At 32.9% G+C, this 57671-nt stretch carries 61 protein-coding genes (2 of these 61 running past the window's edge); 29 read left to right on the top strand and 32 right to left on the bottom strand.

Going from position 1 to position 57671, the window contains the following annotated elements; all coding sequences use genetic code 11:
* The 3 genes from AC3ITQ_RS13500 to AC3ITQ_RS13490 all read left to right on the top strand — a co-directional run.
* Positions 1–704, top strand: partial view of a S41 family peptidase gene (locus AC3ITQ_RS13500; protein WP_489234725.1) — the end only. It extends 1327 nt beyond the left edge of the window; the window shows 704 of its 2031 coding nt (coding positions 1328–2031); its start codon lies beyond the left edge, outside the window; it ends in the stop codon at positions 702–704.
* Positions 691–918, top strand: coding sequence for a hypothetical protein (locus tag AC3ITQ_RS13495; RefSeq protein ID WP_489234724.1), 228 nt, complete (start codon positions 691–693; stop codon positions 916–918). Before AC3ITQ_RS13500 ends, AC3ITQ_RS13495 begins: the two co-directional genes overlap by 14 nt.
* Before the next feature lie 148 nt (positions 919–1066).
* Entirely contained in the window at positions 1067–1780 is a 714-nt protein-coding gene (locus tag AC3ITQ_RS13490; protein ID WP_007811539.1) for a YebC/PmpR family DNA-binding transcriptional regulator, read from the top strand.
* Positions 1781–1855: 75 nt separating this feature from the next.
* On the opposite strand, the gene AC3ITQ_RS13485 is transcribed toward AC3ITQ_RS13490, so the two are convergent.
* A complete protein-coding gene (locus AC3ITQ_RS13485; RefSeq protein ID WP_489234723.1) occupies positions 1856–2746 on the bottom strand; it encodes a LamG domain-containing protein in 891 nt (296 codons plus the stop codon).
* Positions 2747–3214: 468 nt separating this feature from the next.
* On the opposite strand from AC3ITQ_RS13485, the gene AC3ITQ_RS13480 reads away from it, so the two are divergent.
* Entirely contained in the window at positions 3215–3406 is a 192-nt protein-coding gene (locus tag AC3ITQ_RS13480) for a hypothetical protein (RefSeq protein WP_489234722.1), read from the top strand.
* A gap of 111 nt (positions 3407–3517) precedes the next feature.
* Here the strand turns inward: AC3ITQ_RS13480 and AC3ITQ_RS13475 are convergent, their stop codons facing one another.
* Positions 3518–4432: a LamG domain-containing protein gene (locus AC3ITQ_RS13475; protein WP_489234721.1), complete on the bottom strand. Its 915-nt coding sequence runs from the start codon at positions 4430–4432 to the stop codon at positions 3518–3520.
* A gap of 348 nt (positions 4433–4780) precedes the next feature.
* Here AC3ITQ_RS13475 and AC3ITQ_RS13470 point away from each other — a divergent pair, with 348 nt between their 5' ends.
* Together AC3ITQ_RS13470 and AC3ITQ_RS13465 are read left to right on the top strand one after the other, a co-directional pair.
* Complete coding sequence (locus tag AC3ITQ_RS13470; RefSeq protein WP_489234720.1) at positions 4781–5128, top strand: ISAon1 family transposase N-terminal region protein; 348 nt, start codon at positions 4781–4783, stop codon at positions 5126–5128.
* Positions 5121–6104, top strand: coding sequence for an ISAon1 family transposase (locus AC3ITQ_RS13465; protein WP_489238941.1), 984 nt, complete (start codon positions 5121–5123; stop codon positions 6102–6104). The genes AC3ITQ_RS13470 and AC3ITQ_RS13465 overlap by 8 nt, the downstream gene beginning before the upstream one ends.
* A 111-nt stretch (positions 6105–6215) precedes the next feature.
* Here the strand turns inward: AC3ITQ_RS13465 and capA are convergent, their stop codons facing one another.
* Positions 6216–7256: a cysteate synthase gene (capA, locus tag AC3ITQ_RS13460; RefSeq protein ID WP_026982168.1), complete on the bottom strand. Its 1041-nt coding sequence runs from the start codon at positions 7254–7256 to the stop codon at positions 6216–6218.
* A 70-nt stretch (positions 7257–7326) separates the two neighbouring features.
* Positions 7327–9462 (bottom strand): S9 family peptidase, encoded by a 2136-nt coding sequence (locus tag AC3ITQ_RS13455; protein WP_489234719.1) that lies wholly within the window; start codon positions 9460–9462, stop codon positions 7327–7329.
* Positions 9463–9529: 67 nt separating this feature from the next.
* On the opposite strand from AC3ITQ_RS13455, the gene AC3ITQ_RS13450 reads away from it, so the two are divergent.
* Positions 9530–9850: a YbaB/EbfC family nucleoid-associated protein gene (locus AC3ITQ_RS13450; RefSeq protein WP_026982166.1), complete on the top strand. Its 321-nt coding sequence runs from the start codon at positions 9530–9532 to the stop codon at positions 9848–9850.
* 97 nt (positions 9851–9947) lie between these two features.
* Here AC3ITQ_RS13450 and AC3ITQ_RS13445 read toward each other — a convergent pair whose 3' ends face one another.
* Complete coding sequence (locus AC3ITQ_RS13445; RefSeq protein WP_489234718.1) at positions 9948–10967, bottom strand: threonine aldolase family protein; 1020 nt, start codon at positions 10965–10967, stop codon at positions 9948–9950.
* A 151-nt stretch (positions 10968–11118) separates the two neighbouring features.
* Here AC3ITQ_RS13445 and prfB point away from each other — a divergent pair.
* From prfB to hemN, 8 genes are all read left to right on the top strand, one after another.
* A protein-coding gene (gene prfB / locus AC3ITQ_RS13440) for a peptide chain release factor 2 (RefSeq protein ID WP_139256999.1) occupies positions 11119–12217 on the top strand; the annotation gives its coding sequence in 2 pieces (ribosomal slippage) (positions 11119–11181 and positions 11183–12217; 1098 coding nt in all).
* A 70-nt stretch (positions 12218–12287) separates the two neighbouring features.
* The gene (msrB, locus tag AC3ITQ_RS13435; protein ID WP_489234717.1) at positions 12288–12734 is read left to right on the top strand and encodes a peptide-methionine (R)-S-oxide reductase MsrB; all 447 of its coding nucleotides are present in this window, start codon (positions 12288–12290) and stop codon (positions 12732–12734) included.
* Between the two features lie 340 nt (positions 12735–13074).
* Positions 13075–14073 (top strand): UDP-3-O-(3-hydroxymyristoyl)glucosamine N-acyltransferase, encoded by a 999-nt coding sequence (lpxD, locus tag AC3ITQ_RS13430; RefSeq protein ID WP_489234716.1) that lies wholly within the window; start codon positions 13075–13077, stop codon positions 14071–14073.
* Between the two features lie 168 nt (positions 14074–14241).
* Positions 14242–15870 carry an acyl-CoA carboxylase subunit beta gene (locus AC3ITQ_RS13425; RefSeq protein ID WP_489234715.1) on the top strand — a complete coding sequence of 543 codons (1629 nt, stop codon included), beginning with the start codon at positions 14242–14244 and terminating at the stop codon, positions 15868–15870.
* 123 nt (positions 15871–15993) lie between these two features.
* Positions 15994–16416 (top strand): DoxX family protein, encoded by a 423-nt coding sequence (locus tag AC3ITQ_RS13420; RefSeq protein WP_489234714.1) that lies wholly within the window; start codon positions 15994–15996, stop codon positions 16414–16416.
* A gap of 121 nt (positions 16417–16537) precedes the next feature.
* Positions 16538–16885: a hypothetical protein gene (locus AC3ITQ_RS13415; RefSeq protein ID WP_489234713.1), complete on the top strand. Its 348-nt coding sequence runs from the start codon at positions 16538–16540 to the stop codon at positions 16883–16885.
* Positions 16886–16994: 109 nt separating this feature from the next.
* Complete coding sequence (locus AC3ITQ_RS13410; protein WP_489234712.1) at positions 16995–17465, top strand: hypothetical protein; 471 nt, start codon at positions 16995–16997, stop codon at positions 17463–17465.
* Between the two features lie 126 nt (positions 17466–17591).
* Entirely contained in the window at positions 17592–18956 is a 1365-nt protein-coding gene (gene hemN / locus AC3ITQ_RS13405) for an oxygen-independent coproporphyrinogen III oxidase (protein ID WP_489234711.1), read from the top strand.
* Here the strand turns inward: hemN and AC3ITQ_RS13400 are convergent.
* The 8 genes from AC3ITQ_RS13400 to AC3ITQ_RS13365 all read right to left on the bottom strand — a co-directional run bounded on the left by AC3ITQ_RS13400 (position 18953) and on the right by AC3ITQ_RS13365 (position 27573).
* On the bottom strand, positions 18953–19654 hold the full coding sequence (locus AC3ITQ_RS13400; protein ID WP_489234710.1) for a sulfite exporter TauE/SafE family protein: 702 nt from the start codon (positions 19652–19654) through the stop codon (positions 18953–18955). The genes hemN and AC3ITQ_RS13400 overlap by 4 nt on opposite strands.
* Before the next feature lie 6 nt (positions 19655–19660).
* Positions 19661–20110 carry a FixH family protein gene (locus AC3ITQ_RS13395; RefSeq protein WP_489234709.1) on the bottom strand — a complete coding sequence of 150 codons (450 nt, stop codon included), beginning with the start codon at positions 20108–20110 and terminating at the stop codon, positions 19661–19663.
* A 13-nt stretch (positions 20111–20123) separates the two neighbouring features.
* A complete protein-coding gene (gene ccoG / locus AC3ITQ_RS13390; protein WP_489234708.1) occupies positions 20124–21542 on the bottom strand; it encodes a cytochrome c oxidase accessory protein CcoG in 1419 nt (472 codons plus the stop codon).
* Between the two features lie 5 nt (positions 21543–21547).
* A complete protein-coding gene (locus AC3ITQ_RS13385; protein ID WP_489234707.1) occupies positions 21548–22486 on the bottom strand; it encodes a cbb3-type cytochrome c oxidase N-terminal domain-containing protein in 939 nt (312 codons plus the stop codon).
* 1 nt (position 22487) lies between these two features.
* Positions 22488–22682 (bottom strand): CcoQ/FixQ family Cbb3-type cytochrome c oxidase assembly chaperone, encoded by a 195-nt coding sequence (locus AC3ITQ_RS13380; RefSeq protein ID WP_489234706.1) that lies wholly within the window; start codon positions 22680–22682, stop codon positions 22488–22490.
* A gap of 4 nt (positions 22683–22686) precedes the next feature.
* Positions 22687–24876, bottom strand: coding sequence for a cytochrome-c oxidase, cbb3-type subunit I (gene ccoN, locus AC3ITQ_RS13375; RefSeq protein WP_489234705.1), 2190 nt, complete (start codon positions 24874–24876; stop codon positions 22687–22689).
* Positions 24877–24878: 2 nt separating this feature from the next.
* On the bottom strand, positions 24879–25070 hold the full coding sequence (ccoS, locus tag AC3ITQ_RS13370) for a cbb3-type cytochrome oxidase assembly protein CcoS (protein WP_072971260.1): 192 nt from the start codon (positions 25068–25070) through the stop codon (positions 24879–24881).
* Between the two features lie 109 nt (positions 25071–25179).
* On the bottom strand, positions 25180–27573 hold the full coding sequence (locus AC3ITQ_RS13365) for a heavy metal translocating P-type ATPase (RefSeq protein WP_489234704.1): 2394 nt from the start codon (positions 27571–27573) through the stop codon (positions 25180–25182).
* A gap of 201 nt (positions 27574–27774) precedes the next feature.
* On the opposite strand from AC3ITQ_RS13365, the gene AC3ITQ_RS13360 reads away from it, so the two are divergent.
* Positions 27775–28455: a Crp/Fnr family transcriptional regulator gene (locus tag AC3ITQ_RS13360; RefSeq protein ID WP_489234703.1), complete on the top strand. Its 681-nt coding sequence runs from the start codon at positions 27775–27777 to the stop codon at positions 28453–28455.
* Here the strand turns inward: AC3ITQ_RS13360 and mazG are convergent, their stop codons facing one another.
* The 3 genes from mazG to def all read right to left on the bottom strand — a co-directional run bounded on the left by mazG (position 28456) and on the right by def (position 30469).
* Positions 28456–29226, bottom strand: a complete 771-nt coding sequence (mazG, locus tag AC3ITQ_RS13355; protein ID WP_489234702.1) for a nucleoside triphosphate pyrophosphohydrolase — start codon at positions 29224–29226, stop codon at positions 28456–28458.
* 99 nt (positions 29227–29325) lie between these two features.
* Positions 29326–29811: a DUF5606 family protein gene (locus AC3ITQ_RS13350; protein WP_489234701.1), complete on the bottom strand. Its 486-nt coding sequence runs from the start codon at positions 29809–29811 to the stop codon at positions 29326–29328.
* 67 nt (positions 29812–29878) lie between these two features.
* Positions 29879–30469, bottom strand: a complete 591-nt coding sequence (gene def, locus AC3ITQ_RS13345) for a peptide deformylase (RefSeq protein ID WP_489234700.1) — start codon at positions 30467–30469, stop codon at positions 29879–29881.
* A gap of 200 nt (positions 30470–30669) precedes the next feature.
* Between def and AC3ITQ_RS13340 the strand changes: the two genes are divergently transcribed.
* Positions 30670–32892, top strand: coding sequence for an FUSC family protein (locus tag AC3ITQ_RS13340; RefSeq protein ID WP_489234699.1), 2223 nt, complete (start codon positions 30670–30672; stop codon positions 32890–32892).
* A 36-nt stretch (positions 32893–32928) separates the two neighbouring features.
* On the opposite strand, the gene AC3ITQ_RS13335 is transcribed toward AC3ITQ_RS13340, so the two are convergent.
* The 3 genes from AC3ITQ_RS13335 to AC3ITQ_RS13325 form a co-directional block, all read right to left on the bottom strand.
* Positions 32929–34428, bottom strand: coding sequence for a malate:quinone oxidoreductase (locus AC3ITQ_RS13335; protein ID WP_489234698.1), 1500 nt, complete (start codon positions 34426–34428; stop codon positions 32929–32931).
* A 122-nt stretch (positions 34429–34550) separates the two neighbouring features.
* A complete protein-coding gene (ruvX, locus tag AC3ITQ_RS13330; protein ID WP_489234697.1) occupies positions 34551–34967 on the bottom strand; it encodes a Holliday junction resolvase RuvX in 417 nt (138 codons plus the stop codon).
* A gap of 120 nt (positions 34968–35087) precedes the next feature.
* Positions 35088–35711 (bottom strand): PAS domain-containing protein, encoded by a 624-nt coding sequence (locus tag AC3ITQ_RS13325; RefSeq protein WP_489234696.1) that lies wholly within the window; start codon positions 35709–35711, stop codon positions 35088–35090.
* A gap of 282 nt (positions 35712–35993) precedes the next feature.
* Between AC3ITQ_RS13325 and AC3ITQ_RS13320 the strand changes: the two genes are divergently transcribed.
* The 3 genes from AC3ITQ_RS13320 (at position 35994) to AC3ITQ_RS13310 (ending at position 38758) form a co-directional block, all read left to right on the top strand.
* Positions 35994–36809, top strand: a complete 816-nt coding sequence (locus tag AC3ITQ_RS13320) for a 2,3,4,5-tetrahydropyridine-2,6-dicarboxylate N-succinyltransferase (RefSeq protein WP_026982140.1) — start codon at positions 35994–35996, stop codon at positions 36807–36809.
* Between the two features lie 105 nt (positions 36810–36914).
* Positions 36915–37991: a glycosyltransferase family 9 protein gene (locus tag AC3ITQ_RS13315; protein ID WP_489234695.1), complete on the top strand. Its 1077-nt coding sequence runs from the start codon at positions 36915–36917 to the stop codon at positions 37989–37991.
* A complete protein-coding gene (locus AC3ITQ_RS13310) occupies positions 37988–38758 on the top strand; it encodes a glycosyltransferase family 2 protein (protein ID WP_489234694.1) in 771 nt (256 codons plus the stop codon). Before AC3ITQ_RS13315 ends, AC3ITQ_RS13310 begins: the two co-directional genes overlap by 4 nt.
* Here AC3ITQ_RS13310 and AC3ITQ_RS13305 read toward each other — a convergent pair.
* Positions 38755–39522, bottom strand: a complete 768-nt coding sequence (locus tag AC3ITQ_RS13305; RefSeq protein WP_489234693.1) for a Kdo domain containing protein — start codon at positions 39520–39522, stop codon at positions 38755–38757. The two genes, AC3ITQ_RS13310 and AC3ITQ_RS13305, sit on opposite strands and share 4 nt — an antisense overlap.
* Before the next feature lie 78 nt (positions 39523–39600).
* On the opposite strand from AC3ITQ_RS13305, the gene AC3ITQ_RS13300 reads away from it, so the two are divergent.
* The gene (locus AC3ITQ_RS13300) at positions 39601–40677 is read left to right on the top strand and encodes a glycosyltransferase family 4 protein (RefSeq protein ID WP_489234692.1); all 1077 of its coding nucleotides are present in this window, start codon (positions 39601–39603) and stop codon (positions 40675–40677) included.
* A gap of 2 nt (positions 40678–40679) precedes the next feature.
* Here the strand turns inward: AC3ITQ_RS13300 and AC3ITQ_RS13295 are convergent, their stop codons facing one another.
* Positions 40680–41546, bottom strand: coding sequence for a hypothetical protein (locus AC3ITQ_RS13295; RefSeq protein WP_489234691.1), 867 nt, complete (start codon positions 41544–41546; stop codon positions 40680–40682).
* A 125-nt stretch (positions 41547–41671) separates the two neighbouring features.
* Between AC3ITQ_RS13295 and AC3ITQ_RS13290 the strand changes: the two genes are divergently transcribed.
* Complete coding sequence (locus AC3ITQ_RS13290) at positions 41672–42682, top strand: glycosyltransferase family 2 protein (RefSeq protein WP_489234690.1); 1011 nt, start codon at positions 41672–41674, stop codon at positions 42680–42682.
* On the opposite strand, the gene AC3ITQ_RS13285 is transcribed toward AC3ITQ_RS13290, so the two are convergent.
* The 7 genes from AC3ITQ_RS13285 to AC3ITQ_RS13255 are packed head-to-tail and all read right to left on the bottom strand — an operon-like array spanning position 42683 to position 48468.
* On the bottom strand, positions 42683–43648 hold the full coding sequence (locus AC3ITQ_RS13285; protein ID WP_489234689.1) for a glycosyltransferase: 966 nt from the start codon (positions 43646–43648) through the stop codon (positions 42683–42685).
* A 48-nt stretch (positions 43649–43696) separates the two neighbouring features.
* Positions 43697–44332 (bottom strand): acetyltransferase, encoded by a 636-nt coding sequence (locus AC3ITQ_RS13280; RefSeq protein WP_489234688.1) that lies wholly within the window; start codon positions 44330–44332, stop codon positions 43697–43699.
* Positions 44329–45375 (bottom strand): 3-oxoacyl-ACP synthase III family protein, encoded by a 1047-nt coding sequence (locus AC3ITQ_RS13275; protein WP_489234687.1) that lies wholly within the window; start codon positions 45373–45375, stop codon positions 44329–44331. The genes AC3ITQ_RS13280 and AC3ITQ_RS13275 overlap by 4 nt, the downstream gene beginning before the upstream one ends.
* Positions 45350–46093, bottom strand: coding sequence for an SDR family NAD(P)-dependent oxidoreductase (locus tag AC3ITQ_RS13270; protein WP_489234686.1), 744 nt, complete (start codon positions 46091–46093; stop codon positions 45350–45352). The genes AC3ITQ_RS13275 and AC3ITQ_RS13270 overlap by 26 nt, the downstream gene beginning before the upstream one ends.
* Positions 46093–47181, bottom strand: a complete 1089-nt coding sequence (locus AC3ITQ_RS13265; RefSeq protein WP_489234685.1) for an aromatic ring-hydroxylating oxygenase subunit alpha — start codon at positions 47179–47181, stop codon at positions 46093–46095. The genes AC3ITQ_RS13270 and AC3ITQ_RS13265 overlap by 1 nt, the downstream gene beginning before the upstream one ends.
* Positions 47178–48233, bottom strand: coding sequence for a 3-oxoacyl-ACP synthase III family protein (locus AC3ITQ_RS13260; protein ID WP_489234684.1), 1056 nt, complete (start codon positions 48231–48233; stop codon positions 47178–47180). The genes AC3ITQ_RS13265 and AC3ITQ_RS13260 overlap by 4 nt, the downstream gene beginning before the upstream one ends.
* A 4-nt stretch (positions 48234–48237) precedes the next feature.
* A complete protein-coding gene (locus tag AC3ITQ_RS13255; protein WP_089352348.1) occupies positions 48238–48468 on the bottom strand; it encodes a phosphopantetheine-binding protein in 231 nt (76 codons plus the stop codon).
* Positions 48469–48729: 261 nt separating this feature from the next.
* Here AC3ITQ_RS13255 and AC3ITQ_RS13250 point away from each other — a divergent pair, with 261 nt between their 5' ends.
* Complete coding sequence (locus tag AC3ITQ_RS13250; RefSeq protein ID WP_489234683.1) at positions 48730–49806, top strand: DegT/DnrJ/EryC1/StrS family aminotransferase; 1077 nt, start codon at positions 48730–48732, stop codon at positions 49804–49806.
* Between the two features lie 35 nt (positions 49807–49841).
* Positions 49842–50414: an L-threonylcarbamoyladenylate synthase gene (locus AC3ITQ_RS13245; protein ID WP_375031950.1), complete on the top strand. Its 573-nt coding sequence runs from the start codon at positions 49842–49844 to the stop codon at positions 50412–50414.
* Positions 50415–50486: 72 nt separating this feature from the next.
* Here AC3ITQ_RS13245 and AC3ITQ_RS13240 read toward each other — a convergent pair whose 3' ends face one another.
* A complete protein-coding gene (locus tag AC3ITQ_RS13240; RefSeq protein ID WP_489234682.1) occupies positions 50487–51611 on the bottom strand; it encodes a cysteine desulfurase family protein in 1125 nt (374 codons plus the stop codon).
* A gap of 87 nt (positions 51612–51698) precedes the next feature.
* On the opposite strand from AC3ITQ_RS13240, the gene AC3ITQ_RS13235 reads away from it, so the two are divergent.
* Positions 51699–52709 (top strand): hypothetical protein, encoded by a 1011-nt coding sequence (locus AC3ITQ_RS13235; RefSeq protein ID WP_489234681.1) that lies wholly within the window; start codon positions 51699–51701, stop codon positions 52707–52709.
* 149 nt (positions 52710–52858) lie between these two features.
* On the opposite strand, the gene AC3ITQ_RS13230 is transcribed toward AC3ITQ_RS13235, so the two are convergent.
* Both AC3ITQ_RS13230 and AC3ITQ_RS13225 read right to left on the bottom strand, forming a co-directional pair.
* On the bottom strand, positions 52859–53410 hold the full coding sequence (locus AC3ITQ_RS13230) for a DUF8465 domain-containing protein (protein WP_489234680.1): 552 nt from the start codon (positions 53408–53410) through the stop codon (positions 52859–52861).
* Complete coding sequence (locus tag AC3ITQ_RS13225) at positions 53400–53585, bottom strand: hypothetical protein (RefSeq protein WP_194655530.1); 186 nt, start codon at positions 53583–53585, stop codon at positions 53400–53402. Before AC3ITQ_RS13225 ends, AC3ITQ_RS13230 begins: the two co-directional genes overlap by 11 nt.
* 123 nt (positions 53586–53708) lie before the next feature.
* Here AC3ITQ_RS13225 and AC3ITQ_RS13220 point away from each other — a divergent pair, with 123 nt between their 5' ends.
* Positions 53709–53975: a DUF2752 domain-containing protein gene (locus AC3ITQ_RS13220; protein WP_489238939.1), complete on the top strand. Its 267-nt coding sequence runs from the start codon at positions 53709–53711 to the stop codon at positions 53973–53975.
* Between the two features lie 12 nt (positions 53976–53987).
* Here AC3ITQ_RS13220 and AC3ITQ_RS13215 read toward each other — a convergent pair whose 3' ends face one another.
* Entirely contained in the window at positions 53988–54689 is a 702-nt protein-coding gene (locus tag AC3ITQ_RS13215; RefSeq protein WP_375031955.1) for a DUF1003 domain-containing protein, read from the bottom strand.
* Positions 54690–54881: 192 nt separating this feature from the next.
* Here AC3ITQ_RS13215 and AC3ITQ_RS13210 point away from each other — a divergent pair, with 192 nt between their 5' ends.
* The 3 genes from AC3ITQ_RS13210 to AC3ITQ_RS13200 form a co-directional block, all read left to right on the top strand.
* Positions 54882–55673 (top strand): serine O-acetyltransferase, encoded by a 792-nt coding sequence (locus AC3ITQ_RS13210; protein WP_375031956.1) that lies wholly within the window; start codon positions 54882–54884, stop codon positions 55671–55673.
* Position 55674: 1 nt separating this feature from the next.
* Positions 55675–56562, top strand: coding sequence for a cysteine synthase CysM (gene cysM, locus AC3ITQ_RS13205; protein ID WP_489234679.1), 888 nt, complete (start codon positions 55675–55677; stop codon positions 56560–56562).
* Between the two features lie 153 nt (positions 56563–56715).
* A protein-coding gene (locus tag AC3ITQ_RS13200) for an aldo/keto reductase (protein WP_489234678.1) crosses the window boundary here: on the top strand, positions 56716–57671 show its 5' portion. 31 nt of this gene lie beyond the right edge of the window; only the first 956 of its 987 coding nucleotides appear in the window; it begins with the start codon at positions 56716–56718; its stop codon lies off the right edge, out of view.

Here is a 57671-nt window from a genome sequence, read left to right as displayed (position 1 = left end):
TGCTGGTGAATAGCAATACAGCCTCTGCAAGCGAATTTTTTTCCTCTATATTGCAAGATTACAATCGCGCTTTAATACTTGGCAGCACTACACTTGGCAAAGCTACAATGCAGACTATTCTTTCGCTTGATGAAGAAAAAAACACTGATTTTTTGAAAATCACTATTAATAAATTCTACAGAGTAACTGGAAAAAGTCATCAATATATTGGAGTTAAGCCGGATGTTATAGTGCCTGAATTTTATGAAGGTGTTTACCAAAAGGAAAGCGATTTTCCGACTGCTATTAAAAATGATAGTATCCAGCCGTTTTTAAAATACAAACCTTTTGTAAAACGTCCTTTAATTGATAAACTTGCCCAAAATAGCACAACGCGTTTGGCGGATAACTATTTTTTTAACGACGTAAAAAAAATCAATTTAAAAATTGATCAATTGGTTAACACTCCAAAATCAGAAATTCCGATGACAATCGATGCTGTTTTTAATCAGAAAAAATTAGTGAATTCACTTTGGAAAGAGATTAACACCTTTAACGACGAAAACAATCCTTTAGACGTTTATAATTCAACTGTAAATCAATTTTTACTAGGTGTTTATCCCACAGAAAAAACAATAAACCAATACCAGATCGATAATCTAAAAACAAATCCTTATCTGAATGAAGCGGTGAATATTATTACGGAGTTTAATGCTTCTAAATAGGTTTCAGGTTTCAGGTTTCAGGTTTCAGGTTTCAGGTTTCAGGTTTCAGGTTTCAGGTTTCAGGTTTCAGGTTTCAGGTTTCAGGTTTCAGGTTTCAGGTTTCAGGTTTCAGGTTTCAGGTTTCAGGTTTCAGGTTTCAGGTTTCAGGTTTCAGGTTTCAGGTTTCTCACATAAAAAATTCCGTTCGTTTTACGAACGGAATTTTCATTTATAGATTCCAACAACGTGAAACTTGAAACCTGAAACCTGAAACAAAAAAACATTTAACACCTAACTTCTAACTATCTCCAAAAAAGAATACGATTGATTTTGGAAAAATAAGGAATAACCGTATTTTTGCATCACAAAACTAAAAATTAGAAATGGGAAGAGCGTTCGAATTTAGAAAAGGAAGAAAAATGAAACGTTGGTCAGCAATGGCCAAAACATTTACCAGAATTGGTAAAGACATCGTTATGGCTGTTAAAGAAGGCGGACCTAACCCTGATGCCAATTCTAGATTAAGAGCTGTTATACAAAATGCGAAAGCGGCCAACATGCCTAAGGACAATGTGGAGCGCGCGATAAAAAATGCAAGTAATAAAGATACTGCCAACTATAAAGAAATTTTGTTTGAAGGATATGCTCCTCACGGAATCGCGATTTTGATTGAAACAGCATCTGACAACAATAACAGAACGGTAGCTAACATTCGTAGTTATTTCAACAAGTGCAACGGAACTATGGGAACTCAGGGTTCTGTAGAGTTTATGTTCGACCATACTTGTAACTTCAGAATTGCAAAAGGTAATCTTGATCCGGAAGAATTAGAATTGGAACTTATTGATTTTGGTGCTGAAGAAGTTTTTGAAGACGAAGACGGAATCTTGATCTATGCTCCTTTTGGAAGCTTTGGAGCTTTACAAAAAGAATTAGAAAACAGAGGCCTTGAAATTTTATCTTCTGGTTTTGAGCGTATTCCACAAATCACTAAAGAATTGACAGAAGCTCAAATTGCTGATGTTGAAAAACTAATTGAGAAAATTGAAGAAGATGATGATGTGATGAACGTTTATCATACGATGAAAGAAGAGTAATATTTTCTTTTTATAAATAGCAAAAAGCCCTGGAATCTTATTTCAGGGCTTTATTGTTTTGGTGCCGTTACAAGTTTATTTCTTTGCCGGATTATTCGTCACCTTAATCAAATAAGTTCCTTCTGGTAAATCACCAATATTAGACGCATTGGTCCCTGTTATTTTTCTTCCTTGCGAGAAAACCTCAACAGTTTTTAAACCTGTATTTATCTCAGCTGATGTTTTTGCTGATGTTGTTGTTTTTGAGGTGGCAATAGCAGTAACTTTTTTTACTGTATTTGAAGCTGAAATAGCTTCAGGTTGTGTAGCTGGTTTCGAACTGTTGTAAGATTCCATAACCTGCTCGCCTGTCATGGCAACATTATATATTTTAAGATCATCTATATCGGCATTGATACTAACTGCAGCATTTAATTGCCCCAATTTAAGGATATAACCTTTAGTTAAGCGTTGAATTCCGTCTGCTGATTGTAACAATTCGCCATTACGGTATATTTTAGAAGTGGTACCATCGTAAGTGATGCTATATTGGTACCAAATTTCTTTTTGAAGCGGAACTGAAACTACAATATTACTTGTATCACCCCAACCCACCAAACTTAGATCTGAATTGCCGGCAACAGGAGCTTGTTGCAATAAACCAAAGTACTGTGTATTCACTGTACTGCCATACCCCAAAATATAATTGACCGACGCAATATTATTAAACTTTACCCAAACAGATATTGATCTTGGTTTGTTTTCTTGCGGAAGATCCCCTACTACACCTTGTAAAGCCTTATTAGTAAGTCGCTGTGCTCCTTTAGCAACTCCCATTCTGTCATTTACAAAATTCGGTATTCCTAAAAGCGAAATCGTATTATCTTTGCTACTTAATGTCCCGTTGAAGTTGAACTCCTGAACCGGATTTTGGGCGTTACTATTAAAAAAGCTTACAAACATTACAGTGAGTAATAGTTTCTTCATATTTATGGATTTTAGGCATTTAGAAAAGTGTATCTCAACAACATACTTCTATATAATAATATAGCTAGTAAAAATTTAATAAATTAAATCAAAACCCTTTTAAATAATCAAAATTGATACTTAAAAGCTGCTCATTACATTTACTTATACTTTTATAAATTTTGTTAAAACTATAAATTTAATTCAATTTTACAAACTTATATCACGTATAAATACGGTATTCTCACTAAAATAAAGAAAATAATATTTTTCAGAATAACAAAACCCAATATTTGTAAAAACATTTTTACAAAACAATCTCTTTCTTTAAAACTAGTTTACCATTTCAAAAAAAACAATACACTTCCGAACAATTTTAAGTTTGAAATTATACATTGTTTATAATGATTTTAAACTAAAATACAGAATTATGAAAGTTCATATTAACTATTATATTTGTGGCTCCTCAAAATAATAATAAAAGAAAATATGAAAACATCAAAATACACAAAAGTTGCCGTAATCATTATGGTTATTCTGTTTGTAGTTATTAGCGTAATAAGCTGTAGTGTTAATACACACAGCCATAGTTCAGGTAAAGTTCCACCGGGACAAGCTAAAAAAATGTCTGGAAGTAAAAGCGCAAAAGCTTACGCACCTGGACAACAGAAAAAACACTAACAAAACAAAAAAGCCTTTTAAAATCCAACTTTAAAAGGCTTCTTCCACTATTCAAAAAATTTAATTCTACTAACACAAAAAAACTAACTAACTATCTTTATAAACCAAATTTTATTTTGAAGTTATCTTGTTCGCAGGCTTATTTGTAATTTTTAATAAATAAGTCCCTTCCGGCAAATCGTTAATACTCACTGCACTGTCGCCAACTATTTTTTGTCCCTGAGAGTACACCTCAATATTTTTCGTCACACCATTTACATCACTGGTTGCAATAATTGCATTTGATGTCTTTGCCTTTGTAACAACTTTTGCTTTTTCTATAGTTTTTCCAGCTTTTGAAGCTACTATCGGTTCTTCAGCAACAATCAATGGCTTAGAGCTATTATACTGATCTAAAATCTGCTCATCTGTCATTACAACATTATATATCTTTAAATCGTCAATATCAGCATTTATACCAACTGTTGTGTTAATCTCACCCAATCTGAAAATATTTCCTTTGGTCGATCGGGATATTCCACTCACCGATTTTAATAATTGTCCGTCGCGATATATTTTAGAAACTGTTCCGTCAAAAGTGATGCTGTAATGATACCAGGTATTTTTTACTAAGGGGATTGAAACAATAACATCATTTGAAGCTCCCCAACCAGCTAAACTTAGATCAGAATTAGAAGAAGCTGTACCTTGCTGTAACAAACCACAATATTGGGCATTGTAAGCAGTTCCATAACCCCAAATATAATTTGCCGATGCAATATCATTAAGTTTTACCCAAATTGTAACTGTACGCGCTTTATTATCTTGAGGAAGATCGGCTATAATAGCCTCCATACCTTTATTAACTAAACGCTGAGCACTATTTGCAACTCCATTTCTATCGACAACAAAGTTGTTTGTTCCCATAAATGAAGTTGTATTTTTAGTATTAACCAAAGTTCCATTAAAATCGAACTCTTGTATTGGATTTTGAGCATTTACACTCAAAAAACTTACAAACATTAATGTTAGCAGTATTTTTTTCATTGTAGTAGATTTAGGGTGTAAAATAACATTGTGTCATTTTAACACCTCTAATCTATATTTTTAAGTTTTTAGTCGGAAATTTTCCCGACAAAGAACCTAAATAATCGTTTAAATAACCAAAATTGATTATTTTAAACAGTTAATTACCTTTACTTATACTTTTAGAGATAATATTAAAATAATAAATTTAACTCATGAAAAATTAAAATTTCTTACGTATAAATACGGTATTCATAAGTTTTTAAGAAACATTTACTAATACAACAAACCTGTTTTTTTGGATCAAGAACAAAGCTTGGGGATGAAATGTCAAAATAAAATGAGAAATTTGCAATCTAAGAATTTAAGATGACCCCGATAGAGCTTTTAAAATTTATGCTTCCTGATTTTTTAGTACATCATTTTGAAGTAGTTTCTTCTACTAATACAGAAGAGATATTACACTTGTATTTTGAAGAGAAAATTAATCCTCCACAAGAATTTAGTTTATTTGAACTGGTATCAAAGGGTTTTCAAGATGAGATTACTATTCAGGACTTTCCCCTGAGAGGTAAGTATGTGTATCTGCATATTAAAAGACGTCGTTGGACAAATAAAAAAACAGGAGAAATTATTAAAAGAGATTGGAATTTAGTAGCCAAGGGAACCCGCATGACTCAAGAGTTTGCGGCTTTTTTAAAAGAAATTAATAGATAACAGTGCTACTGATTGTCACACCATTGGAGGCTTCTTCGGCGTTAACGGTAAAAAACTTCAAAGACAATATAAAAAGCATCTGAGTTCCTTCACTGCTTGGGCTCCACGTGAACATGCTCATCAGTGGATTCTTTACCCTGAGAATATGGGTACACATTTATCAATTGATGAAGTAGCTTTGTCTCAGGGAGAGCTTTACACCATTGTGACCAACAAGAAATTCAAAGGTAAAAAAGGCTCCTTGGTGGCTATTATTGCTGGAACAAAGGCAGAACAGGTCATAGAACACATTAGCAAAATAGATTATAAAAAAAGATCTTCTGTACAAGAAATAACGCTTGATATGGCTAATTCTATGAAACTGATATCAAAGAGATGCTTCTCCAAAGCCATACAAGTTACCGATAGGTTCCATGTTCAAAAGTTAGCACTGGAAGCCTTACAAGAGATGAGAATCAAATATCGATGGGAAGCTATGGATGCTGATAATCAATTGATAGTGCTGGCAAAAAGAGAGAATAAAGTCTATATCCCTAAGCTTTTATCTAACGGAGATTCTGTCAAACAACTATTGGCAAGAAGTAGGTATCTGCTATACAAATCTCGTGAAAAATGGACACTGAATCAACAAGAAAGAGCGCAAATGCTCTTTGAATTATATCCCGATATAAAAACAGCATATAATCTAAATCAACAACTTCGAGGGATTTACAATAATAACAATGACAAACACATTGCGATGACCAAACTGGCTCATTGGTATAGAAATGTTGAGGAGTCGGGCTTTAAAAACTTTAATATTTTACTCAATACCATAACTTTTAATTACCAGTCAATCTTAAACTATTTTGATAACAGAAGTACAAATGCTTCGGCAGAATCCTTTAATGCAAAAATAAAAGCATTTAGAAGCCAATTTAGAGGAGTAAGAAATATAGACTTCTTCTTATTTAGATTATCGAATCTTTTTGCCTAATCCCCAACTTTTGCGCATGATCCGTTTTTTTTTCTAAAGTGCACTTCTTAAAACAAAAAAACTCCGAATAATTAAATATTCGGAGTTTTATATTGTTAAGACTTTTTCTTCTTATTTTACAAATTCAATTTTTTGAACTTCTTCTTCATTAATACTATCAAAGAATCCTTGTTCATTCATCCAGTCATCACTAAAGACTTTACTCATATATCGAGAACCGTGATCAGGAAAAATAGCAATAATATTACTGTCTTTTGTAAACTCACCCTCCTCGGCATATTGCTTGATGGCTTGCATTACAGCTCCAGAAGTATATCCAACAAATAAACCTTCTTTACGAGTGATCTCTCTTGCCGAGTGCGCACTTTCTTCGTCGGTTACTTTCATGAATTTATCAATAATATCAAAATCTGTAGCAGATGGAATTAAGTTTTTACCTAATCCTTCAATACGGTAAGGGTAAATTTCTTTGTTATCAAATTCTCTTGTTTCGTGGTATTTCTTCAATACCGATCCAAACGCATCTACACCTAAGATTCTAATATTTGGATTTTGCTCTTTTAAGAATTTAGCTGTTCCTGAGATTGTTCCTCCAGTTCCGCTACAAGCAACAAGGTGTGTTATTTGTCCCTTTGTCTGTTCCCAAATTTCAGGACCTGTAGTGTTATAATGTGCATCAATATTCAACTGATTAAAGTATTGATTGATGTAAACTGAACCTTTAGTTTCTTCGTGTAAACGTTTGGCAACATTATAGTAAGATCTTTCATCATCAGCTGAAACGTGAGCAGGGCAAACATAAACTTTTGCTCCTAAACTTCTCAACATGTCAATTTTGTCTTTTGATGATTTTGAACTTACTGCCAAAATACAGTTGTAACCTTTAATAATGCTGACCATTGCCAAACTAAAACCAGTATTACCAGATGTAGTTTCGATGATCGTATCTCCAGGAGAAAGGATTCCTTTTTTCTCGGCTTCTTCAATAATATATAACGCTATTCTATCTTTTGAGGAATGACCCGGATTAAAAGCTTCTACCTTTGCGTAGAAATTTCCTTCTAACTCTTCGGTGATTTTATTTAGTTTAATAAGTGGGGTGTTACCTATTAACTCTAAAACATTATTATAAGCATTTATTTCTTCTTTCATAAAAAAATAGTTAATCGAAGGCATTTTAAAATAACCCCGATAGGTTGCAAATTTAACAAAAAATTTCTAATTAGCTTTTAATTTTTTCTAAATCTAATAAAAAACTAAATTCTTTTGCTAAGTCTTTTAAAGCTTCAAATCTTCCTGAAGCGCCACCATGTCCAGCATCCATATTGGTGTCTAAAAACAATAAATTATCATTTGTTTTCATAGTTCTCAACTTGGCGACCCATTTTGCAGGCTCCCAATACTGCACTTGTGAATCGTGCAATCCTGTGGAAACATACATGTTAGGATATTTTTGTGCTTTTACATTATCATATGGTGAATAGGATAACATATAATCATAATATTTCTTATTGTTTGGGTTTCCCCATTCATCATATTCTCCGGTTGTCAGCGGAATACTATCGTCAAGCATTGTTGTAATAACATCTACAAAAGGAACCTGAGCTATCACTCCATTATACAATTGCGGAGCCTCATTTACTATAACACCCATCAAAAGTCCTCCTGCAGATCCTCCTTCTGCATACAAATGTTCCGCAGAAGTAAATTTTTCGTTAATTACAAATTTAGAGCAATCGATGAAATCTGTAAAGGTATTTTTCTTTTTTAACAGTTTTCCGTCTTCATACCATTGTCTTCCCAAATCCTCTCCTCCTCTAATATGAGCGATGGCATAAACAAAACCGCGGTCTAACAAAGAAAGTCGTGTTGAAGAAAAATACGCATCCATAGTTATCCCATAAGAACCATAGGCGTAAAGCAATAACGGATTTTTACCGTTTTTTTCTAATCCTTTACGATAAATCATCGAAATTGGCACCTTAACACCATCTCTTGCCGTCGCCCAAACTCTCTCTTCGATGTAGTTTTCTTTATCAAATTTTCCACCCAATACCTGTTGTTCTTTTAAGATTTCTTTGGTTTGGGTTTTCATATTAAAATCAATTACCGATGATGGCGTTGCAAGTGATTGGTAACTGTAACGCAAAACATCAGTATCAAAATCAATATTCGTTGTGGTATAAGCATTATAGGTTTCACTTCCAAAAGGCAAATAATAATCCGGTTCACCATTCCACGGCATGATTCGGATATGATTTAATCCGTTTGAACGTTCTTCTACAACTAAGTAATTTTTAAAGATTTCAATATCTTCCAATAAAACATCTTCACGGTGCGGAATAAGATCTACCCAATATTTTTTTGCTGTTTTATTTTCAGGCGTTTTCATCAACTTAAAGTTGGTGGCCTTATCTTTATTCGTTAGAATATAAAACGAGTCTTCATAATGCGAAATACTATATTCCAGGCCACGTACACGAGGTTGAAAAACTTCAAATTCCCCATCTGGATTATCTGAATTCAAAATTCTGTATTCAGTCGTTAAAGTACTTCCTGAACCAATTACAATATATTTTCTAGATTTTTCTTTACTGATTGAAACATTAAAAGTGTCATCAGTTTCATCAAAAACCAAAACATCAGTTGCAGAATCACTGTTAATTTTATGCCTAAAAACCTTATCAGATCTTAAAGTAACTTCATCTTGTTTGACATAAAAAATAGTTTTATTGTCATTTGCCCAAACAGATCCTCCAGTTGCATTTTCAATTTTATCAGCCAGAATTTCATTTGTCTCTAAATTTTTAATCTGAATGGTGTAAATTCTTCTACCAACAAGATCAAGTCCAAAACTTGCAAATTTGTTATCCGGACTAATACTTAAACCTCCCAATTTAAAGTAAGCATGCCCTTTTGCCATTTCATTGCAATTGAACATAATTTCTTCTTCTGCAGAAAGACTTCCTTTTTTTCTTGAAAAAATTGGATAATCCTGTCCCGTTTCAAATCGGGTAATATAATAATAACCATTATAAAAATAAGGAACAGATGAATCATCTTCTTTAATTCTGCCCTTCATCTCCTCATACAAAGATTCTTGTAACTCCTTTGTATGTGAAGTCATATTTTGATAATAGGCATTCTCTTGATTTAGATAATCAATAACCTCTGAATTTTCTCTGTCATTGAGCCAAAAATAATTATCGATTCGGGTTTCTTTATGTTTTTTTAAGTTTTTTGGAATTACTTTGGCCTGTGGAGCCGATATATCGTTTTGCATTGATTGAGCATTAATTTTTATATAAGACAGGGCAAAAATACTATAAACACAATAGAACAGAATTAATTTTTTCATAAAATATTGTATTGATATAATACAGCAATATACTAATTTTGTCTGAAATAATTTAAAAATCAACAAAATGGATTTAATGGGAATGATGGGTAAGCTTAAAGAAACCCAACAAAAAATTGAAGATACAAAAAAGCGTTTAGATACTGTTTTAATTGATGAACAAAGCGCTGACGGATTATTGAAAGTGACGTTAACTGCTAATAGAAAAGTTACATCAATCTCTATTGATGACTCTTTATTAGAAGATAAAGAACAACTGGAAGATTACTTAATTGTAACATTAAATAAAGCTATCGAAAAAGCAACAAACGTAAACGAAAGAGAATTGGATGCCGTTGCAAAAATGGATATGCCAATGATTCCTGGGATGGACAATCTTTTTAAATAAGATTCAAAGGTTTAAAAAAGATTCACAGGGACAAAGTTTTTTTTCTAATGCGAATAAAACCTTTGTCCCTTTGAACCTTTGCTTCTTTGCACCTCTTCTAAAACTTTTGAAGCGTTTCAATTACATAAGTATGCATAACTTCTTTATAATCTAAATGCGTTACAATTCGGAGTTTGTTATGTCCAAGTGCACTGATTAAAATATTTTTCTGCTTTAATTTCTCTATTAAAAGCTGATCGCTGTACCCTTCAGCTAAAGAAAAAATCAAAATATTAGTTTCTACTGGTTCAATTGCCGCAATCCAGGACTTCGTGCTTAAAACGGCAGCAATCTCTTTGGCTCTTCGATGATCTTCAGCCAATCTTTCAATATTATGTGCCAAAGCATATAATCCTGCTGCTGCTAGATAACCAACCTGACGCATTCCTCCCCCTAGTATCTTTCTGATTCTCAACGCTCTACGGATATCAGCTTTACTTCCTAATAATATAGATCCTATTGGAGCACCTAATCCTTTTGATAAACAAACTGAAATAGTATCGAAAATAGCCCCAAATTCTTTCGGGTTTTGCCTTTTAGCAACTAAGGCATTCCAAATTCGGGCTCCATCTAAATGGAATTTCAAACTATTAGCATCACAAACTTTTTTTATTTCTCTTAAATCTTCTAATTCGTAACAAGCTCCACCTCCCTTATTGGTTGTGTTTTCTACACAAACCAAACTCGTTAACGGACTATGATAAAATTCAGGGTCATTAATTGCTGCAGCAACCTGAGTTGCATTTATCATCCCTCTGTCTCCGTCTAACAAACAACAAGAAACGCCGCTGTTAAAGGAAACTCCTCCTCCTTCATAATGATAGACGTGTGCATATTTATCAGCAATCAACTGTTCGCCAGGCTGTGTGTGTAATTTAATTGCGGTTTGGTTTGCCATAGTTCCAGAAGGAAAAAACAGTCCCGCTTCCATACCAAAAAATTCAGCTACTCTGGCCTCTAATTCGATAACTGTTGGATCTTGTTTGTATACATCATCCCCAACCTGGGCATTGAACATATACTGCAACATTTCGTGGGTAGGCTTTGTTATGGTATCGCTAATTAAATTTATTTCCATATTCTAAAAACTATATCTTATTTTTGTGCAACAAAATTACGTATTACTGTTTGTTAATCTCGGCAAGTTTTAGTAAATTTTAACTAGCAAATTACCATACAACCAAATTAACGTAATATTTATAAAAAACATATAAAACTACTATTAATTTATGACAACTACCGAACAAATAAAAGGTATTGTGGAGCGCCTTGGTGCGTTGAGGAGGTATCTTTGACGTTGATGCCAAACTAATTGAAATTGCCAACGAGGAAGAAAAAACCTTTGCTCCCGACTTTTGGAACAATGCTAAAGAAGCCGAAGTCATTGTAAAAAACCTTCGAAACAAAAAAAAGTGGATCGAAGATTACAACAAAGCCATCGAACTTACTGATGAACTTCAGCTTGCTTATGATTTTTATAAGGAAGGAGAACTTTCTGCAGAAGAATTAGACGAGCATTATAAAACAACGCAGGATCATATTGAAAACATCGAGTTCAAAAACATGCTTTCTGATGAAGGTGATAGTTTAAGTGCTGTTGTTCAAATTACTGCCGGAGCCGGTGGAACCGAAAGTTGTGACTGGGCCGGAATGCTAATGCGTATGTATATGATGTGGGGCGAAAGCTATGGCTACAAAATAAAAGAATTAAACTTTCAGGAAGGCGAGGTTGCCGGTATTAAAACCGTAACTTTAGAGTTTGAAGGAGATTATTCTTTTGGTTACTTAAAAGGAGAAAACGGAGTACATCGTTTGGTTCGAATTTCACCTTTTGACAGTAATGCAAAACGCCATACTTCGTTTGTATCGGTTTATGTTTATCCACTTGTTGATGACAGTATCGAAATTGACATTAATCCTGCTGATATCGAGATTACAACTTCACGCTCTAGTGGTGCCGGAGGACAAAACGTAAATAAGGTAGAGACTAAAGTACAATTGGTGCACAAACCAACCGGAATTCAGATTCAGTGTTCTGAGACACGATCGCAACAAGACAATAGACAGCGTGCCATGCAAATGTTGCGTTCTCAATTGTATGAAATCGAGTTGAAGAAACAGCAAGCACAACGCGCTGATATCGAAGCCGGAAAAATGAAAATCGAATGGGGTTCGCAAATCCGTAATTATGTTATGCAACCTTATAAATTAGTTAAAGATGTTCGTACCGGTTATGAAACCAGCGATGTTGATGGCGTAATGAACGGGAATATTGACCCATTCTTAAAAGCATTTTTAATGATGATGGGACAAAAGGAAGAGGAATAATTAAAGTATTCAGTCGCAGTTTTTAGTAACAGTGACTAAAAACTTGAAACCTGAAACTAAAAGATAAGTTATGATAAAGTGGGCAGATATTATTCGCTATACAAATAAAGGAAATCCAACTCCTGAAAAAAGAGTGGAAAAAACAGAAGACGAATGGAAACAGATCTTAACTCCTGAAGAATATCAGGTAACACGCTTAAAAGGTACCGAAAGATCTTTTAGCTCTGAGCTTTGCAGTTTATTTGATCCTGGAATCTACGAATGTAAATGTTGTGGTACTTTACTTTTTGATGCTTCAGAAAAATTTGAATCGGGAACAGGCTGGCCTTCATTTACACAACCAATCAAAGAAAATGCTATTGCCTATCATGCTGATAAATCATACGGAATGATACGGGTTGAAGTGGTTTGCAATACCTGTGATGCACATCTCGGCCACGTTTTTCCTGATGGACCAGAACCAAGCGGATTAAGATATTGTATTAATGCCATTTCGTTATCCAAAATAAAAGAATAAAATTCATAAAAGCGATTCCTTTAAAAGAATCGCTTTCTTATTTTCGATAAGAAAACAATTAACAAAAAAAGTGTAAGCCACTACTTATCAATACAATAAATAAAATTTATAATAAGAAAAATTACTTTTTCTAACTCATTCTCATTGAAAAAGTCAATTATACCACATCCTCAGCAAATTAGAATAGTTTCAACAAATTAATACCTAAAGTGTTAATTTTGTAATATTTAAACTATTATTTTAAATATATTTCAATAAACACAAAAAAAATATTAGGTAATTAGAATCTAATTGATTTTATTTGGCAAAAATTAACCCCTAAATCAATTAAATTCATTAAATGAAATCCTATTCAATTCAAGAAATTAACGAAGTGATCAATGGCGTAATTTACGGCACTACTTCTCAAAGTATAACTGCAACAGAGCAATTAGAAAAAGCAACAACTTCAGAAATTTCGTTTATAGGAAACAAAAAATATGAAAAATACTGGTCGGCTTCAAATGCATCTATTGCGGTTGTTAATGAAGATATTTCAATCGAACCGGGAGAAAACCGTGCTTTTATTAAAGTAAAAAATGCTGATTTGGCTATGTCTCAAATTTTAGCTCTTTTTGCTCCTCCTACGCCAGTTTTTCATACCAATATTCACAAAACGGCAACAGTTGATGAAACTGCTATTATTGGCGAAGGAGCCAGAATTGGTGCCGGATGTTATATTGGGCCAAAAGTAGAAATCGGTGCAAATGCAACTATCTACCCAAATGTGACTATTTTAGATGAATGTACTATCGGAAAAAATACGGTTATCTGGTCAGGAACGGTTGTTCGTGAGCGTTGTCATATTGGAAGCGATTGTATTATCCATCCAAATGCAACTATTGGTGCAGACGGTTTTGGATTTCGTCCTTGTAAAGAAAAAGGCTTAGTGAAAATTCCACAAATCGGAAACGTAATTATCGGAAACGGAGTTGAAATTGGCGCAAACACTTGTGTTGACCGAGGTAAATTCAGTTCTACAATACTTGGAGATGGCTGTAAAATTGATAATTTAGTTCAAATTGGCCATAACAGTACTTTAGGTAAATTTTGTATTATGGCTGGAAACAGTGGCCTTGCAGGTTCTGTAACATTAGGGAATGGCGTTATAATTGGTGGAAGTGCTTCTATAAAAGATCATACTACTATTGGTGACGGTGCTATTGTTGGAGCAGGTTCAGGTGTAACTTGCGATATTCCTGCAGGAAAAACAATGTTAGGATATCCTGCTGTGGAAGCTCGTGATGCATTAAAACAATGGGCAATCTTAAAACGAATGGTTTGCGATTCTAAAAAATAAAGCAAACTCAATACTATACAAAACCAGAAGCTATCTTCTGGTTTTTCTTTTTATAAGCCATTTTGAAATAATAAAAAACTTAGCTTTAAAGATAGTTTGAATATTCTGGTTATTTTCAATTGATTTTGTAAATTAGCCAACAGTATTTTGTAAAAACATCAATTTCTTATGGATTTAAACTTCAATAAAAACGAAGATCACAATAAACTATTACTTTCTGAATTAAAACAAAAATTTGCCAAAGTAAAATTAGGCGGAGGCGAAAAACGTATTCAAAAACTTCATGCCGAAGGTAAAATGACAGCGCGCGAGCGTATTGATTATTTATTAGATGAAAATTCTAAAAGTATAGAAATAGGCGGTTTTGTTGGTGAAGGAATGTATGCTGAGCATGGTGGATGCCCTTCTGGTGGAGTTGTGATAAAAATAGGATATGTAAGAGGCAAACAATGTATTGTTGTCGCTAATGATGCTACTGTAAAAGCGGGAGCCTGGTTCCCTATCACAGGAAAGAAAAATCTGCGCGCACAGGAAATTGCCATGGAAAACAGATTGCCAATTATCTATTTAGTGGACAGTGCAGGTGTTTATTTGCCGTTGCAAGATGAAATTTTTCCAGACAAAGAACATTTCGGAAGAATCTTTAGAAATAATGCCCAAATGAGCAGCATGGGAATTACTCAAATTGCAGCCGTTATGGGAAGTTGTGTTGCCGGAGGAGCTTATCTGCCTATTATGAGTGATGAAGCTTTAATTGTTGACAAAACCGGAAGTATTTTCCTTGCCGGAAGTTATTTGGTAAAAGCTGCTATTGGCGAAACTATAGATAACGAAACTTTAGGAGGAGCTACAACTCATTGTGAAATTTCAGGAGTTACAGATTATAAGGCAAAAGACGATAAAGATGCTTTAGATAAAATAAAAAATATCGTAGATAAAATTGGCGATTTTGATAAAGCCGGATACAGCCGAATTAAAGCTGAAAAACCTGCTTTAGAACCAAAAGATATTTACGGAATTCTACCAAAGGCCCGAAACGAACAATATGACATGATGGAAATTATCAATCGTTTAGTTGATAATTCCGAATTTGAAGCATACAAAGATGGTTATGGTCAAACCATAATTACAGGTTACGCGAGAATTGATGGCTGGGCAGTAGGAATTGTGGCCAACCAAAGAAAAGTAGTAAAGACCAAAAAAGGCGAAATGCAGTTTGGTGGTGTTATCTATTCTGACAGTGCTGATAAAGCAACTCGTTTTATTGCAAACTGCAATCAAAAGAAAATTCCTTTAGTTTTTTTACAAGATGTTACCGGCTTTATGGTAGGATCAAAATCTGAGCATGGCGGAATCATTAAAGATGGCGCTAAAATGGTAAATGCAGTTAGTAATTCTGTAGTGCCAAAATTCACTGTCATCGTCGGTAATTCTTATGGAGCAGGAAATTATGCAATGTGCGGAAAAGCGTATGATCCAAGACTTATTTTTGCATGGCCAAGTGCCGAACTTGCTGTAATGGGTGGAACGCAGGCTGCGAAAGTATTAGCTCAAATAGAAGCATCATCTCTTAAAGCAAAAGGAGAAATCATAGATGAGGCCAAGGAAACGGAGCTATTTAACAAAATAAAAGCGCGTTACGACGAACAAACTTCACCCTATTATGCTGCCTCAAGATTATGGACAGATGCCATTATTGATCCTTTAGATACCCGTACGTGGATTTCGATGGGTATTGAAGCAGCAAATCATGCTCCAATTAAAAAAGCATTCAATTTAGGCGTTATTCAGGTGTAGTGTCATTTAGGAATTCTCAAAATACATTAAATTAAAAGTAAAAAACTTATTTCCAGCTACTTAAAAATAAATATATCACTAAAAATTAGTAACTTAGTATATTATTTTAAATCACGTAGTATCATGGAAAATGTAAAAAGTTTGAATAAATGGGCAAATTCGCACACTTATTTACCCGTAGATTTAGTACGTATTGTGTTGGGTGTTTTTTTATTTATGAAAGGAGTTTCATTTGTAACCAATGCTCAATATTTACATGATTTAATTTCTCCCATTGATCAATATGGAGGCGGAATGTTTCTTTTGCATTACATCGCACCAGCCCACATGATTGGAGGAATAATGATTGTTTTTGGGTTACTGACCCGCTGGGCAATTGCAGCCCAATTACCTATACTTTTTGGTGCAATCCTTGTAAATTTTATGGGACGTATGCATTCTGAAAGTTTGATCTTAGCAATAGTTGTACTATTACTTTGTATCTTTTTCTTATTTTATGGAGGAGGAAAACACTCCGCTGATTATTATTTCAAAATGCAGCAATAATATAGCTTTTATCCTCAACTTATCTCAATAAAAGTTGAGGATAAAAAAATAAAGCTGGTTTTAAGAAGTAATTAGCATTCTAAATTTCTTTAATTGTGTTTTATGAACTAAATTCGCAAACATGAATTGGATTCGTAAAACTGTTATTTTTGCATCACTTTTGATCCTTGCCTTTTTTGCATCGCAAGAAAGCAATGTCGTTATGCAAAAAATCGAAAGTCAAAAAACAGATTCCAATTTCTCTAAAGATTACGCCGATTCACTGGCTTTTATACAGCCGCAGGCAAGTTATCAGTTTGCTGCAAATATTAAGACAAACCATCCTGCTATCATTAAATGGTTTGATTCTTTACTTGTAGTTATTCCACAGCATCAAGTTGTTAAAACAGCATCTAACTTTGCAAATCAATTCTCTACTCAGAGTAAAAAAGTCTTATTACTGCTCTACCCTTTCCATTTTTTTTGGTAGATAAATACATTGACATTTAGTTAGAAGAATTTATTTCTTCTCAAACAATCGAAACGTTTTCTTTCTGAAAACAGTTTACTATTTCATATTATTTATCAAATTCAAAAACATGGAAACAAGTGTAACCATTATTGGTATTGTGATTGCAATCATAGTAGCCATTCCGGTATATTTTTCTGCAAGAACGAGCGCTGCAAACAAATCAAAAATTCTCAATATTAAAAAGAAATTTAATCCTACTCATCCGGAAGATTTTGATTTAACCGAGTCACAAAGCAACAAAACGCTGACTATAGACCAAAAGCATAGAAGATTCATTTTAATGAATTTTAATCCAAATCAGCAAGAATCGACATTTGTTGATTTAAAATCAGTTTCATCCTGTAAATTAATTTTGACTACCGATGGAAATTCGGATACTATTCTCAAAATTGATTTTGAATTTCAGGAAAGAGAAACTTCTAAAAAAATTACGATTCCATTCTATGATTTTGACGACGATCGCATCAAACAAATTAGCGCGTACCAAGATCATATGTTTGCAAAAAAATGGCTTAAAATCATTCAGGATTCTATTTAGTGTTAGTTATTTAATTCAGGGAAGAGGCTCATTTGAGTCTCTTTTTTTTTATGCCTTCAAGTATGACATTTATCATTTTATATACAGGTATGAAGAAGTAATTTTGATAATCCAAAATACTTTTTTATGAAAATTTCACTGATTCAGAAGTACAATGTTCCAGGTCCAAGATACACTAGCTATCCAACAGTTCCCTATTGGAATGAAGCCGAATTTTCAGAACAAAAATGGAAAGCATCCTTTCAAAAAGCCTTCTCAGAAAGCAATTCTCAAAACGGAATCAGTTTATATATTCATCTCCCTTTTTGCGAGAGCATGTGTACCTTTTGCGGTTGCAATAAAAGGATAACCAAAAATCATTCTGTAGAGGAAGACTATATAAAGGCACTCTTAAAAGAATGGAGCTTATACTGCAAATTGTTACCTGAAAAACCTTTTATTAAAGAAATACATTTAGGTGGCGGAACTCCAACATTTTTCTCAAAAAACAACCTGGAACATCTTATCAATGGCATTTTTACTTTCGCCAATAAAGCAAATAAACATGAATTTAGTTTTGAAGGACATCCTAACAATACTACCTACGAACAACTTCAAAAATTATATGATTTGGGCTTTCGCCGAGTAAGTTTTGGTGTTCAGGATTACGCAGAAAAAGTGCAGAAAGCAATTCATCGAATTCAACCTTTTCATAATGTAGCAAAAGTAACTTTTTGGGCTAAAGAAATTGGGTATACCTCTATCGGTCATGATATAATATTTGGCCTTCCATTTCAAACTATCGAAGATGTTGTTGATACTGTCGAAAAAACAAATTCCTTAAAACCAGACCGACTAGCCTTTTATAGCTATGCACACGTGCCCTGGATTAAAGGAAATGGACAACGCGGATTCAACGAAGAGAATCTTCCAAAAGACGCTGAAAAAAGAAAACTTTACGAAATTGGAAAAAAACTGCTTTCTAAAAACGGTTATCACGAAATTGGAATGGATCATTTTGCCTTAGAATCTGATAGTTTATACAAAGCATCTAAAAACAAAGGTTTACATAGAAATTTTATGGGCTATAGTGCTTCAAAAACACAACTAATGATTGGTTTAGGAGTTTCCTCTATTAGTGATAGCTGGTACAGTTTTGCACAAAATACCAAAAACTTAGAAGATTATTACCAATTATTAGAATGGGATAAATTGCCTATTGTAAAGGGACACATTCTAAATGAGGAAGATTTGATTATCCGAAAACACATTCTAAACTTAACTTGCGAATTTGAAACTTCATGGGCAAAAGAAAGTCTTTATTTTGATGATCTTGGAAATGTAATTTCTGATTTAAGAGAGCTGGAAAAAGATAACTTGATTGTAATTGACGAAAATAAAATTACAATTACAGAAGCAGGAAAACCATTTGTCCGAAATATATGTATGGCTTTTGATTTACATCTGAAAAGAAAATCACCGGAAACAAATCTCTTTTCAATGACCGTTTAATGGCAATTAGGAGTTCCCTGAACAAACAAACTCATGTTAGAAGGAGAAACGTAAGGAATTCCTAAACCTAAGCCTCTAAGGATAAATAAAACTCCAATAATGACGGTAACATACGGAATAGCTTTTTGAATTTTATTTCGAAAGGGTAATTTTATTAAAGTATGAATGTAAACTACAATAGTCATTAATGGCATAGTTCCTAATCCGAACAATAACATATACAAAACACCAAAACCAGCACTCTGCATAGCGATTGCTCCAAATAAAGCAACGTAAACCATTCCGCATGGCAAAAACCCATTTAATAATCCAATTGTAAAAAGAGATTTATAACTTCTATTTTTAAATTGATTTCCCAAACTTGATTTAATTTTTGAAATGATTTTATAAACAGGTTTTGAAAAATTATATCTCGAAAAAATTTTCTCCGGAATCAAAACAACTATTATCATCGCCACGCCAATAAAAATTGACATATTTTGTTGCAGTCCGGCCAGAAAAAAACCTCTTCCTAATAATCCAAAAATCAATCCGATTGTTGCATAAGCAGTTAATCGGCCTAAATGATAAGTCACAATTTGAGTGACTTTTTTAGCTTCATTCTGATGATCTACAGGCAACATCATAGCTATTGGACCGCACATTCCAATACAATGCAAACTACTGATTAAACCTAATATAAATGCAGAATATAACATGTGTACTTAATTTACGTAAATAACCTCTTTAGTTAAATACTTTGTTCCGTTATACTGCCATTCCATATTAACATCCCAACGGCCTTTTACCAATTTATCTTTTGGAATTAGCAATGCTGAGTTAATTACCGCTATTTGAGTATTAAAATCAAACTTCTTATTTGAAGGACGATACAACAAAATATTTCCTTTTATTTTATCATTTTCAAAGTTCGCAGGAAAAGAAACTTTTAAGCCTTCCTCACTAAACACAATTGAAGGTTTTTGCTGCAAATCGTGCGCATTTTGAATACGCGCCATTTCCTCCTGAAAGTGTGAATCATGTTTATAATATTCTTCAACAACTAAATCATTGTCATATTTACTGTTAGATTGTACCTCGAATACAAAGTATAATATAAAAGACATGAATAGTGCAAACGCAATGACAATTCCGGTTCCCCAATTTATTTTCATGGTGGTATTATTTTTAATTAAAACTTCGTGGACCTAAAAAATTTGTTGTAGTAGTTTCAAGCAATTCCTTGCCATTGTAAACGCCAATTTTAACTGTGGTTTTATCGCTTTCCAAAAGCACTTCATTAATTTCTATAAATAAAGTTCCTTGAGAAATACCTTCTTTTTGAATTTTAAAATGTTCTTTTCCAACATTTTTAATTTCACCTTTCTGGTCAATCAATTCAAAGTGAATGTCATTATAATCCTTCATTGTTTTGTTTACAATTTTATAAGTATAAACATTACTTATCTTATCTCCCTTATGCTGAAATAATTGACCTGGCAAACGCAGAATAATAGCTTCAACATTAGTCCGTAAAAATAACATACCAACAAAAACACTTAATAATATGAATAAGACAGCTGTATAACCTTTCATTCTGGCTGTAAATTTGAAAGGCTCTTTCTTAGCTATTTCATCTTCAGAAGCATAACGAATAAGACCTTTAGGCAAACCTACTGTTTCCATTATGGTGTCGCATTCATCAATACAAGCGGTGCAATTGGTGCATTCTAACTGCGTTCCGTTTCTAATGTCAATTCCCATTGGACAGACATGAACACATTGATGGCAATCAATACAATCTCCTTTTCCTGTTATGGCTCTATCTTCTTTTTTATTATACTTGGCACGTCCTTCTTCCTTTTCTCCGCGGACAAAATCGTAAGCGACATTAATAGATTTATTATCTAAAAGTACACCTTGTAATCTGCCATAAGGACAAGCTATTATACAAACCTGTTCCCTGAACCAAACAAAAACAAAATAGAAAACACTAGTAAAAATCAGAAGTGCTATAAAATTGCTGGACTGCTTAACTGGTCCTTCTTCAATCATTAAAAACAATGCATCACTACCAACTAAATACGCTAAAAAGACATTAGCTATACCAAAAGAAATCAGAAAAAAGATGGTCCATTTAATAAGTCTTTTTCGGATTTTCTCAGCATTCCATTCCTGACGCGCTAAACGTGATTGTGCACCACGGTCGCCATCTATCCAATATTCAATTCTGCGAAAAACCATTTCTAAAAAAATAGTCTGGGGGCAAATCCAACCACAAAATATTCGACCGAAGACAACAGTAAATAAAATCACAAAAACAACACCGACAAGCATTGATATTACAAAAAGATAAAAGTCCTGTGGCCAAAAAGGGAACCCAAAAATATTAAAACGACGTTCCAAAACATTGAACATCATAAATTGGTTGCCATTTACTTTTATAAACGGATTTGCAATTAAAATGGCCAATAAAACATAACTGACAATTTTTCGATAATCATAGAACTTACCAGACGGCTTCTTAGGAAAAATAAATTTTCGATTACCGCCTTCATCAATAGTTCCAATGGTATCTCTAAAAGCTTCGTCTGGTAAATTTGACATGATTCTTATTTTTTAACTTCTGTACTATCTGTTGTTTTAATTGTGGCATCTTTTTTAGGAGCACTTTCATCTATCCAAATTTCTCCTTCCGGAGCTTTTGGATCTTTAGGATTGCTTCCCTGCAAAGACAAAATATAACTGGCTACCTTTTGAATTTCTTTTGGTTTCATTCCATTGGTTTTCCAGGAAACCATTCCTTTACCATCACGTCCACCATTCGTTATCGTATGAAAAATTTCTTTAATGCCTCCACCTAAAATCCAATGAGCGTCTGTTAAATTGGGACCAATCTGTCCACCTCCATCTGCTCTGTGGCATGCAGCGCAATTCGTTGTGAAAATTTCTTTACCGGCTTCCAGACTTTCTTTATCAGTAAGCAAAACAACTGTTTTTTCGTCCATTAAATCCGGAGCAGTTTTTAAATACTCGTCCACATCAATTTTTGCCTGTGCCATTTCTTTTTTAAGCTCCATTTCCTGATCATCAGCTCCAAAAATTTCGAAACGGGCAAGATAAACAACACTGAAAATAATAGTGATGTAAAATAAATATACCCACCATGGCGGTAAATTGTTATCTAATTCTTTAATTCCGTCATAATCATGATGCAATAACAATTCTCCTTCTTTTTCAATAGGTTGCGTTTTCGTAAGCTTTTGCATTAAGTCTTTAAACCAAGTGCTTTCCTGTAAACTCAGACTATTTTCGTAATCCAATTTTGCTTTTTCTTCAGGTGTCAACAATTGGTACATGACACGATTAACAGCATTTAATGTAATTTCGATAGCAATCAAAATAAACAGAAAAACAAACAAAAAAACAGAAACCATCGGATACTTTATAAAAGCTGGCTTATCTCCAGAATCTATACAATATTCCATCAAAGCAAAACCAATGAAAAAAAACAATGGTACTCTTACATATGCCGGGAAAAACTTTTTCATCTTATTTATCTTTTGAAGTTAGACCAAGTCCTTCATTTAAAGGAATTTCACTCATTTCTTTAATTTTATCCTTTTGATAGGAGAATACCCAAAAGCCTAATCCCACAAAAAAGAAAAAGAAAATTAAGAGAGACAGAATCGGGTAAATTTCTATACCCGATATATTCTCCATATTGTGTTTTATCTGTTCAAACATGATTTTATTTTTTAGCCGTTTCTTTTACTTTAATATCTGTTCCAAGTCTTTGTATATAAGCAATAAGAGCAACAATTTCTCTTTCATTCATTGGAACAAACTTCTCCCCTTTCGCAGCTGCCTTGTTCTTACTGTCCTGATAACTTTTCACAAAATCAGGATCGTTTTCTAAACTCTTCTCTATTGTTAAAGCCTGCTTTCTCAAAGTTTTTTGAGCATTTGCAACTTCATCTGCTGTATAAGGAACACCAAGTGAAACCATAGCCTGCATTTTCTTTTGAGTCAATGAAACATCCATTGCCTTGTTATCGAATAACCATTTATAACCTGGCATAATCGAACCTGCAGAAGTACTCTGTGGATTCCAAAAGTGGTTAAAATGCCAGTTATCATTGTATTTTCCACCGACTCTTAATAAGTCCGGACCAGTACGTTTTGATCCCCATAAAAATGGGTGATCATACACAAATTCACCAGCCTTCGATTGTGGTCCATAACGTTCCACTTCGCTTCTAAACGGACGAACTGACTGAGAATGACAACCTACACAACCTTCTCTAATGTATAAATCACGTCCTTCAAGTTCTAAAGGAGAATAGGGTTTTACACTTGAAATGGTTGGAATGTTAGATTTAACCATAATCGTTGGCACAATTTGAATAACACCTCCAATTAAAATGGCAACTGTCGCCAGAATGGTTAACTGAATTGGTTTTCTTTCTAACCAGGTATGGAATTTTTCGCCATTAAGTCTATTACTGCTTATTCTCTGTAAAGCTGGAGCCTGAGCTAATTCGTCTTCAATAGTTTGACCTGCTATGACTGTCATTATAATATTGTAAACCAATGTCAACATTCCAACCAGATATAAAGTACCTCCTATTGCTCTCATCCAATACAAAGGCATGATCGCTGTAACAGTTTCAAGAAAGTTACCATAAGTTAAGGTTCCATCCGGATTAAATTGTTTCCACATTGATGCTTGTTGAAAACCTGCCACGTACATTGGTAATGCATATAAAATAATTCCTAACGTTCCAATCCAGAAGTGGAAGTTGGCTAATTTCGTTGAAAACAAAGTACTTTTTGTCATTCTTGGAATCAACCAGTAAATAATACCAAAAGACATAAATCCGTTCCACGCCAATGCTCCGACGTGTACGTGTGCAATAATCCAGTCTGTATAATGCGCTATAGCATTTACATTCTTAAAAGAAAGCATTGGACCTTCAAAAGTCGCCATCCCGTAACCGGTAATCGCCACAACAAAGAATTTTAAAACTGGTTCTTCACGAACTTTATCCCAGGCACCTCTCAACGTTAAAAGTCCGTTAATCATACCTCCCCAAGATGGAGCAATAAGCATTATTGAAAATACAACACCTAAATTCTGAGCCCAGTTTGGCAGAGCTGAATATAATAAGTGGTGAGGACCAGCCCAGATATAAATAAATATCAGAGACCAAAAGTGAATAATAGATAGTCTGTAAGAATAGATTGGACGATTTGCTACCTTAGGAATAAAATAATACATCAATCCTAAAAACGGAGTGGTTAAGAAAAATGCAACTGCATTATGACCATACCACCATTGTACCAAAGCATCCTGTACACCAGCGTAAACTGAATAACTTTTTAAAGCTGAAACAGGTAATTCAATATTGTTAAAAATATGCAGAACTGCAACCGTAACGAAAGTGGCTAAATAAAACCAAATTGCAACATACAAATGTCTTTCTCGTCTTCTCAACATCGTACCAATCATATTGATCCCCATTACTACCCAAATTAAGGCAATGGCAATATCGATTGGCCATTCTAATTCAGCATATTCTTTTGAAGAAGTATATCCTAATGGTAATGTTATTGCTGCAGCTACTATAATGAGCTGCCAGCCCCAAAAATGTAAATTACTCAAAAAGTCACTAAACATTCTGGCCTTCAACAATCGCTGAAGAGAGTAATACAGACCCGCAAAAAAAGCATTACCTACAAAGGCAAAAATAACAGCATTTGTATGTAACGGTCTTAATCGTCCGTAACTCAGCCATGAAATCCCATCAGTCATGTTGGGAAAAAGGTACATAACCGCCAGGGTCAGTCCCACTAACATACCTACTACTCCAAAAAGGATAGTGGCGTAAATGAATTTTTTTACAATTTTGTTGTCGTAATAAAACTGTTCCATTTCCATAATTATACTTGTTTTTCTTCGATTGGTGAATTATTATTCTGAGGAGTAATTTTGGTTTCATCGTCAAAAAGCATTCTGACTGAAGGCGTATAATCATCATCGTACTGCCCAGATTTGACAGCGATAATAAAAGCTATGAAGAAGCCGATTGCTACGAAAATACTAACTGAAATTAATAGATAAATTACACTCATACCTTAAATTTATGTTAACAAAATTAGTAGATTGCAGGCATTTAAAATATGATAATTATCATAGTCAAAGACTTAAGTTAAATTTAATAAAAATTTATCTACAAATTATTTATAATGATTTTAAATTATTGCTACTGAAATAGTTAGACATTAAAGTCACAAAACTTACGATAGTAATTGTACTTAGTGGCATAATAATAGCCGCCACCAATGGCAGCAAATTACCAGTTACTGCGAAGGACAAGCCAATCACATTATATAACAGAGACAAAACAAAACTCATTTTGATGATCAAAATAGATTTTTGAGATAATTTTAAAAAGTAATCTAATCTGGAAAATTCACTGGCATCTAGTATCGCATCACACGCCGGAGAAAAAACATTGACATTTTCAGAAATAGATATCCCTACATTACTTTGCGCCAAAGCACCAGCATCATTTAAACCATCGCCAACCATCATTACATTATAACCAGTTTCCTGTAGGTTTTTAATGAATTCCAGTTTCTGCTCAGGTTTCTGACTAAAGATGAGCTCAGTACCTTTTGGCAAAATTGCTTCGAGATTAGTTCTTTCCCCATCGTTATCTCCGGAAAGCACTTTCAATTGATACTTTTTACTAAGCGTTAAGAATAACGTTGCAAGGCCATCCCTATACTGATTTTGAAAATTAAACTGTCCACAATATTCATTATCAATTTTGATATGGAGTGCTGTTTTTTCTACTTCCCCATCCTCTAAATCTGAAACACCAACAAATGCCGCTGAACCAATTTGAATCGTTGTATTCTCAATTGAAGCTAAAATTCCTTTTCCTGTTATCTCTTCAAAGTAGTTCACTTTAAGTCGTTTTGAATCGGGCAAGAAGTCATATAACATTCGGCTTAATGGGTGATTGGAAGCACGAAGTACATTCTTTATAAATATAAAATTCTTATCGGAAATAGGATTTCCTTCATAAGCAATGTTCGATTTTTTATTTGTTGTAATTGTCCCTGTTTTATCAAAAACTATAGTATCAACTTTTGCTAATTGTTCAATAACTAAAGCATTTTTAAGGTACATTTTTTGCCTGCCCATAATTCTCAAAATATTCCCGAAAGTAAACGGCGCTGTTAGTGCAAGAGCACATGGACAGGCAACGATTAATACTGCTGTAAAAACATTAAAAGCTGTATTGGCATCAATAAAAATCCAGTAACCAAATCCTGCAAAAGCAATTAATAGTAATATTGGAGTAAAATAGCGGCTAATTTTATCGGTAATTGTCTTGTGTTTCTGCTCAACATTTTTTTGAAAAATTTCATTACTCCACAACTGTGTCAAATAACTTTGTGAAACAGAATGCAATACTTCCATTTCGATCACTTTTCCAATCTGTTTTCCACCAGCAAATACCTTATCGCCTGATTTTTTAGTTATCGGAATAGCTTCTCCGGTTACAAAACTATAATCAATTTCAGCTTTTTCACTAATTAATATACCATCAACAGGAATCAATTCCTGATTTCTAATCAATAACCTATCCCCTTTTATAACATCATAAATTGCTACACTTTCTTCTGAAGTGTCCGTATTGATTTTAGTAACTGCAATAGGAAAATACGATTTAAAATCTCTTTCGAAACTTAAGAAACTGTAGGTTTTAATTTGAAACATTTTCCCTAGCAACATAAAGAAAACCAAACCTGTTAAGCTGTCAAAAAAACCTGATCCATAATTCATTACTATATCAAAAGTACTTCGGATAAACATTACGATGATTCCCAACGCAATTGGAATATCAATATTCAACATTCGCGATTTTATACTTTTGTAAGCAGAAACATAATAACCGCTGGCAGAATAAAAAAAGCTTGGCAACGCTAATAAGAATATAAGGATTCTGAAAAAAGGTTTGTAATTGTCCAGCCAAAATTCCTTGATTTCAAAATATTCAGGGAACGACAACAACATTATATTTCCAAAACAAAAAAAGGCAACTCCCAATTTATACGTTAAACTTCTGTCTACATTATTTTTCCCTGCTTCATAATTCTCTAAACTTATATAAGGTTCATATCCAATGGAATTTAGCAGATAAGCAATAGATTTGAGTGAAACCTGATCAGAATCAAAGGTAATTCGAACTCTCTTTTCCGGAAAATTAACTTGTGAAATACTGATGCCTTTTTGAATTCTGTTTAGATTTTCGAGGATCCAAATACAAGAACTACAGTGTATGTGTGGTATATTTAAAGAAACTATTGAAGTATTTCCTTCCTGAAATTCTAAAACTTTTGAAAGAATGGCTTCATTCTCTAAAAAATCATATTTACCCTGAATGTCTTGAGGATGAGCGCCAGGAGATTTTTCAAAATCATAGTAACAAGTCAAATCATGAAGACTGAAAATTTCGTAAACCGTTTTACATCCATTACAGCAAAACTTTTTTTCATCAAAATTGATTTCCTCATTTTTGGCAATGGTTAACCCGCAATGAAAACAACCTTGCTCACTCATAATTTGTTTTTTTAACTTATGCAAAGTTTATAAATTAATAAAGATTATAAATATGACATTTATCACCTTTTAATAAATTATGATTCTAATTTAAGAAATAAAAAAAGGCAAATAGCACTCGTAGATTATTTCTTATCTTTTTTATGTAATTATTGTGCCTTAAGACGCGAATAATGGTTAATTTTGCTTAAAATTTTTGTCATGAATAAATGTGACCAGTGTATTGTACGCCAACTAACTTCTTTGCAAGCCTTGAATAAAGAAGAAGTAATAAAATTAGCCAATAGCAAAACAACTTATAAAATAAAAAAGGGGGAAGCTATTTTTGAAGAGGGTGACGTAACCAATGGCGTTTTTTGTGTTAAAGATGGGGTTGGTAAACTTTCTAAACTAAGTGCAAACGGAAAAGACCAGATTGTGAAACTGGTTAAATCCGGAGAGCTTTTAGGACAACGTTCTATGATTAGTAATGAACCTGCCAATTTAACCGCAAAAGCAGTAGCCGATATGGAAGTTTGCTTTATTCCGAAATCTGAGATCATTGGCTTTTTTAATACCAACAATCAATTTTCAATGAAATTGATGCAAACCGTTTGTGAAGATTTGAAAGAATCTGAAAATGATAAGATTGCATTAGTTCAAAAAACAGTCAAACAACGATTAGCCGAAACTTTACTCTACCTACATGACTTTTTTGGAGAGAATGAAGACAAAACATTAAAAGTACAACTAACCAGAGAAGAATTAGCCGGAATGATCGGAACTGCAACAGAAAGCTGTATCCGTCTGTTATCTGACTTTAATAAACTAGGACTAATTGAATTGATTGGCAAAAAGATTTTACTTAAGGATGTAAAAGCATTAAAGAAATTAGCGGATTAACTATAGTTTTTTAGCTTCATTCCAAAATATATCCATTTCTGCTAAAGTCATTTCCATTAATGGTTTTCCTAATTCGCCTGCCTTACTTTCTAAGTACTGAAAACGTTTAATGAATTTTTTATTAGTGCGTTCTAAGGCGTCTTCCGGATTTACATTTAGAAATCGGGCATAATTGATCATTGAGAACAAAACATCTCCAAATTCGGCTTCAATTTTATCCTGATCCCCTGCTTTAACTTCTTCTTGTAATTCTTCCAGCTCTTCTTGTACTTTATCCCATACCTGATGCGGTTCTTCCCAATCAAAACCAACACCTTTCACTTTATCCTGAATTCGGCTTGCTTTAACGAGTGCAGGCAAACTTCTTGGAACTCCTTCTAAAACTGATTTTTTACCTTCCTTCAGTTTTAATTTCTCCCAATTTTGTTTTACTTCTTCTTCGTCTTTAACTACGGTATCGCTGTAAATATGAGGGTGACGGTGAATTAGCTTATCACAAATTTCATTACAAACATCGGCAATATCAAAATCATTGGTTTCAGAACCTATTTTAGCATAAAAAACAATGTGTAGTAATAAATCGCCTAATTCTTTCTTCACTTCATTTAGATCATTATCTAAAATAGCATCTCCTAATTCGTATGTTTCTTCAATCGTAAGGTGTCTTAAAGTCTGCAAAGTTTGTTTTTTATCCCAGGGACATTGCTCACGAAGTTCATCCATGATAATTAATAATCTCTCGAAGGCTTTAAGTTGAAGTTCTTTGCTCATTTTTGAAGTTTTTTTGGTTGAAACCGAATGATGTAAAAGTAAAAAATCCTGTCAAGAAAACATCTTAACAGGATTAATTTATTTGAATGTAACAAATTACTATTCTTCTTTTTTAGCTTTTGCTTTTTTAGCAGCCGGAGCTTTTTTTGGTTTTTCTTCCGCTACCGGGGCTTCTTCAGCAGTTTCAACTGGAGCCGGAGCTAAATCAGTAACTAAACCTTTAGCCTGAAGAGTATTGTACCAGTTTAATACTTTTTTAATATCTGAAGGATAAACTCTTTCTTCATCATATTCAGGTAAAATTTCTTTAAAGTAAGCGATCAATTTTGCATTATCCTCTTTATGAGAAATCGCCTGACCTTTATTTTCTTTAACAGCAATATTTTGCATTACTTCTGTTAAAGGTTTTTCGCCTTCATATGTATAAATTGAAATCTCTGATAATAAACTTACATTACTTTTTAAGTTTACTGTGATTTTTTTTCCGTCTGTTAACGATTCTGCCACAAAACCTGTACGAGTTTGCACTTTCAATACATATAAACCTGGTTTCCCAGAAATGGCTAAAATTTTATCTAAATTCATGTTTATTAAAATTAGTATTAAGAATTTCTTTTTATATTTTATTATGTTCTAATGTTCTTAAGAACAATTATCTTCCTTTTTTTGCAGCAGCAAATTTCATTCGGTACTCCTGAAAGGTTTTACCTTCTGTAATATTTTTCAATTTCTTTTGAATCAAACGCTTTTTCAATGATGATATTTTATCTGTAAACAAAACACCTTCAATATGATCATACTCATGTTGAATAACTCTTGCGATTAAACCATCAAAAACCTCTGTTTTCATTACAAAATCTTCCTCACAATATTCAATTGTAACAGTAGGTTTTCTGTAAACATCTTCACGAACATCAGGAATACTAAGGCATCCTTCGTTAAAACTCCACTCTTCTCCTTCTTCTTTAACAATTTTTGCATTGATAAAAGTTTTTTTGAAACCTTTTAAATCTTTTTGTTCTTCAGACGGTAAATCGTCATCATCACTAAAAGGAGTTGTATCAATAACAAACAAACGAATTGCCATACCTACCTGCGGTGCAGCAAGTCCAACACCATAAGCGTTGTACATGGTTTCATACATGTTTGCTATTGTTTCTTTTAAGTTTGGATATTCTGGCGTAATTGCCTCACCCACTTTTCTTAAAACAGGATCACCGTATCCTACAATTGGTAAAATCATTTGTATTAATTTATGTATTATCTACTGAAAACCCTGAATTTTGTTTCCATAATTCAGCTGGCAAAAATAGTAAAAAATAGTCAATGAATAATTCTAAACAACATATTAAATCGCATTTTTTGCCTGTCTGTTAAAATCTCAGCTATAATTATGCCAAATTAATTCGTACAATTCTTACCTTTGTTAGTAAACCGCACTATATGTTTGATCGCATCTCGAAATTCACGAACAGTACCTCTTTTTTAAACGCCTCAAAAGTAACGATTGCTTCTGTAGTTCCTGTGTTGATTTTAAACTTTTTAGGTCATTTTGAAATTGGTTTCACTATTGCTCTTGGTGCTTTTTACACGTACCCAAGTGATATTCCGAGTTCGTTAAGTCATAAAATAAAAGGATTGATCGTAGCATCATTAATAGTTTCGGGAGTCAATTTACTAGTTAACCTGGCTTACCCCTATCCTTTTTTATTTTATCCTTTTTTAGGATTTCTATTATTTTTATGTTCTATGATTTCGGTTTACGGACAACGAGCTACACTGGTATCATTTTCTGCTTTGTTATCTATTTCTTTATCCTTTGGTCATTTACATACAGGTTGGGAAGCTTTTGAATATTCGGGTTATATTTTTATTGGAGGGATTCTATATTTGATTGTATCACTTGTATTCCATTTTATACAACCTTACAAATATGTAGAATTACAAATAGCCGAAGGCATAAAATTAACTGCAAAATATTTGAAACTAAGAGGTGATTTATGGAATCCTGAAGCAAATAGACAAACCATTATAGAAAAGCAATTGGCAGTTCAGGTTGAATTGAATTTGATTCATGAAGATTTAAGAAAAATGCTGATTGGTAACCAAAATACTTCTGCAGCTACAGCCCAAAACCGAAAAATGCTATTGGTTTTTATTACATTGGTTGAGATTCAGGAACTTGCTTTATACACCTCATTTGATCACAGTAAACTTCATGAGAAATTTGACAAACATCCTGAAGTACTCCGAACCTATCAAAATGTTGCTTACAAACTAGCATCAACTTTAAAAAAACTTTCGAAAAACGTCCATCATATTGCAGTTTACGTCGATAAGAATGATTTAAAGAATGAATTGGATGCGCTGGAATTTGCCATTTTTGACTATGAAAAAAAATTAGGGAAAGACGAAGCTTCAGAAGGGGTTTTGATGTTGACCAATATGCTGAAATATGCTAAAAATCAGGTTGGAAAAATAAAAATTATCCAACGTGCTTTTTCATTGGCAATGCAATCCTTCAAATTGAAAGACAAAGATAAAGAGCTGGAAAAATTTCTTACGCCACAATATTATCCACTACGCACTTTAATTGAAAATTTAACTTTTTCTTCTTCTATTTTCAGACATTCTATACGCTTAACTATTACCATTTTGATTGGTTTTCTAATCGGAAAAATTCTTCCGTTTCAAAACGTTTATTGGATTTTGCTAACCATAGTCGTAATCATGCGCCCTGGATATGGACTTACAAAAGAACGTTCTTATAATAGGATTTTCGGAACTATTTTAGGAGGATTATTTGCTTTCGGAATTGTATCAGTAGTTCAGAATCATGTTGCATTAAGTATTTTCTCCATTGTTTGTATGCTGCTGGGAATTTCATTCACGCAAATCAATTACAAAATCAGCGCGACGTTTGTCACGATGTATGTTGTTTTTATTTACGGAATCCTAACGCCTAACATTGTTGAAGTAATTCAGTTTAGGATTTTGGATTCGCTTGCAGGTGCTATTTTAGCTTTCCTTGCCAATCAATTTGTATGGCCGGCCTGGGAATTTATCAATACACCTGTACATATCGAAAACGCAGTTCGGGCCAACAGAAATTACCTGAAAGAAATTGCGGATTTTTACAATAAAAAAGGTGAAGTTCCAACCTCTTACAGATTAGCCCGAAAAAATGCCTTTGTAGAAATTGGCAATTTGATGACTTCGTTTCAGCGAATGATGCAGGAGCCAAAATCGAAGCAAAAAACATTACCGCTGGTCAATAAATTGGTTGTTTTAAATCATTCGATACTTTCTGCTTTGGCTTCATTATCAACTTATATTCAGTCGCATCAGACAACATCAGCATCAGATTCATTCAATTATATTATAAAAACCATTTTATCTAATTTAGATCAATCCATTTCAATTTTAAAAAATGAAACGATTATAAAAGACACTTTTTTTGATAAAGAAGATGTTACACTGCAATTTGAAGAACTAAAACGTAAGAACTTTACACGTTTGGCCACAGATGAAGATCTTGACAAGGAAACACGCCAGGCGAAAATGCAGGAAGCTCAAATGGTGATTGAGCAATTAATCTGGATGAGTAATCTCGCCGAAAAGATTTTAAAAATTACGAAAGAACTAAAAGCAACAAATCCAGATTAATTCATCTGGATTTGTTGCTTTTTATATTATGTGAGCTTAATTGTTTTTCAATTTCAAAACTTCAGAAGTATGTTTTCTAAGTTCTGCTAAAAGCTCCGGTTTATCGTTTAAAGTCTGGCCGTAAGAAGGGATCATACTTTTCATTTTTGCTTCCCATTCCGGCGTTTTAATTTGACTTGTGAAACATCTGCTTATTAAGTCAACCATAATTGAAACAGCTGTTGATGCTCCGGGAGAAGCTCCTAATAAAACTGCTAAAGTTCCGTCATGTGTATTAATTACTTCAGTTCCAAATTCTAAAACCCCACCTTCCTTTTCATCTTTTTTAATTACCTGAACACGTTGTCCTGCTTTTTCTAATTTCCAGTCTTTAGAACGTGCAGATGGTAAATATTCGCGTAAAGCAGCCATTCTGTCTTTTGGTTTTTGACGAACTTGCTCAATTAAATATTTTGTTAATGGAATATTATGAAATCCCGCTGATAACATCGGAATTAAATTATTAGCTTTTATTGATAATGGTAAATCCAAATAAGAACCATTTTTCAGGAAACGAGTAGAAAACCCTGCAAATGGTCCAAAAAGCAATGCTTTTTCGCCATCAATTACACGGGTATCAATATGCGGAACAGACATTGGAGGTGCTCCAACGCTCGCTTTTCCGTATACTTTTGCCTGATGTTTAGCAATAACTTCCGGATTGGTACATTTTAACCATTGCCCGCTAACCGGGAAACCGCCGTAACCATTTCCTTCCGGTACATTTGCTTTTTCCAACAAAGGCAATGAACCGCCGCCAGCACCAATAAATACAAATTTTGTATATGCTTTTCTCACTTTACCGGTATCTAAATCTGTGATTTTGATACGCCATGATTTGTCTTCACGTTGTCTTAACTTTTTAACTTCATGGTTAAAGTACAAAGAGACACCATCCAACTTTTCTAAATAATTGAACATACTTCTGGTTAAGGCCCCGAAATTTACATCGGTACCAATTTCCATATGTGTTGCTGCTAATTTATCACCCTCTTCTCTGCCTTCCATTACAAGCGGCATCCATTTTTTTAATTGCTCAAAATCGGTACTGAATTCCATTTGAGAAAAAATTGGATTGCTTTGCAAAGCTTCAAAACGTTTTTTAAGATACTTTACGTTTTTATCTCCCCACACAAAACTCATATGAGGAACACTTTTAATAAAATTATCCGGAGACGGCACTTTGTTTTGTTGCACTAAATAAGACCAAAACTGACGAGAAACCTCGAATGATTCTGCAATACTTATCGCTTTTTTAGGATCAATACTTCCGTCTGCCTTCTCGGGAGTGTAATTTAATTCACAAAAAGCAGAGTGTCCCGTGCCGGCGTTATTCCAGGCATCTGAGCTTTCAGCTGCAGCGACATCCAGTCTTTCGTAAATTTCAATTTTAATATCAGGTTGTAATTCTTTCAAAATTACTCCAAGAGTGGCACTCATAATTCCAGCTCCAATGAGTACTACTTCACTATTTGAACGTATTGTTTCGTCAGGCATAACAGTATTTTATTTAAAATGCAAAGGTACTTTTTATAATTGCAAAAAAAAACTAATTTTCTATGATAAAAGTTATGTTTTTCTAAAAATTAAAAGGCTATACCGTTGTAGGTTAAAAAAAATTAAAAGCGTTTTGCAGAAAGATAATCCTGAAGCATAATTGTGGCCGAAATTTCGTCAATCAATCCTTTATTTTGGCGTTGCTTTTTACTCAAACCACTATCAATCATAGTTTGAAATGCCATTTTTGAAGTAAAACGTTCATCTACGCGAACAACTTTCATATCTGGAAAAATATTGGAGAAATGAGTTACAAAACCTTTAATGATTGAGGCACTTTCAGAAGGCTGCCCATTCATTTGTTTTGGTTCACCAATCAAGACCGTTTCTACTTTTTCTTTTGCGAAATAATCTTTCAGAAAATCAATTACAGTGGTTGTTGGAATTGTAGTTAAACCTGAAGCAATAATCTGCATTTCATCAGTAACTGCAATTCCGGTACGCTTTTGTCCGTAGTCTATGGATAGAATTCTTGGCATTATGTAATTTTTGACAAAGATAACTATTTTAATTTTCCAATTTTCAGCAATAAAAAATCCGCTTTGAAATTTCAAAACGGATTTTTACTCCAAATATTTAAAACCTAAAAAAATCAATTATTATCTATTAAATAGACGTTTAAAAAAACCTCTTTCCTCCTCTTCTTCCTCTGGCTCATAATTTGCAAATTTCGACTGCGCTTTTTCGTGGTCAAAAATTAACTCCTTAATATACTCAACATACGATCTCTTTTTTTCCTCAAGGAACCCTATTAAATATTTTTCACTAAACTCAACCCCACTTGCGGCTTCAATCTGTAAAAGCTTTTTATACAAGGGTTCAATATGTAATGAAATCACTTCCTGAGGAACAGCTTGTCTTCTTCCAAAATAATTAACAATAGCACCATTTTCATCTTTTGCAATTTCAAAATCCGTTATAACCCAATAGTACCTGCCTGATTTGGCTAAATTTTTTACAATAGCATGAAAGTTTTTACCTTGTTTCAAATTTTCCCAAAGCACTTTAAAAATGACTTTTGGCATATCCGGATGCCGAATAATATTATGTGGTTGTCCCATTAATTCGTAATCTTCATAACCTGAAACATCTACAAAAACTTCATTGGCATACTCGATAATGCCAAAAGCATTTGTTTTACTCATAATTACTTGTGTTTTATCCCAAGTAACTTCTTTGTCAATTACTGTTATTCGATTCTGAAGCTGATTTTCCTGACTCATGTTTTACTGCTTATATAGTTTAGTTTTGGAATGGTATTTTAATTCCATTTACTTTTGGAATTATACTGCGAAAGTAAAGCGAAGAAAAAGCTCAAAATCTGACTTTTGTCATATTCTGATAGTAAAAAAACTTTTAAGGGTAATTTGACTGTTTCTTAATTAATAAGAATGTCATTTTTATTTATCAAATTAAAAACAAAAAGTTACATATATAACATTTTCAAAAGGTTTTACTTTTCTGCTTTTCTACAAATACGTTATCTTTGCCAAAAATTAAAACTTATGAATTCTTTACAGACTATAATTGAACAAGCTTGGGAAAACAGAGCTTTATTACAAGAAACTACTACAACTGATGCTATTAGAGAAGTTATCGAATTGGTTGATGCAGGAAAATTACGTTGTGCTGAACCAGTTGGCGACAAATGGCAAGTAAACGAATGGGTTAAGAAAGCCGTTGTAATGTATTTCCCAATTCAAAAAATGGAAACATGGGAGTCAGGTATCTTCGAATATCACGACAAAATGTTGCTAAAAAGAGGTTATGCTGAAAAAGGAATTCGTGTAGTGCCAAATGCTGTTGCACGTTACGGAGCTTACATTTCAAGCGGTGTTATTTTGATGCCAAGTTATGTAAATATTGGAGCTTATGTAGATGAAGGAACTATGGTTGACACTTGGGCAACTGTTGGTAGTTGTGCTCAAATTGGTAAAAACGTTCACTTAAGTGGTGGAGTTGGAATTGGTGGTGTTTTAGAACCATTGCAAGCTGCTCCGGTTATTATTGAAGATGGTGCTTTTATCGGTTCTCGTTGTATTGTTGTAGAAGGGGTTCACGTTGGAAAAGAAGCTGTTCTTGGTGCTAACGTTTGTTTGACTGCATCAACAAAAATAATCGATGTTACTGGTGATGAACCTGTTGAAATGAAAGGTTTTGTTCCTGCTCGTTCAGTTGTAATTCCGGGAAGTTATACTAAAAAGTTCGCAGCTGGTGAATTCCAGGTTCCATGTGCTTTGATCATTGGTACTCGTAAACCATCTACAGATTTGAAAACGTCATTAAACAATGCACTTCGTGAATACGATGTTGCTGTATAGATTTTAAAAAATCCAAATTAAAAAATCCAAATTCCAATTTAATGATTGGAATTTGGATTTTTTTTGCTTCAATTTGTAACCAACAAATAAGATTCCGTTTTCTATATGAAGATACTTGTAATTCAGCAAAAAATGATTGGCGATGTTTTGATCAGCAGTATTATATGCAATAATTTGCGTACTGCTTATCCTGATGCTCAAATCGATTATTTGGTTTATGCCTCGACGACTCCGGTTTTAGAAGGCAATTCAAGTATTGACAATATTATTCTTTTTGAAGAAAAACACCGAAAAAGCAAAAAAGAATTATTAAATCTTGGCTTTCAAATTCGAAATGAAAAATATGATTTGTTAATTGACGCTTATTCAAAATTAGAAAGCTGGATTTTGGTTTTATTGAGTAATGCCAAAAGAAAAATCTCTTATAAAAAACCAGGAAGAACCTTTTTATATAATGATAATGTTCCGTTTGAACCTTTTCCAAAAACCAACTTAGGTCTTGCAATTGAAAGAAGACTTTCTTTATTAGAACCTTTAAATCTAAAAACAGCAATTGACCCAATTCCGAAATTATTTGTTTCTGAAAAAGAAAATCAGGAAGCTATTGCTCTTTTTGAAAAACACAGTGTTCGAAAAGATCGAAAAACGGTTATGATTAGTCTTTTAGGAAGTGAAATATTAAAAACATATCCTTTGGAATTCATGTCTAAAATAGTTGATTATGTTGCTGATAATGCTGATGTAAATATTCTGTTTAATTATTTCCCAAAGCAAATTGAAGAAGCCAAAACTGTTTTTAACGGCTGTAAACCTTCAACTAAGGAAAAAATTTACTTTGATTTACTAGGAGGAGATTTACGATCCTTCATTGGTTTAGTTAACCAATGCGATTTGATCATTGGAAATGACGGCGGCGCAATCAATATGGCTAAAGCACTTGAAAAACCCTCTTTTATTATTTTTTCTCCCTGGATCGAAAAGAAAATCTGGGCCACTTTTGAAGATGGAATTCATCATCTTTCGGTACATTTAAAAGATTACCAACCTGAATTATTTGAGAACAAAACGGAAAAAATACTCAAAAAAGAGGCATTATCTTTATATCAGGAATTTAAACCGGAATTTTTCAAAGATAAAATCGAGTCTTTTCTGAATCAGAATTTAAGCACTTCAGTAAAATGATTTTGCCGGAAAAACAGCTTTTAACGGCTTTGATTATCACCTATAATGAAGAACAAAATATAAAAACTGTTCTTGATCATTTGGCTTTCGCCGATGAAATTATCGTGGTTGATTCTTTTAGTACTGATAAGACTTTTGAAGTCGCTTCAACATTCAACAATGTAAAAGTGGTTCAACGTGTTTTTGACAACTTTGCTTCCCAACGCAATCATGCTCTAAGTTTAGCTTCTAATTCGTGGATTTTGTTTGTTGATGCCGATGAAAGATTACCTTCCGAACTTCAAAAGGAAATCAAATTTGTTATCAATCAGAAAAATAGTGCGGCAGCTTATTTTGTTCGCAGAAACTTTATGTTCCAGAATAGCAAATTACGCTTTAGTGGCTGGCAGACAGACAAAATTATTCGTCTTTTTAGAAAAGAAAATGCCATTTATAATCATGAAAAAATCGTTCATGAAAAATTAATTGTAAACGGAAAAATTGGTAAATTAAAAAATAAACTAATTCATTATTCGTATTCTAATTTTCAAGATTACAAACAAAAAATGATTTTTTATGGACAATTAAAAGCGCAGGAAGAGTTTGTAAAAAACACAAAACCTAATGCCTTTCATTTCTATATTCGTCCTGCCTATCAATTTTTAAATCAATATTTACTAAGATTTGGAATTCTGGATGGCAAAAAAGGAATTATAATTTGCTACTTAAATGCATTAAGCGTCGCTGTTCGTTTTCAGGAGCTTAAAAAGATTCGAATAAAGAGCTAAGATTTCCAGAATTTAAGCTTCTTTTTCAGTCTTTTCTTTCTGGCAAATTCTTCCTGAAAATCGCTTGTAGCTTTCCACATTTTTTCGAAAATTTCACTTTCAGATTTATCTGTGTAAAATTTAGCATACTCGTTACTCATTGTCGCAATCATTCCTTTTTGCGGAGTCAAACGGCTGAAATTATTCATACGTTGTTCAAAACTCATAGAATCATAAAAATTCATTCGGTTTAAATCAACTAAAAAGAAATCATATTTATTGTCATCGACTTTTTTAATCAAGGTATTTCCTGGTGAATGATCTAAGAATTCCACACCCTTTTCGTGCAAGTCAAAAGTAAATTTAACAAACTGTCTTAAAATAGTATCATGATCCGGATAATCAGGAACTTCCACTAATTCTCTATAAGTCAATTCAGTTACCAAATGTTCGCTGGCATAATAACTATCCTTTAATCCTATCGAAGTAAAATTTTCAAGAAATGCGATTGGTTGCGGAGTTCCAATACCCTTTTCAAGCAAAATAGTCGCATATTCAAACGAACGTTTTGCTTTTGATTTCCTAAAATATTTATAGGCAACTTTATTCACGATATTTGGAACTTTAAACGATTTTATGTTAATCGTCTTTCCATTTAAGTCAAAAAGCTTGATTTTATTTCGATCGCCATTGCCAAAAAGAGTTCCTGAGCTATTAAATGTTTTAATTTGATAAAGAATCGATTCTTTACTATTCTCAAAAATGGGATTTACTTTAAAATTCATCAGTTTATTTTATGAAAACAAAAATACGGATAGAATTTTAGACTTCAAATTATTATTGTATTTTCGTTAAAAAAAAACATGTCAGATAAGAAAAGCGTCTTTTTAGAAACTCACAATATAAACAACAGGGCTACCGGTCTGGGTACGTTTAATTATGAGCTTATTAAGGGATTAAATCAATTAAATTTTGATAATCTGAAGCTTCATCTTAATTCTGGCAAACCTGATTTACTTAAAAGTGAATTTGGAGATAAATTTGCATATCATAAATACATGTCATTTCACAGGTATAAGCCTTTTAGACCGATGGGAAAATTCGATCTGTGGCATTCTGTAAATCAGAATTCTAAGCTAGAACCCAGAACTAACACTAAATATCTTCTGACAATTCATGATGTAAATTTTGTTGAGGAAATATCTTCTGATATGAATCATAAACGCAATCGCTTGTTCATTGATAAACTACAAAAAGCTACAGCGATAACTTACATTTCTGAATTTGCAAAAAAACAGACACATCAATATTTTCAAGTTCCAAATATTCCTGAACATATAATTTACAACGGAAATCCAATTTCAACTTTACTGGATACTTCAAATTTTGTAGGCAATGTTCCTGTAAATAAACCTTTCTTTTACACTATTGGCGATTTTATAGAGAGGAAAAATTATGTTTCAATCATTAATATGATGAAAGAAATCAAAGATTTTAATTTAATTATTTCAGGAAATAACACCAAAAAATACGGAGAAGTAATTCGAAAATTAATTGATGATAATGGCTTGCAAAATCAGGTTTTTTTAACTGGCAAAGTAAGCAACGAAGGTAAACAATACTATATGAAAAATTGTACTGCTTTTCTTTTCCCATCAATCAGAGAAGGTTTTGGCTTACCTCCTATTGAAGCTATGAGTTTTGGAACTCCGGTATTTTTATCCGACAAAACCTCATTGCCGGAAATTGGTGGCAATATAGCAAATTACTGGACAAATTTTGATCCTAAATACATGAAAGAAGTTCTCTTTAATGGATTAAATCATTTTGAGAATAATAAAAACGAAATAGAAATACAGCTAAAAAAAAGAGCTGCAAGTTTCGATTGGAAAATTGCAGCTTCAGAATATTTAGACATTTACAAGGAAATTTTAAAATAAAACTATTTCCTTGTTAAGTGTTTAAACCATTGCCCAAAGTTTTTCTTCCAAATATAAAAAGCTGAGGGCATTAATTTTTGTGCATCAAAATTTTTGATAATTTCATCAATACTATTACCCTCTACGAAGTCTAAACGATTCCATTTTTCCGGTTCAATATAAAAGAAACCACGCATTTCCTTATAGTTGCTTTTGTTAACCAGCTTCCATTTTCGCATAAAAGAATCTACATTCACCTCATTATTGTGGCCCCAATTCTTAAACTTATATTCTATTTCCTCAGCTGTTCTGGATAAAGTCTCATGCCACAACACATTAGGTGTATAAATAATTCTGCGACGCGTATTTCGAGCAACTTTATAATCTGGGTAATTGGTCGCCATAAGACCTCTGGTAGCTTTATCTACATATAATAAGCCTCCATCAGTATATTTAAACATATTAATTAAATAAGCTGAAATTTGTACCCTGTTTTTTTCGGGATTATCTAAAAAACGATCGTACTTTCTTAAATCATGTACAAACTTTTTAAAATCTATAAAATACTCATCACTATCGACCTGTATAAGCCAATTTCCAATTCCCATTTTCAAAGACAACATATGACGCTCTCTATTATCATTCTCAATAGCAGAAAGTTCCGGTACATAAAAATTGTCTCGATAAATGGTAATTTTATTTTGAGAATCAAACTGTTTTATCCATTCAAAAAACTGCTCATCAACATCAAAAATTTCACCTGACCAGGTGCGGAATTTTTCATCTACTGCAATAAAAATTGCATCAGAATCATTATACACTAATGGAATCGAAATTTTTAGTTTTTCGTAATCATAAGAAAATAAAAAGCCAACGTGGATTTTCTTCATTTATTTAGTTTTGTTAGAGCAAAGATAATAACATTCCGAAATTATCGATGAAATTTACTACTGATTCTTTAAGATAATTTTAACTTTAACCTTATCTTTGCTTTGCTTAAACAAAAACCATGCTAATGCTTGAAATTCCTCAAATTTCTGTTATAATTCCTGTTTTTAATGCAGGCCCTTTTTTAAAAGAGAGTATTAAAAGTATCTTAAACCAGTCCCTTTCAAATTTTGAACTTATAATCTTAAATGATAAATCGACTGATAATAGTTTAGATATAATTAAAGAATTACAGTCACTAGATAATAGAATTATTATTATTGACAAATTAGAAAACGTGGGGCCAGCAAACCTTAGGAATGAAGGAATTAACGCTGCAAAAGGTAAGTTTATTGCCTTGATGGACGCTGATGACATTTCTTTACCAACTCGTTTTGAAAAACAGCTGGAAATATTAGAGAAAAATCCGGAAATTGGAGTTTGCGGTACATGGTTTACTTTTTTTGGATCAACAAAAAACAAAACCATAAAACACAATACAAATCACGATGCAATAAAAGTATCTTTTTTACACAGTTGTAACATTGGAAACCCAACTGTAATGTTTAAAAAAGAAGTTTTAGGTCATTTAAAATTTGATAATGAATATGTTCCAGCTGAGGATTATGATTTATGGAGCAGATTATTAAGTAAAACGAATTTCTGTAATATTCCTGAATCTCTTTTAAATTATAGACTTCACGATAACAATATAAGTAAGACAAAAATTGAAAATACAGAAAGATCTGTAAAAAAGATTAAAATTAATCAATTGCGCAATCTGGAAATAGATGCTGAAGATTCTAAAATTGAATTTTACTTAAATGCTGTTTCATTTAAAAAAGGTCTATCTCCTGAAGAAATTATTGAAACAATTACTGCTTCTCATTTTTTATTCTCGCAGAATGAAAAATTAGGATACTTTAATCAGGAACTACTTCAAAAACACATTACAAAGAATTTAATACGCACAGTTCGTAATGCTGGTTCCTATAATATTTCATTTTACAAACATCTAAAGAATAATGAAAATCAATTATTCCAAAAGATAAATTTACTTGACAAGACTATTATTTATTTTAAGTCTTTAATGAGATAATCATATTTGCGATTTAATATAGCGCCACCAGTATTTAAGTTTTAATGATAAGCTTGCTTTATCTAAAAAGTCATTTACAGTCCTTTTAAATTGTTCATCTTTTTTAAATTCCTCATTTTTATCCAATTTTAAAGCTTCAAAAACGGAAGCTTTTAAAAGGGAGAACATAACTTTTTGAATGTTTTTTGTTCTGGATTCCGGAATATTTTCTACTATTTCCTTTATATTGAGATAAGATGAATAGCGTTGAAAAAAAGGTTTCTGTAAAGAATAAACCCCACCTGGATGCCATCTATAAGCAGCAGCCTGAAAATTCATAAAAGCACCTTTTCCATTACATAACGCCAGTGAATAAAGAGTATTATCTTTTCCGTGTTTAAATTTTTTATAATCTAGAGGATCGACCGCGTCTTTTCTAAAAACACATGTCAACGTATAAGTGCAATAAGGATTAAAAAGGGTATCAAAATCGATAGTATAAACTTCCGGCAACGTGTTCTTGAAATCATTAGGCACTAGTTCATCTTCTTTTTTATTGTAAAAATCAGTCCACGCAATAACATAATCCTGATTATTTTCTAAAAAATCAACTTGTTTTTGCAGTTTTAATTCATCGATCCAGTAATCATCACCTTCGCATAATGCAATATATTTTCCTTGTGCCATAGGAAAAGTAATATCACTCCAAAAATTAACTTTTTTAGAATACTGATTTTCTTTTTGTAAAATACACTTAATAATCTGCGGATATTTTTCTGCAAATTCTTTTATAATAGCCTGAGTATTATCTGTAGAGGCATCGTCATGTATTATTATTTCAAAAGGAAATTCAGTACGTTGTTTTAAAAACCCTTCTAAAGTTTCTCTGATAAATTTTTCATGATTATACGTATCACATAAAATGCTAACAAATGGCTTTTGTCCACGTTCTTTCCAATTTAAAATAATAGTACCTTCGTCTTTCATGAAATTTTTCTAAAAAAATGATAATTATATAGTATTAGTTGCAGGATTCTAAAAATCCAATTTCTTTGCCGGAACTCCAAAAACTGTAGTATGTTCTTTTACGTTTTTGATAACCAGACTCGAGGCGCCAACGGTCGCGCCCTTGCGAACTGTAATATGCGGCAGTATTGTAGCACGGGTATTAAGCGTGGATTCTTCTTCAAGAATAACAAATCCACCTGTGAAGGAATAAGAACTCAAATGAGCCCATTTTTTAATTTTAGTATCATGTCCTAAGCCCACATAACCCTGAATTGTAACAAAATCTTCAATAATACAATCATTACTGATATTGGCATACATAAAAACAATTAAGCCTATTCCAACACAAACATTTGTATTCAATTTTGTAGAGGAATGAATTAAGTTTATAAAGCTGCCACCCTTTTCCAAAATTAACTCAGCATAATGTTTTTTCCATTTTACAGTTCCTAATGCACAGACAAAAATATCATTTTCCTGAATTTCATAATCTTCAACAGAAGAGATTATTTGAGGGTAATTTTCGAAACCATTAAGGGCGTCCATTTTATCATCTAAAAAACCCTTTATAACATATTCAATATTATATCCTGAACATTGTGTAGCAAGATCATAAACTTCACGCCCAAAGCCTCTTGCTCCTATGATTATCAAATTTTTCATTGCTCTATTTTTAAATTACATGCCGCCCAAGAGTAACCAACTCCAAAACCTGCCAGAATTAAATTTTTAATGTTATGCAGTTTTTCTTGTTTTTGAGCTTCATAAAGCGCAATTGGAATTGTTGAAGAAACTGTATTACCACAATGTTCCATTGCTATAAAGAATTTTTCTTCAGGTATTTTTATTTTCTTTCTTAAATGATTGAGCATGTATTTATTCGCCTGATGAAAAATATACAAATCAATATCGTCTTTTGATAAGCTAGATTTTTCCAGAATTGATTCTGTAAGTTTTGGAACAAATTCTCCTGTGAAATTAAAGATTTCCGTTCCGTTCATGAACAGATTTTTGTCATTTCGAATGTTTCCATATTCATCTTTAACATCCTCATTTGCATCTGAAACCGGAAAACGCATTCCGCCTTGTTTTACAATTAAATTTTCTGCCCCTTTTCCATCAGTACCAAAAACAAAATTCTCAATAGAGCAAAAACCTTTACCACTTGTTATCAGAGTGGCTGCTGCTGCATCTCCAAAAATGGTTTTATTACTTTTATCTTTCGGATGAATAAATTTTGAATACGTTTCTGAAGTAATTAATAAAATATTTTCAGCCATTCCACCAGCAATAAGCCCCTTTGCCAAACTCATTCCATAAACAAAACCAGAACATCCTAAATTAAAATCTAAAGCTCCAATTGAGGTTTTTAATCCTAGTTTTTCCTGAATAATACAAGCTGTTGTTGGTAAAAAATAATCCGGACTTTGGGTACAAAACAACAAGTAGTCAATTGTAGACCGATCTATATTATGTTCTTCAAATAATTTTTCGGCAGCCGAAACAGCCATATCAGATGAAAATTCATCACTTGCACTTATATGGCGTGAACTGATTCCTGTTTTTGAACTTATTTTTTCAATGTCCCATTCCGGAAATTCCTGATTGATCAAATCATTAGATAAAACAGTTTCAGGGAGATAATATGAAATGGCTTTTATACTCGCTTTCATCTTTAAATTATATTGTTGAAGTTCTTCCTCCATCTAAAACGATGTTTTGTCCCGTGATCCAACTGCTTGCTTCCGATAACAAAAACACAATTGGATTGGCAACCTGAACCGGATCACCATATCCTAAAGGATACTTTTTTTCATCCTGCTGGATAACTTCCAGAGATAGATCCTCTATTGATTTTGAAGTAATCTCCGTTTTTACCATTCCTGGTGAAACGCAATTTACACGGGTTTTACTTACTGCAAACTCACTTGCCCAAACTTTTGAAATAGCAATCAATGCACCTTTACTTGCTGCATAGATTCCATTTCCTTTCATCCCAAACAAACCTGCAATTGAAGAAACCAAAACAATTGAACTGCCTTTATTAATTTTTTTCTTTTTGAAAATTAAGTTTATCAAATAGGCAATCGAATCAAAATTTATACTTCTCATTTCATTCATTAATTCTTCTGAATAAAATTTAACAGGAGCCAAAGAAACAATTCCTGCAGAATGAACAATTCCGTCAATATTTTCAATTGAATCAACAATAGTTTTAATATCCTCCATTTTAGACAAATCTGCGGTTATAAAACTATGTACCGTTCCGCATTCTTCTACTAGTTTTTCCAGAAAATCTTTACGTCTGGCTACCGCTATAAAAGTACCGCCTTGCCTTGCAATTGCCAGACAGGTTTCGTAACCAATTCCTGAAGAAGCTCCAGTTACAAGTATTTTTTTTCCTGATAAATCAAATGGATTCATTATATATTTTTTAATTCTTTTTGTTTATTAAAATATTCGTAAAACTTTAAAATTCGAAATTCTTCATCACCAAATATTGGAGAGTGATTCTTAAAATTGATAAGATTGGACTGAATATTTTCTACAATTTTTTTATCTTCATTTAAAACTAAATCGAGAGAATCATTAGAGCTATTATTAATAAAATCAATAATATTTTGTTCTGATTCGCTTAATTCTTTTTCAAATTTTGAAGAAAAATATCTTACTCTTAAATTTGTTTTAGAAGGAGATTCTGGAAGCATAAATCCAAAGTAAAATCCTTTTCCTTCTACAGAACTTATAAATGCATTTGGATAAATATAAAAATGCAGATATCCTTGTATTTTTAAACTTCTGTTTGACAAAGATTTTTCAATTATTTTGTTGGGCTTTACATCCTCTCTTTTTGGAAATTCACACCAGCTATGTCCTTCAAAAAAATCGAATTTTTCAGGAGGCACAGAACCAAATCCCATTTTTGCAAATGAATTTTCGTGTATAGAAGTACAATGATAACACTCTAAAACATTTTCAACCAAAAGTTTCCAATTTGCTTTATGTTCGATAGTATAATCTATTGTCTTTGTCCCAAAATGTGAACTTATCTCTTGGAGCGGAGCATATATATTTCCTAAATACTGTTCTAAACTTTTATCAAATTCAGAATTTAATTTCAGAAAAACAAAATCCCCACAAAAGGCAATTTCATATTCTTTAAGCCTTAATTCATTTATATGATCTTTTTCAAATGAATTTCGGCACATTAAGCCAACAACATTTCCTTTTTTTCCGTAAGTCCAGTTATGATACAAGCATGACGAAACTCTGTTTCCGGAAGGTTCCTCATGTATGGTATTAAACCTGTGCAGACAAACGTTTTGAAAAGATTTTATTGTACCATTAAAATTCTGAATGAAAATTTTATTTCCATAATATTCAAAAGCCAAAAAATCGTTATTATTTAATAATTCATTTTTGTGTCCTGCTAAAATCCATGATTCATTAGAAAACAAGGATTTCTCTTTTGAATAAACCTCTTCCTCTATATAATCTAAGTTCTTTATCATATTTCTATCAAATCTGAAATCACAACATTATTCAGCTTGATTTTAGCTGTCCCCCATGATAAGCCAACTCCAAATCCACAAATTATCAAATCCTTAGAAGTGTGTGTCAAATTTTCTTTCAATTCAGAAACGATAGTCAAAGGAATTGTAGCAGAAGAAGTATTTCCAAATTCTTTTAATGAATACGGAACTTTTTCAACTGGCAATTTTAATTTTTTAACAATCATTTTATTCATCATTAAATTGGCCTGATGAAATACAAAATGATCAATTGCTTCCTTATCAATTTCAAATTTCTCAATAAGTTTATTTACCGTTTTTGGAGCTTGTGAAATTCCAAAACCAAAAACATCCATTCCGTCAAGAACCAAATTGCAGGAATTACGACTGATTCCCTCTTCGTTTTTTGTTACTTTAAGAGAATCTTCATTTATTCTGTTTCTTGATCCTCCATCTGGTATAATAATCGCTTTATAACCAGAACCGTCTGTACCTAAATCAAACAATAATTTTTCGGCATTCTCATCAAATTCAAATGCTGTCGCACTTCCTCCGTCACCAAAAAGCGGAACGGTACTCTTATCTGTTTTTGAAAGCAATTTACTGCTGGTATCTCCCGCTAAAAGCATCCCTTTTTTTAGACCTGCCGCTTTCATCATACCCGCAATAATAGAAATCCCGTATACATAACCAGAGCATCCCAAAGGAACATCAAAGGCAATACAGTTTGTAGAGAATCCTAATCGATCCTGAAGTATTGCTGCAGAAACCGGTAAAATATAATCGGCAGTCTGAGAAACAAAAACCAGGATTTCGATTTCGTCTTTCTGCCAATTTAGATCTGCAATTAATTTTTCAGCAGCCTCACAGCATAAGTCGGAGGTACAAATTTCTTTTGTCGCAATACGACGTTCTTCAACTCCGGTTGCTTCAACGAATTTTTGAATTTCCTCCTGCGTTAATATTTCCAAATCGATATTACGTTCCTTATTTTTAGGAACACAGCAAGAAATACCTTTTATTGCAATATCATTTACTGAAAAAGCTGCCATTTAATTATCCTTTATTTTTAATGATTTCGAAAATATCGTTTAATGAATTAGAAGATTTAATATCATCTCCGGTCAATTTCACAGAATATTCTTCATCAGCCATAGCGATTAATGAAAGTGCAGTTAATGAATTCCACTCGTCTAAATCTCTAAAAACAGTTTCTTGTGTAATTAATGCCGCGTCCGTATCATCTAAAATGTCTGCAAAATTTCGCAAAAAAGTGTTGATTTCCATAGTATTCTTAAATTTATTTTGAGTTTATTATTTAAATTCGTTTTGTAAAAAAAATCAAATAAAAAATATTCATTTGATGGTAAGAAAAAAATGATCTTAAAATACTGTCATTCAAACATGTCAGTTATTAATATTCTTTCACATATAGTTATAATGCGTACTTATGTCGAAAATTAAGGTTTCTTTTCCTATTTTTACCCCACAAATATAACAATAGTTTGCCCTTTTAAGGTAAATTAAACTCACTAATCAAATAATTAAATGATTCCTGTAACCAAAACCTTTTTACCACCACAAGAAGAATACAATTCTTTTGTAAAACGTGCATGGGATAAAGCTTGGCTCACAAATCGAGGTGAACTTACCTTAGAATTAGAAGACAAACTAAAAAACTATCTTGATGTCTCTCATCTGATAATTACTAATAACGGTACAATTCCTATTCAAATTGCATTAAAATTATTTGGTAAAGGTGGAGAAATTATCACAACGCCTTTTTCTTATGTAGCAACTTCTGCAGCGATTGTATGGGAAAATTGCACACCTGTTTTTGTCGATATCCATTCAGAATATTTAACTATTGATGAAACTAAAATTGAAAGCGCAATAACAGCAAAGACAACTGCTATATTAGCCACTCATGTTTTTGGAAATCCCTGTAATGTTGAGGCTATTGAAAGTATTGCAAAAAAACATAACCTAAAAGTCATTTATGATGCAGCGCATTGTTTTGGGGTGAAATACAACAATAGATCCGTATTTAACTTTGGAGACGTAAGCACCTGTAGTTTTCATGCGACCAAACTATTTCATACTGGCGAGGGTGGTGCAATGTTCTGTAATACCAAAGACATTTATCATCAATTATTTTATAGCCATAACTTTGGCCATAACGGCCCATTAGAATTTCATGGGTTAGGAATTAATGCAAAGATTTCTGAACTACAATCAGCGATGGGTCTGGCTGTATTTCCTTATATGAACCATATTATCACTGAAAGGAAAAAGGTAGTTAATTTTTATAATGAAAATTTAGACTTCAAAACTGTAAGTACTATAAAAATAAGAAAAAATACGGAATGGAATTATAGCTATTATCCTTTAATTTTTGATTCTGAAACTACTTTATTTAAAGTTCAGGTAGCATTACTACAAGAAAACATTCTGCCAAGACGCTACTTTTATCCTTCCTTAAACACAATTGAATATGTAAAAGGAGATGAAATGCCAATTTCAGAAGCTATTGCTTCCCGAATATTGTGTTTACCGCTTTACGTAGGAATTCCGCAGGAAACTTTAAAAAAGATAGTCGATATTATTAATACTCACACCTTATAGTATTTGTTTCATTTTAATCAAATATTTCTAAAATTATGAATCAAGACATAAACACTGAAATCCATAACGCTTACGAAGTTATTAAAGAAGGCGGAATTATTCTCTATCCTACTGATACCGTTTGGGGAATTGGTTGTGATGCAACAAATCCAGAAGCTGTTGCAAAAATCTATAAACTAAAGCAACGTGCCGAAACACAAAGCATGATTGTTTTGATGAATGGAGAAAAAATGATGTATAATGTTTTCAAAGACATTCCAGAAGTTGCCTGGCAGATTTTAGATTTATCTGAAAAACCAACTACTTTAATATTAGACGGACCAAGAAATGTGGCTGCCAATATCATTGCAGCAGATAACTCTCTTGGAATACGTTTAGTAAAAGAACCTTTTTGCTTTAAATTATTAGAACGAATGAAAAAACCTTTAGTTTCAACTTCGGCTAATATTTCAGGACAACCAACTCCAATTGCATTCAAAGATATTAATCCTGAAATTGTGAAGGGAGTTGATTATGTTGTGAATTTATATCATGATAAAGTTGCAGGAAAACCCTCTACAATCATAAAACTGACGAATGATTCGCAGGTGAAAGTGATACGTAAGTAATTTTAGATTTTAGATTATTAAAATCTGCAAAAAACCTCTGAATCTCTGTTTCTTTGAGCCTTTACACCTCTCTTAAACAGTTTTTAAACTCTCAATTAGCCAATCAACATCTTCTTTGGTATTGTAATGACTAAATGAAATTCGGAGATTTGGTAATTTTAAATCCGTCTCCGATAGCATTTCTTTTAATACATGTGAAGGCTTTATGCTTCCGGATTGGCAGGCACTTCCTCTTGAAACAGCAATTCCTTTCATATCCAAGCTAAACAACAACATTGAAGTTTTCTCTGAAGAAAAAGGCAAAATGATATTTATGATATTGTAAAAATCTTCTTTTTTTCCGTTGATTCTAAAATCTGGAAAATGATTTTCAAGTTGTTCTATCAGGTACATTTTTAAGTCGGAAATGTATTTTCTTTCTACATCTAAGTTTTCATAAGAAACCGATAAAGCTTTAGCCATTCCAGCTATTTGATGTACTGCTTCGGTTCCAGCACGAAGCCCCTTTTCTTGTTCTCCTCCAAAAAGCAAAGGCTGTAAACCCGAGTTTTTACGAACAAAAGCAAAACCAACTCCTTTTGGACCGTGAAATTTATGTGCACTTGCCACTATAAAATCAACTGTATTTTTTTGCAGATCTATCTCAGTTTTACCAACTGACTGCACAGTATCTGAGTGAAATAAAGTGTTATATTGCTTGCAGATTACACCAACTCTATCCAAATCTAAAATAGTTCCGGTTTCGTTATTAACATGCATCAAACTTACTATAGTCTTTTTTTCTTCAGATAATAAATTAGATAAATGAGTCAGATCGATACTTCCATCATGGTTTATTTTTACATAATCAACCTGAATATTGTAATCAGACTGCAATGCTAAAACAGTATATAAAACTGCGTGATGTTCAATCTTAGAAGTAATAATGCGTTCCACACCCAAATCTTCTACAGCTGAACGAAGAACCCAGTTATCCGCTTCTGTTCCACCAGAAGTAAAAATAATTTCCTGGGCAGAGCAATTTAAATGTTTAGCAATGCTTTTTCTGGAAAGCTCTAAAATAGTCTTACCATTTCGTCCAAAACTATGTGTAGAAGATGGATTTCCAAAATCTTCCGTCATAACCTTAGTCATTTCCTGAATCACTTCAGGACGCATCGCTGTTGTTGAGGCGTTATCGAGATATACTTTTTTCATTACTGCAAAGTTAAGAAATATCAATTGTCAAATCTTAAATATCATTTGCCAAATTTTTCACTATTTTTGAGCCAAATAAAATTTACAATGAAAAAATATGCAAGCCTTCTATTATTCGCTCTATTACTAAACGGTTGCGATGATGGTGATTTAACAGTTGATACGATCGATTTTGAAGATGTCACTTCGGCAAGTTGTGACCCTCTTACCAATACTTTAATTTATAAATTAAAACCTCAGGAATCATTATTATTGAACATGCTTCCGAACAAAATTCTTAACAAACCAACACTAGAAGGTGAAGATCCCCTAACTTATACAATTGATGACAAAGATTACCGTGTTGTGTATAGAGCCTATGATGGTACCGTTGCACAAGAAAACATTTGTGGCTCAATACCTCCAAAGACACCTAATGTTACCGAGGAATGGATAGCAAAGCCAGGTGGAACAATTGAAATTAGAACTAGTGAAGTTTATAGAACACCCGCACCAGCCGATGGTCATACTGAAATTATAGGCTACAATCACAATATTATTTTCAGAAACATTACCTTTCTAAAACCTAATCAACCAGAACAAGTTCAACCGGAATACGTCTTTGGGGATTTTCTTACCAATGTTGATGCCGTAGTTGTGAGTTTCTTAGAACCTGAAAATGCAAAGTATTGCCCTGAATTCAAAAAAGTATTCAATAATAATACTTCCAATTCATTGGTTATTGAAAATTTTGATGGAGCAAATTTAATCAAAAACGAAGATACTCCAACTGGAACACCGAGAACAAGTCTTATTAATTTGAATGCTACAACAAACAATCTTTATTACAGAACCTATAATGGTAACCTTCCTTTAGCTGCAAATGAAAATTATTATTGTCTGGAAAAAACACCAACTAATCCAACTGTAAAAGATACGTGGGTAGGTGTAGCAGGAGTTGCAAAAGTAAGTGGTATAATCGAAGTTACCACAACATCTAGTCTTAAAGTTTTTAAACATCAGATTGTACTTAAAAACGTAACACTCACAAAAGATAACAGTACTTTTAAACTTGCAACTAATTTTATATTAGGAACAGTAACAACTATTGCACCATAAAATACAACCTTATATTTAGCATTAAAAAGCAAATCTAAATTCTTACAAAAACATCCACTTTTCAAAACTGATTTTATTACAAATTCAGAAAGAAAAACGGATGTTTTTTTATGCTTACAAAACAACTATTCAATATGCAAAAATTACTCTTATTTACTATTTTGTCTAAAATAAACTTCTGTTGCACCTAAGCCATATTTTTGATAATTGGCATCCTGAAAATCTACTCCGTCGTAACGGCCCAATAAAAAATCAAGTTCTGCCTTTAAAATTCCTTCGCCGACACCGTGAATAAAAACGATTTTTGGAATTCGGTTTCTGATCGCAAATTCTATGTGTCTTTTTGCTGTTTCTGTTTGCAAAGTCAAAATATCATAATTAGACATTCCGCGTTTATTTGGAACCAGTTTTTCGATGTGCAAATCAAATTCAGGAGCCGAAATTTCGCGCTTATCCTTCTTTTCTTTCACAAAACTCCTTGCTTTTGGCTCTTCTTTCTCTTTTGAAACAGCATCTAAATCAATTCTTTTAATAGAATTCATTAAATTACTGGAATCCTGAATTTTAAGCAATTCATTGACAGAAAATGTCATCATAAATCCGTCCTCAGTTTCAATCAAAACTTCATTGTTTTTCACTGAAACCACTATTCCGTTTATGGCCTCGTCTAAGACTGAAACCTTATCTCCTTTAGTCAACATCCTGCTCCTCTTTATCTTGATTTTTACTTGGTGTTTTTGCACTTAATTGCATCATTCCATACATGAAAACTGCAATTGCAATTACCATTATATAGATGTTTTTATCTTCTGAAACCTGCTCATATAACGCAACCGAAATCGCAAGAATCATTATTAAAATTTTAAAAGCTTTCATATTTTAAAGTATAAGAGTTCAAAAGTATGAAACTTTAAAATAGCAGTTTCAAACTCGTGAATTGTTATCGATATTTTTTTTGTAAAATTGTAAAAAATAAATGCTGTGATTTTAGAAAAATATATGCTGCCTTGCCTGTTCAAAACACTCTTCGGAATTGAGTGTTTAGGATGTGGCTTTCAGCGTTCTGTATTCTTACTTTTTAAAGGTGAATTCTTAGCCGCTTTTAAGATGTATCCGGCACTCTACTCGACCCTCTTATTTTTTATTTTTTTGTTTTTTTATTTTTTAAATAAATCGCAGACCCGAAAAAAAATGGCCTGGAATATGGCGATCATAAATGTCTTTTTTATGCTTGGCGGATATTATTACAAACATTTCTATTTGTAATTTTTGTAAGAATTATTTTTTGATCTGATTCAAAATATCATTCATCATTTCGATTTGCACTTTCTGAATTTCAATTAATTCTTGTTGCTGATGCATGATCAAATGATCAATTTTATCATGAATCATTCTGATCTCTAATTCTGATTTCAGGTTGATCATATAATCCTTTTTTGCTCGAGTGCGATCTTTTTCTTCCTGACGATTTTGACTCATCATAATTACCGGAGCTTGCAAAGCTGCTATACAGGATAAAATTAAATTCAACAAAATAAACGGATACGGATCAAAACCTTTGTTTACCAAAATATAAACATTCGAACCAATCCAAACTACAATAAAAGCCAAAAAAGAAATGATAAAAGTCCAGCTTCCGCCAAAATCAGCCACCTTATCTGCTATTTTTTGACCAAAACTTCTTGTTTCTTCTTCATCTTCAACAATACTTACTATCGATTTATCTTCTTTTAAAGATGTAATTACATTTTTTTCCAGATCTGACAGTGCACCCATTTCTGCAGATAAATAATTAGAAATGTATTTTTGTCGATACACATTTAATTCCTGAACCCCAATGCAGTCAGTATCACAAAATGATGGATAATCTTTAATAATAAGCCCTAAAACAGGGTCATGTATTGATTTTCCATAAATTTTCTCACTTTCCGGAAATTCACGATTAGAAATAGCACTTTTAAAAGTCGAATTGTTTTTCATTTGTATAAAATTTACTGGCTAATTTAAGCATTTAACTTTTTAGCAATAACATAATTCCTATGTTTCTAAAATTCCTTTAATTATCACAAATCGAATTCTCAGAACAAAATTTCTTTAGGCATTTCGTACTTCTATTTACAAAAAACACCTTACTTTTAACGTTTCAAATTTATCCATTCAATTTTTATAATTGTGTCTAGAAATCTCATCATACAAAATATAAAAGCTTTAAAAAGCCATTCCAATATTAACTACGGAATCAAAACTAAAACAGAAGATTTTACCGAAAAGCTTTTCTATACCCTTTTTGATTCAAATGCCCCCTTAGATCAAAGCATCGACGAACTCGAAATACGCTTTAAGGAAATTGCGGTTTTAGCCTGTAAAAAACCAGAAAACTTATGCGAATCTATTTGGGATCGTTTTCTGGAAAAACTTCCTGGAGTTTTGGAAAAATTAAATCAGGATGCCGAATATATTTTAGAAAATGATCCTGCATCAAACAGCATTGACGAAGTGTATTTAGGTTACCCGGGTTTTTATGCGATTGCCATTTACAGATTAAGTCATGAACTGTATCAGCTTGATTTATTATTATTTTCAAGATTAATGAGCGAATATGCACATAGAATTACCGGAACTGATATTCACGCAGGTGCTAAAATTGCTTCGCCGTTTTTTATTGATCACGCTACCGGAATTGTAATTGGAGAAACTACCGTTATCGAAAAACACGTAAAAATTTATCAGGGTGTTACGCTTGGAGCTTTGAGTGTAAGCAAAGAAATGAAAAACGCAAAACGACATCCTACAGTAGAAAAAAATGTATGCATTTATGCCAATGCAACAATTTTGGGAGGCGAAACTATTATTGGAAAAAACAGTATTGTTGGAGGAAATGCCTGGATTACCAAATCTATACCCGCAGATTCTATCGTTTTGAACACCACTACAACTGAAGTTAAAATAAAAGAAAAAAAATAAAATGGGTCCACAGAAATTGCTAAACCTAATTGGAAATACTCCATTAATGGAAACTGTCAATTTGGTTAAAAATAAAAACGTAAAGCTTTTGCTGAAACTTGAAGGAAATAATCCCGGAGGAAGCGTAAAAGACAGAGCGGCTTACAACATGATTGCATCTGCACTTGAGAGAGGCGACATTAAAAAAGGAGATAAATTAATTGAGGCAACAAGTGGCAATACCGGAATTGCCCTGGCCATGATTGCTCAATTATTTCAAATAGAGATTGAATTGGTATTACCGGAAGATTCTACAAAAGAAAGAACGCAAACCATGCGTGCCTATGGCGCTACAGTGATTTTAACGCCTGCTAGCGAAGGAATTATTGGTTCACGTGACTATGCCGACAAAAAAGTCGCACAAGGCGGTTATTTGATGTTAAATCAGTTTGCTAATGATGACAACTGGAAAGCGCATTATAAAACTACCGGACCAGAAATCTGGAATGACACTGAAGGAACTGTAACGCATTTTGTTTCGGCAATGGGAACGACAGGAACAATCATTGGAACTTCGACTTATTTGAAAGAAAAAAACAAGGCGATCCAAATCATAGGGGCGCAACCAAGCGATGGATCTCAAATTCCCGGAATTCGTAAATGGCCTCAGGAATATTTACCGAAAATATTTGATGCTTCAAAAGTTGACACTGTAATTGATGTAAGCGAAGAAGAAGCCAGAGCAATGACCAAAAGATTAGCGCTTGAAGAAGGTGTTTTTGCCGGAATGAGCAGTGGAGGCTCTGTTGCAGTAGCCTTAAAAATCGCCGAACAATTAGAATCAGGCGTTATTGTAGCTGTAATCTGCGATCGCGGCGATAGATATCTTTCTTCGGATTTGTTTGACTAAGGAAGGCATAAAGGTTCAAAGAGACAAAGGTTCAAAGTTTTATTAACTTGCCCGAAAAACCTCTGCAGCCTCGAACCTTTGTAGCTTTGAACCTTTTTAGAAAAACCTTTGAACCTTTGTTACTATGAACCTTTGCACCTCAAAAAGAAAAAAATGAATTACAGAAAACTAGGAAAAACAAATTTTAATATATCAGAAATCTCACTTGGCACTTGGCAGGTTGGCGGAAAATGGGGATCGGCTTTTGATAATAAAACAGCAGACGAACTTTTGAATACTGCGATTGATAATGGTGTAAATTTTATTGATACTGCCGATGTCTATGAAAATGGTTTAAGCGAGACTGCTGTCGGAAGAGTTGTTCGTTCAAGATCAGAACGAATTTATGTAGCCACAAAATGCGGACGTCAAATTAATCCGCATATCAATGATGGTTACCAGCCAAAAGTTCTTCAAAAATTTGTTGAAGACAGTTTGAAAAGAATGAATTTAGAAACGTTGGATTTAATTCAATTACACTGTCCTCCTACTGAAGTTTATTATCGACCTGAGATTTTTGAAATGTTTGACCGTTTAAAAGATCAGGGGAAAATTTTAAACCTTGGCGTAAGTGTCGAAAAAGTAGAAGAAGCATTAAAAGCAATTGAATATTCGAATGTAACGACTGTTCAGATTATTTTTAATTTATTTCGCCAGCGACCTTCACAGTTGTTTTTCTCTGAAGCCAGGAAAAAAGACATCGGAATTATCGCCCGAGTTCCTTTAGCAAGCGGACTTTTAACCGGTAAATTTGATTCAAAGACAACTTTCGAACCTCAAGACCACCGTAACTTTAATCGTAACGGAGATGCTTTTGATAAAGGTGAAACTTTTTCAGGTATTGATTACAACCTGGGATTAGAAGCAGTAGAAAAACTTAAAGCATTATTCCCTGAAACAACTAATCTTGCTCCTATTGCTCTACAATGGATTTTGAGCTTTCAGGATATCAGTTGCATAATTCCCGGAGCTTCGACAGCAAATCATGTTATGTCAAATTTATCTGTTTATGATTTACCTGAATTAACTCCCGAAAAAATTAAAGCCATGAACGCGATTTACGAAGAATA

It is taken from the genome of Flavobacterium sp. KH_001, from assembly GCF_057840745.1.
This window is presented reverse-complemented; position numbering and strand designations above follow the sequence as displayed.

Coding starts and splice junctions, on each gene's coding strand:
- AC3ITQ_RS13495 (WP_489234724.1), top strand. CDS start 691: ATGCTTCTAAATAGGTTTCAGGTTTCAGGTTTCAGGTTTCAGGTTTCA.
- AC3ITQ_RS13490 (WP_007811539.1), top strand. CDS start 1,067: ATGGGAAGAGCGTTCGAATTTAGAAAAGGAAGAAAAATGAAACGTTGG.
- AC3ITQ_RS13485 (WP_489234723.1), bottom strand. CDS start 2,746: ATGAAGAAACTATTACTCACTGTAATGTTTGTAAGCTTTTTTAATAGT.
- AC3ITQ_RS13480 (WP_489234722.1), top strand. CDS start 3,215: ATGAAAACATCAAAATACACAAAAGTTGCCGTAATCATTATGGTTATT.
- AC3ITQ_RS13475 (WP_489234721.1), bottom strand. CDS start 4,432: ATGAAAAAAATACTGCTAACATTAATGTTTGTAAGTTTTTTGAGTGTA.
- AC3ITQ_RS13470 (WP_489234720.1), top strand. CDS start 4,781: ATGACCCCGATAGAGCTTTTAAAATTTATGCTTCCTGATTTTTTAGTA.
- capA (WP_026982168.1), bottom strand. CDS start 7,256: ATGAAAGAAGAAATAAATGCTTATAATAATGTTTTAGAGTTAATAGGT.
- AC3ITQ_RS13455 (WP_489234719.1), bottom strand. CDS start 9,462: ATGAAAAAATTAATTCTGTTCTATTGTGTTTATAGTATTTTTGCCCTG.
- AC3ITQ_RS13450 (WP_026982166.1), top strand. CDS start 9,530: ATGGATTTAATGGGAATGATGGGTAAGCTTAAAGAAACCCAACAAAAA.
- AC3ITQ_RS13445 (WP_489234718.1), bottom strand. CDS start 10,967: ATGGAAATAAATTTAATTAGCGATACCATAACAAAGCCTACCCACGAA.
- msrB (WP_489234717.1), top strand. CDS start 12,288: ATGATAAAGTGGGCAGATATTATTCGCTATACAAATAAAGGAAATCCA.
- lpxD (WP_489234716.1), top strand. CDS start 13,075: ATGAAATCCTATTCAATTCAAGAAATTAACGAAGTGATCAATGGCGTA.
- AC3ITQ_RS13425 (WP_489234715.1), top strand. CDS start 14,242: ATGGATTTAAACTTCAATAAAAACGAAGATCACAATAAACTATTACTT.
- AC3ITQ_RS13420 (WP_489234714.1), top strand. CDS start 15,994: ATGGAAAATGTAAAAAGTTTGAATAAATGGGCAAATTCGCACACTTAT.
- AC3ITQ_RS13415 (WP_489234713.1), top strand. CDS start 16,538: ATGAATTGGATTCGTAAAACTGTTATTTTTGCATCACTTTTGATCCTT.
- AC3ITQ_RS13410 (WP_489234712.1), top strand. CDS start 16,995: ATGGAAACAAGTGTAACCATTATTGGTATTGTGATTGCAATCATAGTA.
- hemN (WP_489234711.1), top strand. CDS start 17,592: ATGAAAATTTCACTGATTCAGAAGTACAATGTTCCAGGTCCAAGATAC.
- AC3ITQ_RS13400 (WP_489234710.1), bottom strand. CDS start 19,654: ATGTTATATTCTGCATTTATATTAGGTTTAATCAGTAGTTTGCATTGT.
- AC3ITQ_RS13395 (WP_489234709.1), bottom strand. CDS start 20,110: ATGAAAATAAATTGGGGAACCGGAATTGTCATTGCGTTTGCACTATTC.
- ccoG (WP_489234708.1), bottom strand. CDS start 21,542: ATGTCAAATTTACCAGACGAAGCTTTTAGAGATACCATTGGAACTATT.
- AC3ITQ_RS13385 (WP_489234707.1), bottom strand. CDS start 22,486: ATGAAAAAGTTTTTCCCGGCATATGTAAGAGTACCATTGTTTTTTTTC.
- AC3ITQ_RS13380 (WP_489234706.1), bottom strand. CDS start 22,682: ATGTTTGAACAGATAAAACACAATATGGAGAATATATCGGGTATAGAA.
- ccoN (WP_489234705.1), bottom strand. CDS start 24,876: ATGGAAATGGAACAGTTTTATTACGACAACAAAATTGTAAAAAAATTC.
- ccoS (WP_072971260.1), bottom strand. CDS start 25,070: ATGAGTGTAATTTATCTATTAATTTCAGTTAGTATTTTCGTAGCAATC.
- AC3ITQ_RS13365 (WP_489234704.1), bottom strand. CDS start 27,573: ATGAGTGAGCAAGGTTGTTTTCATTGCGGGTTAACCATTGCCAAAAAT.
- AC3ITQ_RS13360 (WP_489234703.1), top strand. CDS start 27,775: ATGAATAAATGTGACCAGTGTATTGTACGCCAACTAACTTCTTTGCAA.
- mazG (WP_489234702.1), bottom strand. CDS start 29,226: ATGAGCAAAGAACTTCAACTTAAAGCCTTCGAGAGATTATTAATTATC.
- AC3ITQ_RS13350 (WP_489234701.1), bottom strand. CDS start 29,811: ATGAATTTAGATAAAATTTTAGCCATTTCTGGGAAACCAGGTTTATAT.
- def (WP_489234700.1), bottom strand. CDS start 30,469: ATGATTTTACCAATTGTAGGATACGGTGATCCTGTTTTAAGAAAAGTG.
- AC3ITQ_RS13340 (WP_489234699.1), top strand. CDS start 30,670: ATGTTTGATCGCATCTCGAAATTCACGAACAGTACCTCTTTTTTAAAC.
- AC3ITQ_RS13335 (WP_489234698.1), bottom strand. CDS start 34,428: ATGCCTGACGAAACAATACGTTCAAATAGTGAAGTAGTACTCATTGGA.
- ruvX (WP_489234697.1), bottom strand. CDS start 34,967: ATGCCAAGAATTCTATCCATAGACTACGGACAAAAGCGTACCGGAATT.
- AC3ITQ_RS13325 (WP_489234696.1), bottom strand. CDS start 35,711: ATGAGTCAGGAAAATCAGCTTCAGAATCGAATAACAGTAATTGACAAA.
- AC3ITQ_RS13320 (WP_026982140.1), top strand. CDS start 35,994: ATGAATTCTTTACAGACTATAATTGAACAAGCTTGGGAAAACAGAGCT.
- AC3ITQ_RS13315 (WP_489234695.1), top strand. CDS start 36,915: ATGAAGATACTTGTAATTCAGCAAAAAATGATTGGCGATGTTTTGATC.
- AC3ITQ_RS13310 (WP_489234694.1), top strand. CDS start 37,988: ATGATTTTGCCGGAAAAACAGCTTTTAACGGCTTTGATTATCACCTAT.
- AC3ITQ_RS13305 (WP_489234693.1), bottom strand. CDS start 39,522: ATGAATTTTAAAGTAAATCCCATTTTTGAGAATAGTAAAGAATCGATT.
- AC3ITQ_RS13300 (WP_489234692.1), top strand. CDS start 39,601: ATGTCAGATAAGAAAAGCGTCTTTTTAGAAACTCACAATATAAACAAC.
- AC3ITQ_RS13295 (WP_489234691.1), bottom strand. CDS start 41,546: ATGAAGAAAATCCACGTTGGCTTTTTATTTTCTTATGATTACGAAAAA.
- AC3ITQ_RS13290 (WP_489234690.1), top strand. CDS start 41,672: ATGCTTGAAATTCCTCAAATTTCTGTTATAATTCCTGTTTTTAATGCA.
- AC3ITQ_RS13285 (WP_489234689.1), bottom strand. CDS start 43,648: ATGAAAGACGAAGGTACTATTATTTTAAATTGGAAAGAACGTGGACAA.
- AC3ITQ_RS13280 (WP_489234688.1), bottom strand. CDS start 44,332: ATGAAAAATTTGATAATCATAGGAGCAAGAGGCTTTGGGCGTGAAGTT.
- AC3ITQ_RS13275 (WP_489234687.1), bottom strand. CDS start 45,375: ATGGAGGAAGAACTTCAACAATATAATTTAAAGATGAAAGCGAGTATA.
- AC3ITQ_RS13270 (WP_489234686.1), bottom strand. CDS start 46,093: ATGAATCCATTTGATTTATCAGGAAAAAAAATACTTGTAACTGGAGCT.
- AC3ITQ_RS13265 (WP_489234685.1), bottom strand. CDS start 47,181: ATGATAAAGAACTTAGATTATATAGAGGAAGAGGTTTATTCAAAAGAG.
- AC3ITQ_RS13260 (WP_489234684.1), bottom strand. CDS start 48,233: ATGGCAGCTTTTTCAGTAAATGATATTGCAATAAAAGGTATTTCTTGC.
- AC3ITQ_RS13255 (WP_089352348.1), bottom strand. CDS start 48,468: ATGGAAATCAACACTTTTTTGCGAAATTTTGCAGACATTTTAGATGAT.
- AC3ITQ_RS13250 (WP_489234683.1), top strand. CDS start 48,730: ATGATTCCTGTAACCAAAACCTTTTTACCACCACAAGAAGAATACAAT.
- AC3ITQ_RS13245 (WP_375031950.1), top strand. CDS start 49,842: ATGAATCAAGACATAAACACTGAAATCCATAACGCTTACGAAGTTATT.
- AC3ITQ_RS13240 (WP_489234682.1), bottom strand. CDS start 51,611: ATGAAAAAAGTATATCTCGATAACGCCTCAACAACAGCGATGCGTCCT.
- AC3ITQ_RS13235 (WP_489234681.1), top strand. CDS start 51,699: ATGAAAAAATATGCAAGCCTTCTATTATTCGCTCTATTACTAAACGGT.
- AC3ITQ_RS13230 (WP_489234680.1), bottom strand. CDS start 53,410: ATGTTGACTAAAGGAGATAAGGTTTCAGTCTTAGACGAGGCCATAAAC.
- AC3ITQ_RS13225 (WP_194655530.1), bottom strand. CDS start 53,585: ATGAAAGCTTTTAAAATTTTAATAATGATTCTTGCGATTTCGGTTGCG.
- AC3ITQ_RS13220 (WP_489238939.1), top strand. CDS start 53,709: ATGCTGCCTTGCCTGTTCAAAACACTCTTCGGAATTGAGTGTTTAGGA.
- AC3ITQ_RS13215 (WP_375031955.1), bottom strand. CDS start 54,689: ATGAAAAACAATTCGACTTTTAAAAGTGCTATTTCTAATCGTGAATTT.
- cysM (WP_489234679.1), top strand. CDS start 55,675: ATGGGTCCACAGAAATTGCTAAACCTAATTGGAAATACTCCATTAATG.